This is a genomic window from Kineococcus rhizosphaerae, assembly GCF_003002055.1.
Lineage (GTDB): Bacteria > Actinomycetota > Actinomycetes > Actinomycetales > Kineococcaceae > Kineococcus > Kineococcus rhizosphaerae.
Window position 1 is genome coordinate 1 of sequence record NZ_PVZF01000015.1, and the last position, 56,035, is coordinate 56,035.

At 74.0% G+C, this 56,035-nt stretch carries 58 protein-coding genes and 2 pseudogenes (1 of these 60 cut by a window edge); 26 read left to right on the plus strand and 34 right to left on the minus strand.

Going from position 1 to position 56,035, the window contains the following annotated elements; genetic code table 11:
- Positions 1 to 167, minus strand: a pseudogene (locus tag CLV37_RS29085) (type 1 glutamine amidotransferase domain-containing protein); the annotation flags it as partial.
- A 102-nt stretch (positions 168 to 269) separates the two neighbouring features.
- On the opposite strand from CLV37_RS29085, the gene CLV37_RS28910 reads away from it, so the two are divergent.
- Positions 270 to 404: a hypothetical protein gene (locus CLV37_RS28910; RefSeq protein ID WP_281260555.1), complete on the plus strand. Its 135-nt coding sequence runs from the start codon at positions 270 to 272 to the stop codon at positions 402 to 404.
- Positions 405 to 510: 106 nt separating this feature from the next.
- Here CLV37_RS28910 and CLV37_RS22940 read toward each other — a convergent pair whose 3' ends face one another.
- Positions 511 to 1,767, minus strand: a complete 1,257-nt coding sequence (locus CLV37_RS22940; RefSeq protein ID WP_106214901.1) for an MFS transporter — start codon at positions 1,765 to 1,767, stop codon at positions 511 to 513.
- 73 nt (positions 1,768 to 1,840) lie between these two features.
- Here CLV37_RS22940 and CLV37_RS22945 point away from each other — a divergent pair, with 73 nt between their 5' ends.
- From CLV37_RS22945 to CLV37_RS22960, 4 genes are all read left to right on the plus strand, one after another.
- Positions 1,841 to 2,464, plus strand: coding sequence for a TetR/AcrR family transcriptional regulator (locus CLV37_RS22945; RefSeq protein ID WP_106214903.1), 624 nt, complete (start codon positions 1,841 to 1,843; stop codon positions 2,462 to 2,464).
- 296 nt (positions 2,465 to 2,760) lie between these two features.
- Positions 2,761 to 3,360: a TetR/AcrR family transcriptional regulator gene (locus tag CLV37_RS22950; RefSeq protein WP_106214905.1), complete on the plus strand. Its 600-nt coding sequence runs from the start codon at positions 2,761 to 2,763 to the stop codon at positions 3,358 to 3,360.
- A gap of 135 nt (positions 3,361 to 3,495) precedes the next feature.
- Positions 3,496 to 4,944 carry an amidase gene (locus CLV37_RS22955; protein ID WP_106214907.1) on the plus strand — a complete coding sequence of 483 codons (1,449 nt, stop codon included), beginning with the start codon at positions 3,496 to 3,498 and terminating at the stop codon, positions 4,942 to 4,944.
- 183 nt (positions 4,945 to 5,127) lie between these two features.
- A complete protein-coding gene (locus CLV37_RS22960) occupies positions 5,128 to 6,072 on the plus strand; it encodes an alpha/beta fold hydrolase (RefSeq protein WP_106214909.1) in 945 nt (314 codons plus the stop codon).
- A gap of 30 nt (positions 6,073 to 6,102) precedes the next feature.
- On the opposite strand, the gene CLV37_RS22965 is transcribed toward CLV37_RS22960, so the two are convergent.
- Positions 6,103 to 7,179, minus strand: a complete 1,077-nt coding sequence (locus CLV37_RS22965) for a magnesium transporter CorA family protein (protein WP_106215128.1) — start codon at positions 7,177 to 7,179, stop codon at positions 6,103 to 6,105.
- 231 nt (positions 7,180 to 7,410) lie between these two features.
- Between CLV37_RS22965 and CLV37_RS22970 the strand changes: the two genes are divergently transcribed.
- Positions 7,411 to 8,100 carry a DUF1345 domain-containing protein gene (locus CLV37_RS22970; RefSeq protein ID WP_106214911.1) on the plus strand — a complete coding sequence of 230 codons (690 nt, stop codon included), beginning with the start codon at positions 7,411 to 7,413 and terminating at the stop codon, positions 8,098 to 8,100.
- Between the two features lie 37 nt (positions 8,101 to 8,137).
- Here the strand turns inward: CLV37_RS22970 and CLV37_RS22975 are convergent, their stop codons facing one another.
- Positions 8,138 to 8,782 (minus strand): DedA family protein, encoded by a 645-nt coding sequence (locus CLV37_RS22975; RefSeq protein ID WP_106214913.1) that lies wholly within the window; start codon positions 8,780 to 8,782, stop codon positions 8,138 to 8,140.
- Between the two features lie 71 nt (positions 8,783 to 8,853).
- Positions 8,854 to 9,645, minus strand: coding sequence for a COG4705 family protein (locus CLV37_RS22980; protein ID WP_106214915.1), 792 nt, complete (start codon positions 9,643 to 9,645; stop codon positions 8,854 to 8,856).
- Positions 9,646 to 9,791: 146 nt separating this feature from the next.
- Here CLV37_RS22980 and CLV37_RS22985 point away from each other — a divergent pair, with 146 nt between their 5' ends.
- A complete protein-coding gene (locus tag CLV37_RS22985; RefSeq protein ID WP_106214917.1) occupies positions 9,792 to 10,985 on the plus strand; it encodes a hypothetical protein in 1,194 nt (397 codons plus the stop codon).
- 34 nt (positions 10,986 to 11,019) lie between these two features.
- On the opposite strand, the gene rlmC is transcribed toward CLV37_RS22985, so the two are convergent.
- On the minus strand, positions 11,020 to 12,150 hold the full coding sequence (gene rlmC, locus CLV37_RS22990) for a 23S rRNA (uracil(747)-C(5))-methyltransferase RlmC (protein ID WP_106214919.1): 1,131 nt from the start codon (positions 12,148 to 12,150) through the stop codon (positions 11,020 to 11,022).
- 29 nt (positions 12,151 to 12,179) lie between these two features.
- The gene (locus CLV37_RS22995) at positions 12,180 to 12,641 is read right to left on the minus strand and encodes a GNAT family N-acetyltransferase (protein ID WP_106215130.1); all 462 of its coding nucleotides are present in this window, start codon (positions 12,639 to 12,641) and stop codon (positions 12,180 to 12,182) included.
- A 42-nt stretch (positions 12,642 to 12,683) separates the two neighbouring features.
- Here CLV37_RS22995 and CLV37_RS23000 point away from each other — a divergent pair, with 42 nt between their 5' ends.
- The 4 genes from CLV37_RS23000 (at position 12,684) to CLV37_RS23015 (ending at position 15,296) form a co-directional block, all read left to right on the plus strand.
- Entirely contained in the window at positions 12,684 to 13,265 is a 582-nt protein-coding gene (locus CLV37_RS23000; RefSeq protein ID WP_106214921.1) for a TetR/AcrR family transcriptional regulator, read from the plus strand.
- An 11-nt stretch (positions 13,266 to 13,276) separates the two neighbouring features.
- Complete coding sequence (locus CLV37_RS23005) at positions 13,277 to 13,663, plus strand: VOC family protein (protein WP_245885765.1); 387 nt, start codon at positions 13,277 to 13,279, stop codon at positions 13,661 to 13,663.
- Positions 13,664 to 13,734: 71 nt separating this feature from the next.
- Positions 13,735 to 14,598 carry an aminoglycoside phosphotransferase family protein gene (locus CLV37_RS23010; protein WP_245885717.1) on the plus strand — a complete coding sequence of 288 codons (864 nt, stop codon included), beginning with the start codon at positions 13,735 to 13,737 and terminating at the stop codon, positions 14,596 to 14,598.
- Between the two features lie 47 nt (positions 14,599 to 14,645).
- A complete protein-coding gene (locus tag CLV37_RS23015; RefSeq protein WP_106214925.1) occupies positions 14,646 to 15,296 on the plus strand; it encodes a class II aldolase/adducin family protein in 651 nt (216 codons plus the stop codon).
- On the opposite strand, the gene CLV37_RS23020 is transcribed toward CLV37_RS23015, so the two are convergent.
- Together CLV37_RS23020 and CLV37_RS23025 are read right to left on the minus strand one after the other, a co-directional pair.
- Positions 15,278 to 16,105, minus strand: a complete 828-nt coding sequence (locus CLV37_RS23020; RefSeq protein WP_245885719.1) for an NAD-dependent protein deacetylase — start codon at positions 16,103 to 16,105, stop codon at positions 15,278 to 15,280. The genes CLV37_RS23015 and CLV37_RS23020 overlap by 19 nt on opposite strands.
- Positions 16,102 to 17,361, minus strand: coding sequence for an MFS transporter (locus tag CLV37_RS23025; RefSeq protein WP_106214927.1), 1,260 nt, complete (start codon positions 17,359 to 17,361; stop codon positions 16,102 to 16,104). The genes CLV37_RS23020 and CLV37_RS23025 overlap by 4 nt, the downstream gene beginning before the upstream one ends.
- A gap of 72 nt (positions 17,362 to 17,433) precedes the next feature.
- Between CLV37_RS23025 and CLV37_RS23030 the strand changes: the two genes are divergently transcribed.
- Complete coding sequence (locus CLV37_RS23030) at positions 17,434 to 18,345, plus strand: LysR family transcriptional regulator (RefSeq protein ID WP_211298876.1); 912 nt, start codon at positions 17,434 to 17,436, stop codon at positions 18,343 to 18,345.
- A 166-nt stretch (positions 18,346 to 18,511) separates the two neighbouring features.
- Positions 18,512 to 18,991, plus strand: coding sequence for a hypothetical protein (locus CLV37_RS23035; RefSeq protein WP_106214931.1), 480 nt, complete (start codon positions 18,512 to 18,514; stop codon positions 18,989 to 18,991).
- 41 nt (positions 18,992 to 19,032) lie between these two features.
- Here the strand turns inward: CLV37_RS23035 and CLV37_RS23040 are convergent, their stop codons facing one another.
- Genes CLV37_RS23040 through CLV37_RS23055 form a run of 4 tightly spaced genes read right to left on the minus strand, consistent with a single transcriptional unit; the run spans position 19,033 to position 22,221 of the window.
- Entirely contained in the window at positions 19,033 to 19,221 is a 189-nt protein-coding gene (locus tag CLV37_RS23040) for a hypothetical protein (RefSeq protein WP_106214933.1), read from the minus strand.
- Positions 19,222 to 19,250: 29 nt separating this feature from the next.
- Entirely contained in the window at positions 19,251 to 19,985 is a 735-nt protein-coding gene (locus CLV37_RS23045; protein ID WP_106214936.1) for an SDR family oxidoreductase, read from the minus strand.
- A 20-nt stretch (positions 19,986 to 20,005) separates the two neighbouring features.
- Positions 20,006 to 20,845, minus strand: a complete 840-nt coding sequence (locus CLV37_RS23050) for a DNA-3-methyladenine glycosylase 2 (RefSeq protein WP_106214938.1) — start codon at positions 20,843 to 20,845, stop codon at positions 20,006 to 20,008.
- Positions 20,842 to 22,221: a DNA polymerase IV gene (locus CLV37_RS23055; protein ID WP_245885722.1), complete on the minus strand. Its 1,380-nt coding sequence runs from the start codon at positions 22,219 to 22,221 to the stop codon at positions 20,842 to 20,844. The genes CLV37_RS23050 and CLV37_RS23055 overlap by 4 nt, the downstream gene beginning before the upstream one ends.
- 18 nt (positions 22,222 to 22,239) lie before the next feature.
- On the opposite strand from CLV37_RS23055, the gene CLV37_RS23060 reads away from it, so the two are divergent.
- A complete protein-coding gene (locus CLV37_RS23060) occupies positions 22,240 to 22,995 on the plus strand; it encodes a sulfite exporter TauE/SafE family protein (protein WP_106214940.1) in 756 nt (251 codons plus the stop codon).
- On the opposite strand, the gene CLV37_RS23065 is transcribed toward CLV37_RS23060, so the two are convergent.
- Together CLV37_RS23065 and CLV37_RS23070 are read right to left on the minus strand one after the other, a co-directional pair.
- Positions 22,931 to 24,088 (minus strand): ATP-binding protein, encoded by a 1,158-nt coding sequence (locus tag CLV37_RS23065; RefSeq protein ID WP_106214942.1) that lies wholly within the window; start codon positions 24,086 to 24,088, stop codon positions 22,931 to 22,933. The genes CLV37_RS23060 and CLV37_RS23065 overlap by 65 nt on opposite strands.
- A 192-nt stretch (positions 24,089 to 24,280) precedes the next feature.
- Entirely contained in the window at positions 24,281 to 25,552 is a 1,272-nt protein-coding gene (locus CLV37_RS23070) for a PP2C family protein-serine/threonine phosphatase (RefSeq protein ID WP_106214944.1), read from the minus strand.
- A 111-nt stretch (positions 25,553 to 25,663) separates the two neighbouring features.
- On the opposite strand from CLV37_RS23070, the gene CLV37_RS23075 reads away from it, so the two are divergent.
- Complete coding sequence (locus tag CLV37_RS23075; protein ID WP_170127454.1) at positions 25,664 to 26,722, plus strand: winged helix DNA-binding domain-containing protein; 1,059 nt, start codon at positions 25,664 to 25,666, stop codon at positions 26,720 to 26,722.
- Positions 26,723 to 26,783: 61 nt separating this feature from the next.
- Entirely contained in the window at positions 26,784 to 27,071 is a 288-nt protein-coding gene (locus CLV37_RS23080; RefSeq protein WP_106214948.1) for an antibiotic biosynthesis monooxygenase, read from the plus strand.
- A gap of 15 nt (positions 27,072 to 27,086) precedes the next feature.
- Here the strand turns inward: CLV37_RS23080 and glpX are convergent, their stop codons facing one another.
- Together glpX and CLV37_RS23090 are read right to left on the minus strand one after the other, a co-directional pair.
- Positions 27,087 to 28,058 (minus strand): class II fructose-bisphosphatase, encoded by a 972-nt coding sequence (glpX, locus tag CLV37_RS23085; protein ID WP_106214950.1) that lies wholly within the window; start codon positions 28,056 to 28,058, stop codon positions 27,087 to 27,089.
- Positions 28,059 to 28,085: 27 nt separating this feature from the next.
- A complete protein-coding gene (locus tag CLV37_RS23090) occupies positions 28,086 to 30,293 on the minus strand; it encodes an alpha-L-rhamnosidase (protein WP_106214952.1) in 2,208 nt (735 codons plus the stop codon).
- A 237-nt stretch (positions 30,294 to 30,530) separates the two neighbouring features.
- Between CLV37_RS23090 and CLV37_RS28665 the strand changes: the two are divergent.
- A pseudogene (locus tag CLV37_RS28665) lies at positions 30,531 to 31,349 on the plus strand (DUF2332 family protein); the annotation flags it as partial.
- On the opposite strand, the gene CLV37_RS23100 reads toward CLV37_RS28665, so the two are convergent.
- Positions 31,254 to 32,291, minus strand: a complete 1,038-nt coding sequence (locus CLV37_RS23100) for a DMT family transporter (RefSeq protein ID WP_106214954.1) — start codon at positions 32,289 to 32,291, stop codon at positions 31,254 to 31,256. The pseudogene CLV37_RS28665 and the gene CLV37_RS23100 overlap by 96 nt on opposite strands.
- Positions 32,292 to 32,372: 81 nt before the next feature.
- Here CLV37_RS23100 and CLV37_RS23105 point away from each other — a divergent pair, with 81 nt between their 5' ends.
- Entirely contained in the window at positions 32,373 to 32,849 is a 477-nt protein-coding gene (locus CLV37_RS23105; protein WP_170127455.1) for an Lrp/AsnC family transcriptional regulator, read from the plus strand.
- Here the strand turns inward: CLV37_RS23105 and CLV37_RS23110 are convergent.
- The 3 genes from CLV37_RS23110 to CLV37_RS23120 form a co-directional block, all read right to left on the minus strand.
- Entirely contained in the window at positions 32,831 to 33,940 is a 1,110-nt protein-coding gene (locus tag CLV37_RS23110; protein ID WP_146149553.1) for a phosphodiester glycosidase family protein, read from the minus strand. The two genes, CLV37_RS23105 and CLV37_RS23110, sit on opposite strands and share 19 nt — an antisense overlap.
- A gap of 110 nt (positions 33,941 to 34,050) precedes the next feature.
- Positions 34,051 to 34,893 carry an undecaprenyl-diphosphate phosphatase gene (locus CLV37_RS23115; protein ID WP_106214958.1) on the minus strand — a complete coding sequence of 281 codons (843 nt, stop codon included), beginning with the start codon at positions 34,891 to 34,893 and terminating at the stop codon, positions 34,051 to 34,053.
- A gap of 65 nt (positions 34,894 to 34,958) precedes the next feature.
- A complete protein-coding gene (locus CLV37_RS23120; RefSeq protein ID WP_106214960.1) occupies positions 34,959 to 35,582 on the minus strand; it encodes a DedA family protein in 624 nt (207 codons plus the stop codon).
- An 83-nt stretch (positions 35,583 to 35,665) separates the two neighbouring features.
- Between CLV37_RS23120 and CLV37_RS23125 the strand changes: the two genes are divergently transcribed.
- Positions 35,666 to 37,114, plus strand: coding sequence for a sensor histidine kinase (locus tag CLV37_RS23125; RefSeq protein ID WP_146149554.1), 1,449 nt, complete (start codon positions 35,666 to 35,668; stop codon positions 37,112 to 37,114).
- 12 nt (positions 37,115 to 37,126) lie between these two features.
- On the opposite strand, the gene CLV37_RS23130 is transcribed toward CLV37_RS23125, so the two are convergent.
- From CLV37_RS23130 to CLV37_RS23150, 5 genes are all read right to left on the minus strand, one after another.
- The gene (locus CLV37_RS23130; protein ID WP_106214964.1) at positions 37,127 to 37,789 is read right to left on the minus strand and encodes a response regulator transcription factor; all 663 of its coding nucleotides are present in this window, start codon (positions 37,787 to 37,789) and stop codon (positions 37,127 to 37,129) included.
- A gap of 44 nt (positions 37,790 to 37,833) precedes the next feature.
- Positions 37,834 to 38,259, minus strand: a complete 426-nt coding sequence (locus CLV37_RS23135) for an arsenate-mycothiol transferase ArsC (protein WP_106214966.1) — start codon at positions 38,257 to 38,259, stop codon at positions 37,834 to 37,836.
- A gap of 27 nt (positions 38,260 to 38,286) precedes the next feature.
- Entirely contained in the window at positions 38,287 to 39,063 is a 777-nt protein-coding gene (locus CLV37_RS23140) for a COG4705 family protein (RefSeq protein ID WP_211298877.1), read from the minus strand.
- Positions 39,064 to 39,107: 44 nt separating this feature from the next.
- Positions 39,108 to 39,575, minus strand: coding sequence for a DUF2231 domain-containing protein (locus tag CLV37_RS23145; RefSeq protein ID WP_211298878.1), 468 nt, complete (start codon positions 39,573 to 39,575; stop codon positions 39,108 to 39,110).
- Between the two features lie 120 nt (positions 39,576 to 39,695).
- The gene (locus CLV37_RS23150; protein ID WP_211298879.1) at positions 39,696 to 40,427 is read right to left on the minus strand and encodes an SDR family oxidoreductase; all 732 of its coding nucleotides are present in this window, start codon (positions 40,425 to 40,427) and stop codon (positions 39,696 to 39,698) included.
- Positions 40,428 to 40,615: 188 nt separating this feature from the next.
- Between CLV37_RS23150 and CLV37_RS23155 the strand changes: the two genes are divergently transcribed.
- Positions 40,616 to 41,596 carry an aldo/keto reductase gene (locus tag CLV37_RS23155; protein ID WP_106214970.1) on the plus strand — a complete coding sequence of 327 codons (981 nt, stop codon included), beginning with the start codon at positions 40,616 to 40,618 and terminating at the stop codon, positions 41,594 to 41,596.
- Positions 41,597 to 41,615: 19 nt separating this feature from the next.
- On the opposite strand, the gene CLV37_RS23160 is transcribed toward CLV37_RS23155, so the two are convergent.
- Entirely contained in the window at positions 41,616 to 41,996 is a 381-nt protein-coding gene (locus tag CLV37_RS23160) for a Rid family hydrolase (RefSeq protein ID WP_106214972.1), read from the minus strand.
- A gap of 78 nt (positions 41,997 to 42,074) precedes the next feature.
- A complete protein-coding gene (locus tag CLV37_RS23165; RefSeq protein ID WP_106214974.1) occupies positions 42,075 to 42,737 on the minus strand; it encodes a TetR/AcrR family transcriptional regulator in 663 nt (220 codons plus the stop codon).
- Between the two features lie 103 nt (positions 42,738 to 42,840).
- On the opposite strand from CLV37_RS23165, the gene CLV37_RS23170 reads away from it, so the two are divergent.
- Entirely contained in the window at positions 42,841 to 43,773 is a 933-nt protein-coding gene (locus CLV37_RS23170; protein WP_106214976.1) for an SDR family NAD(P)-dependent oxidoreductase, read from the plus strand.
- Here the strand turns inward: CLV37_RS23170 and CLV37_RS23175 are convergent.
- From CLV37_RS23175 to CLV37_RS23185, 3 genes are all read right to left on the minus strand, one after another.
- Positions 43,755 to 44,537, minus strand: coding sequence for a glucose 1-dehydrogenase (locus CLV37_RS23175; protein ID WP_106214979.1), 783 nt, complete (start codon positions 44,535 to 44,537; stop codon positions 43,755 to 43,757). The genes CLV37_RS23170 and CLV37_RS23175 overlap by 19 nt on opposite strands.
- Positions 44,538 to 44,659: 122 nt before the next feature.
- On the minus strand, positions 44,660 to 45,802 hold the full coding sequence (locus CLV37_RS23180) for a pyridoxal phosphate-dependent aminotransferase (RefSeq protein ID WP_106214980.1): 1,143 nt from the start codon (positions 45,800 to 45,802) through the stop codon (positions 44,660 to 44,662).
- 9 nt (positions 45,803 to 45,811) lie between these two features.
- Positions 45,812 to 46,210, minus strand: a complete 399-nt coding sequence (locus CLV37_RS23185) for a VOC family protein (protein WP_211298881.1) — start codon at positions 46,208 to 46,210, stop codon at positions 45,812 to 45,814.
- A 106-nt stretch (positions 46,211 to 46,316) separates the two neighbouring features.
- Here CLV37_RS23185 and CLV37_RS23190 point away from each other — a divergent pair, with 106 nt between their 5' ends.
- The gene (locus tag CLV37_RS23190; protein WP_106214982.1) at positions 46,317 to 47,252 is read left to right on the plus strand and encodes a helix-turn-helix transcriptional regulator; all 936 of its coding nucleotides are present in this window, start codon (positions 46,317 to 46,319) and stop codon (positions 47,250 to 47,252) included.
- Between the two features lie 92 nt (positions 47,253 to 47,344).
- The gene (locus CLV37_RS23195) at positions 47,345 to 47,968 is read left to right on the plus strand and encodes an HD domain-containing protein (RefSeq protein ID WP_106214984.1); all 624 of its coding nucleotides are present in this window, start codon (positions 47,345 to 47,347) and stop codon (positions 47,966 to 47,968) included.
- A 39-nt stretch (positions 47,969 to 48,007) separates the two neighbouring features.
- Here the strand turns inward: CLV37_RS23195 and CLV37_RS23200 are convergent, their stop codons facing one another.
- Positions 48,008 to 48,997 (minus strand): LLM class flavin-dependent oxidoreductase, encoded by a 990-nt coding sequence (locus tag CLV37_RS23200; RefSeq protein ID WP_106214986.1) that lies wholly within the window; start codon positions 48,995 to 48,997, stop codon positions 48,008 to 48,010.
- Between the two features lie 103 nt (positions 48,998 to 49,100).
- Here CLV37_RS23200 and CLV37_RS23205 point away from each other — a divergent pair, with 103 nt between their 5' ends.
- Positions 49,101 to 49,847, plus strand: a complete 747-nt coding sequence (locus CLV37_RS23205) for a putative protein N(5)-glutamine methyltransferase (RefSeq protein ID WP_245885730.1) — start codon at positions 49,101 to 49,103, stop codon at positions 49,845 to 49,847.
- Between the two features lie 75 nt (positions 49,848 to 49,922).
- Here CLV37_RS23205 and dnaB read toward each other — a convergent pair whose 3' ends face one another.
- On the minus strand, positions 49,923 to 52,430 hold the full coding sequence (gene dnaB, locus CLV37_RS23210; protein WP_106215146.1) for a replicative DNA helicase: 2,508 nt from the start codon (positions 52,428 to 52,430) through the stop codon (positions 49,923 to 49,925).
- A 558-nt stretch (positions 52,431 to 52,988) separates the two neighbouring features.
- On the opposite strand from dnaB, the gene CLV37_RS23215 reads away from it, so the two are divergent.
- Together CLV37_RS23215 and CLV37_RS23220 are read left to right on the plus strand one after the other, a co-directional pair.
- Positions 52,989 to 54,293 carry an MATE family efflux transporter gene (locus CLV37_RS23215; protein ID WP_245885749.1) on the plus strand — a complete coding sequence of 435 codons (1,305 nt, stop codon included), beginning with the start codon at positions 52,989 to 52,991 and terminating at the stop codon, positions 54,291 to 54,293.
- A gap of 169 nt (positions 54,294 to 54,462) precedes the next feature.
- Positions 54,463 to 55,410 carry a hypothetical protein gene (locus CLV37_RS23220; protein WP_106214990.1) on the plus strand — a complete coding sequence of 316 codons (948 nt, stop codon included), beginning with the start codon at positions 54,463 to 54,465 and terminating at the stop codon, positions 55,408 to 55,410.
- Positions 55,411 to 55,480: 70 nt separating this feature from the next.
- On the opposite strand, the gene CLV37_RS23225 is transcribed toward CLV37_RS23220, so the two are convergent.
- Positions 55,481 to 56,035 carry the 3' end of an NtaA/DmoA family FMN-dependent monooxygenase gene (locus CLV37_RS23225; RefSeq protein WP_106214993.1) on the minus strand. The gene runs 777 nt beyond the window's last position, so 555 of the gene's 1,332 nt are visible here — the last part of the coding sequence; its start codon lies beyond the right edge, outside the window — the gene reads right to left on this strand; the stop codon is at positions 55,481 to 55,483.

The following is a 56,035-nucleotide window of genomic DNA, read 5'->3' on the forward strand; positions in this document are numbered from 1 at the left end:
TTGGGGTCCAGCGGGGGCCGGCCACCCTTGGGCGAGGCCAGGGTGATCGTGGCCCCGGCGTCCTTCAACCGGTAGTAGGGCGCGGCGAGTTCCTCGAGCCAGAACCCGGTCTTGCGGCCGGTGTCGCCGAGTTCGTCGTGGGAGGTGAGGACGATGAGGACGTTCACGGTGGGCTCCTGCGGTGAACTGCGGACCTGGCGGTCCGGTGACCGCTGCGGTCACGGGAACGATGCTAGACGACCGGTCTATTTAGGGCGAACCGGAGGTGGGTGACCTGCGTCACCCCGGCCACCTCGGCCGGTCCGGGCACGGGCGATCCCACCCTGCCGGCCCGGCTGTCCGCGGCCGAGGTACCCGCCCTGGTGGTCTGGGCCGCCAGCGACCGCATCGTCAACCCCGGCTGAGGCCGGGCACCTGCCGCACCTGGAGGCCCACGAGGCCACGTGGGCCGTCGTCGACCCCTTCCTGGACCGCCCCCGCTCGGGCACGCGCTGACGTGACGGGATCGAGCTAGGAGGTCCGACCGGTGAGCGCCGGCCGGGCCCGAAGGACGACCGCCAGGCTCAGCGTCGCCGCGCCGGCCCCGGCGACCAGGACGAGGGGGGCCGCCCAGAGGTGGCTGAGGGCGGGGAGCAGGACGGGGGCGGCGAACCCCAGGTAGGTCAGGGCGTAGAAGACGCCGGTGACCGTCGCCGCGTCCCGCGGCGCGGCGATCGAGTTCACGACCCCGAGCCCGCCGGCGAGCAGGAACCCGTAGGCGCTGCCGAGCACCACCGCGCTGACCCCCAGGAGCACGAGGGAGGAGGCGGCGACGGTCACCGCGGCCGTGAGCATCCCGACCACCACCGCCCCGAGGCCCAGCCGCAGGGGCAGGGACGGGGAGCGCCGGGCCAGGCGCTGAGCGGTCGGCTGGACCAGGACGCCGGTCCCGAGGGTGAGCGCCGCCACCACACCGCTGCCGAGGGGACCGAACCGGCCCAGCGGCACGAGCACCGGCAGACCGGCCAGGGAGGTCGTGGCCGCCCCGAAGACCCACGGGGCGCTCGGCAGCACCAGGGACGAGAACGCCCGGCCGCGCACCGACCGCCACGCCGTCGACGCGGGGGCCTGCGACGACGCGGCGCCGGGCGTCCGCGACGACGTCTCGGTCCGCACCTCCGGCGTCGCCCGGACCAGGCCCAGGGCGACCAGGACCAAGACCACCTGCAGCGCGTAGGCGACCGGGCGCAACGACGTCGAGACCTGCACGACCGCTCCGGACACCAACGGCCCCAGGGCGAACCCGGCGGTGAGAGCGGTCCCGGCGCGCAGCGCGCCCCGGGCCGTCCCGCCGGACCGGCCGGACGGGGAACCGGTCCGGGACAGTTCTCCGACCCAGGCGGTGGCGGGCGCGAAGGCGGCCCCCGCACTGAGGCCGATGACCACCCGGCCCACGAGCAGGGCGGCGAAGTGGTCCCCGCCCAGGGCGAGCACGCCCGTCCCCAGCACCGACAGCAGCAGGGCCCCCAGGAGCACGACGCGCCGGCCCAGCCGGTCGGCGACCCGGGCCATGACCAGGACCGCCGGGACGAGCCCGAGGGCGTAGCCGCCGAACAGCCCGGTCACCTGGACCGGGGACAGCGCCCCGCGGTAGGTCTGCAGCAGCGCGGCGAACGCGTTCGCCCCGAAGGCGACGGCGAAGGCGGCCGCCGCCGGTCGCCACCAGAGGCCGACGGCGGGCGGGAGGGATCCCCGCGTGCGGGACGGACGGTGGGTGGTGGTGGGCATGGCGTCACCGTATGGTTGAATAGACCGGTCGTCTAGTCAAGACGACCGGTCTAGTCACTGGTACCCTCGTTCCATGGCCACCACTCTCGCCACCACCGACGGCCGCACCGCCACGGACTCCCGCACCAGCACCCGGACGACCCTGCTCGACGCCGCCCAGCGCACCTTCGCGCACAAGGGCTTCTCGGGCGTCGGCATCAACGAGGTGCTCGCCGGCGCCGGGGTCCCCAAGGGGTCGTTCTACCACTACTTCTCCTCCAAGGACGCGTTCGGCGAAGCCGTCCTGGAGCACTACTACGCGCAGTACCTGGCCGACATGGACGTCGTGCTGAGCCGGCCGGACACGACCTGGGCCCAGCGGACCCTCGACTACTTCGAGAGCTGGCGGCTGACCCAGAGCCTGGACGACTGCCAGGGCCGCTGCCTGGCGGTGAAGCTCGGCGCCGAGGTCGCGGACATGTCCGAGGCCATGCGCGAACGCCTGAAGGCCGGCACTACGGGCATCGTCAACCGCCTGGAGTCCGCGCTGCGCGGCGGCCTCGAGGACGGCACGGTCACGCTGCAGGACGAACCCCGCGCCGTGGCCCAGTCCCTGTACGAACTGTGGATGGGCGCCAGCGTCCTGGCCAAGGTGTACCGGAACCTGTCGTCCATGGACAACGCGATGGCGACCACCCGGCGCCTGATCGGCGCGTGAGACCACCCGCTCACCGGTGACGCCTCACCGGTGACGTCGGCCCGGATCCCCGCCGGGGCCCCGCCGTGCGCTGCCCCGGGAACTCGCGAGGAGTTCTCCCGCGGTCCGTCCACGTGTCACGGTCGGCGGCTGGAACTGGGCGACGATTCGGACCTCAGGCTCCGGTGCGCCCGTACCGCACTGCCCCGCAACGACATCGCGAACGACGGAATCCTGACGGTATCGGCTGCTCACGCCGGGGAGGACGTCCGGGAGGTGGACTAGACGAGCGGTCTAATACTCGCTACGGTGGCACCATGACGACGAGAACAGCGAGGACGAAGGCCGGGACCCGGCAACGCGTCCTCGACGTCGCCGAGGACCTCATCGCTCGCAAGGGCTGGTCCGCCGCAGGTGTCAACGAGGTGCTGACCGCGGCCGGTGTACCGACCGGCTCCTTCTACCACCACTTCGGCTCCAAGGACGCCTTCGGTCGGGCGGTGCTGGAGAACTACTTCAGCGCCTACCTGGCCACGATGGACGAGATCGCCGCAACCCCCGGCACCCCGGCCGCGCAGCGGTTGATGCGCTTCTGGCAGCAGTTCCACGACAAGCAGACGATCGACGACTGCCAGGGCCGCTGCCTGGTCGTCAAGCTCGCCGCCGAGGTCTCGGACCTGTCCGAGACCCTGCGGGCGACGCTGGACGAGGGGACCACGGGCATCATCGCCCGGGTGGAGCAGATGCTCCGCGCCGGCGAGGTCGACGGTTCCCTGCAGCTGGACGACGACCCCGCGCAGCTGGCGACCTGGCTGTACGGGTCGTGGCTCGGGGCGAGCCTGCTCGCCAAGACGAGCCGCGACCGGCGTGCCCTGGACACGGCGATGACCACCACCCGACGTCTCCTGGGCGTCTGACCCGGGCACGGGCCCCACCCGGAGCCCGCCCTCTCGTGGCGCACTCCGCGCCACCTCGTGCGACGGCCTCGGCGGCGCACCCTTGTCCCCACCTATAGACGACCAGTCTACTTTTCACATCACGAAGGAGCTCCCGTGAACGACGGACCGAACGACACCACCGACCTGTTCTTCCGCGACGCCACCGACCTGGCCCACCTCATCCGCACCGGGCAGACCACCTCGGCGCAGGTCGTCCAGGCCCACCTGGACCGCATCGCCGCCCTCGACCCGGCGATCAACGCGATCGTCACCCTCAACGAGCACGCCCTGGACGAAGCCCGCGCCGCCGACGCCGCCCTGCGACGGGCCCGGGCGACCGGCGGTGGACCCGGCCCGGAGATCGGCCCCCTGCACGGGGTCCCGTTCACCGTCAAGGACTCCATCGACACCGCCGGGGTCCTCACCCAGCGCGGTTCGCCGATCTTCGCCGGACGCACCCCGCAGACCGACGCCACCGCCGTGGCCCGCATGAAGGCCGCCGGCGCGATCCTGCTCGCCAAGACGAACCTGCCGGAGTTCTCCTACTCCACCGAGTCCGACAACCTGCTCAGCGGCCGCACCAACAACCCGTGGAACCTCGAGCGCACCCCCGGCGGTTCCAGCGGCGGGGAGTCCGCGGCGATCGCGGCGGGCATGAGCCCGATCGGCCTGGGCACCGACCTGGCCATCTCGGTGCGCGGCCCGGCCGCCCAGACCGGCATCGTCGCCCTCAAGCCCACCCACGGACGCGTCCCCATGACCGGGGTGTGGCCGCGCGTCCCGCGCCGCGACTGGCACGTGGGCCCGATGGCCCGCACCGTCCGCGACTTGGCCCTGGCCTACTCGATCCTCGAAGGACCCGACGGCTCCGACGGGTTCGCCACCACCCCCCGCGGCGTCGACACCGGCGTGGGCCCGGCCCCGCAGCGGCGGCTGCGGGTGGGCTGGTTCACCGACTCCGGGCTCGGGCCGGTCGACCCGCAGGTCGCCCGGACCGTCCAGCGGGCCGCCGAGGCCCTGCGCGGGGCCGGGGTGGACGTCGAGGAGGTGACGATCCCGGCCCTGCAGGAGAACAACCCCCTGGCGCTGTTCAACGCCCAGCACGTCATGGAACTCAAACCCGCCATGGCCGAGGCGACCGCCGGGCACGAGGACGAGATGTTCACCATGTCCACGACCATGCTGTCGATCCCCGACACCTCGATGGCCGACTACCTCGCCGCCGAGCAGGGGTTCGAGCGCATCCGCGACGGCTACGCCGAGTTCTTCTCCCGCTTCGACGCCCTGCTGCTGCCGGTGCTGCCCACCTTCGCCCACGAGCACGGCGCCGGCGAACTCACGATCGACGGGCAGGTCGTGGACGCCACTCACGTCCAGACCTTCACCGTCCAGTTCAACATCACCGGCATGCCCGCCCTGTCGATGCGGTTCGGGACCAGCACCGACGGCCTGCCCATCGGGGTCCAGGTCGCCGGCCCCTGGCACGCGGAGTCCACCGTCCTGCACGTCGCGTCGGTGCTGGAGTCGCTCAGCCCCGTGAAGGACCAGCACCCCGACCTGTGAAGGCCTGGAGTCGCAGGAGGTTTCGACGTCACCGCCTCGACGGGGGCGACCCGACCAGTTCCGTCGGGTCGCCCCGACCGCGGGTTCTCGGGGCAGCTCCATCGTGCGGACGGTTCTTTCCCGGCAGTCTCGAGGGACCGGTTCCGCTCCCGCGAGCCGGCTCCCCCACCGAGAGGCCCTGACGTGTCGTCCACCCGACGCCCCCGCACCCTGACCGCCGCACTGGTGACGGCCGCCGCCCTGGGCGCGGTGGTGGCCTGCGGCTCCCCCGGGGTCGCCGCCCCCGACCGGGTGCCGGTGGCCTCCTCGTCCAGCGCACCGGCTCCGGTGGACCCGACCGGGACCACGGCGATGGGGACCCAGCGCACGATCACCCGCGACGGCCACGACGTGGCCTTCTACGTGACGGCCGGTTCGGGGGCCGTGATCGTGCTGGACGCCGGCGGCGGCGAGGACGCCTCGTACTGGAACGCGCTCGTCCCGGTGCTGGCCCAGCAGACCGGAGCCACCGTCGTCACCTACGACCGGACCGGTTCCGGCCGCAGCAGCGACGTGCCCGGCGCCTTCAGCGCGGCGGCCGCCGCCGACGACCTGGCCGCCGGCCTGCAGGGTCTGGGCCTGGTCCGGGAACCGGTCGTCCTGGTGTCGCACTCCCTGGCCGGGGAGGTGGCGACGTACCTGGTCGACGACCACCCCGGCCTGGTCCAGGGTGCGGTCCTCGTCGACGCGAACGTCCCCCAGTTCTTCACCCCGCAGGAGACGGCGCGACTGGTCGCCGCCACCGACGAGCAGGCGGCGCAGGTGCGGGCCGCGCCGCAGACGCGGCAGACCCGTCAGGCGCTGGCCGTGGCCGACGGTTTCGGGCCCGCCCACACCGCCTACCACGCCCTGACCTGGCCGAGCGACCTGCCGGTCGCCGTCATCGTCTCCGAGCGGACGCCGATGCCGGCGGGGTCCCCCGACGCGGAGGCCTGGCGCGCCGCCCAGCAGCACTTCGCCGACGCCGCCCCGGACCGGACGCTGGTCACCGCCCGGGACAGCAGCCACGACGTGGCCCTCGACCGGCCCGACGTCGTCGAGCAGCAGATCGGTGACGTTCTCGCGCAGGTCCGCTCGCAGGTTCGCTGACCATGGACCAGGACCGCGGGCCGGGCCCCGTCAGAGCCAGCCGCGCCGGCGCAGCAAGGCGAACAACCCGCCGGCCAGGACGACGATGGTGAGCGTGCTGGTGACGAACCCCGCGTGGTGGGAGAACCCCGGGTAGGGGACGTTCTGGCCGTAGAACCCGGTGACCGCGGTGGGCACGGCGATGATCGCCGCCCAGCCGGCCAGCTTCTTGGTCACCTCGTTCAGCTGGTAGCTCTGCTCGTTGCGGTGCGAGTCGATGATGGCGAGGGCGTGCTCGCGCAGCGCCTCGCAGGACTCCGCGGCCCGCTGCTCGTGGTCCTGGACGTCGTGGACGTAGGGGAGCATCGCCGCGCTGGTCCGCCGGTCCTCCGTGCGCAGGTACCGGTCGAGGACCTCCCGCATGGGGACGGTCACGTGGCGCAGACCGGCGATGCTCTTGCGCAGCTCGAACCCGCGCCGCCGCACGTCGAGCGTCGGGCGGGGCTCGAACAGCTGGTCCTCGAGCTGCTCCAGCGCGTCGTCGAGGTGCTGGACGGCGCGCAGGTGGCCGTCGACGACGAGGTCGAGCAACCCGTGCACGAGGAAGGGGACACCGTGCACGGCCAGGTCGGCGGCCAGGTCCCAGCGGCCGACGAGGGTGTCCACGTCGAACGCGTCGTCCTTGCGGACCGTGATGAGCGCACGTCCGGTGATGAACGCGCTGATCTCGCTGGTGCTCAGCTCCGAGGTGCCGTCGTCCAGGGTCACCGCGTAGGTGTTGAGGAACCGGTAGGTGGGGTAGTGGTCCAGCTTGGGGCGCTGGTGGTCCTGGACGGCGTCCTCGACGGCCAGGGGGTGCAGACCGAACTCCTGCACGAGGATCTGCAGGTCGTCGGCGTCGGGGTCGCGCAGGTCCAGCCACACGGTGGTGGCCTCGTCCTCGGCGAGCAGCTCGCTGATCCGCTCGGCCGGGAAACCCTCCTGGACCACCTGCCCGTGGCGGTAGGCCCGGGTGCGGGTGGGGCAGCGCGGGGGCTGGGCGCGGGTGACCGTCGGTGCGTTCGGGCCGGGCGCATCGGGTTCTCCCGGAGCCGGGGTGTCCGGGGCGCGATCGGGGAGGCTCGTCACCCCGGTAGCGTGCCAGCAGTCCCGGCCGTCGGCGCCCCGGGGCGCGTGGGCCGGGGCACCGTCCACGGCGCACCTCGCAGGGACCACCGAGGTGGTTCCCGGGACGTACCCACCGATCTCCCGGACCGGCGACGGTCCCCGCCGGTCCCGGGCGCGAGGCTCCGCGATCCCTCCACGGGACCCGCGCCTCGCCGACCGCGCGTCGGCCCGGCGAGGTCCTACCGTGATCCGGTGAGCGAGTTCCAGGACGCTCCTGCCGCGCCGGTCCCGGCCTGGAGGCGACCGACCCGGGGTGAGCGCCGGTGGCCGGTGCAGGTCACGGTGGTCGCCCTCGTCGCCCTGCAGCTGCGGCTGCCCGCCCACCTGGCCCTGGGCAGCCGCTGGGCGCTGCCCGCGGTGGAGGCCGCGCTGATGGTGGCGCTCACGGTGGCGAACCCGGTCCGGATGGATCGCGCCAGCTCGTGGTTCCGTCGCACCAGCCTGCTCCTGGTTGCCGTCGCGAGCGTGGCCAACGGGGCCAGCGCGGTGCTGCTCGTCGACCACCTCGTGCGCGGGCGCGCCACGCGCAGTCCCGGCGGTCTCCTGTTCGAGGGGGCCGCCGTCTACCTGACGAACGTGGTGACGTTCGCCCTCTGGTACTGGGAACTCGACCGCGGCGGGCCGCTGTCCCGCAAGGAGGGCCGGGACACCGACGTCGACTTTCTGTTCCCGCAGATGGCGTCCCCGGACGTCGCCCCGGCGGACTGGGAACCGACCTTCCCGGACTACCTCTACCTCAGCTTCACGAACTCCACCGCGTTCAGCCCCACCGACACGATGCCCTGGACGCGCTGGGCGAAGATGCTGATGCTCGCCCAGAGCGCGACGGCGCTGTGCATCGCCGCGCTCGTCATCGCCCGCGCCGTGAACATCCTGCCGTGAGGTCCCCCGCGGCTGGCCCCGGCGACGCGGTGACCCGTCAACGGTCGTGGTGGACCTGGTCCGGACCCGGATCCCGGGCCCGCGACCGGTGCAGCTCGAGGCCGACGGGCACCAGGGAGACCAGCACCACGACGGCGACGATCGGCAGCAGGTAGTGGTCCACGTTCGGGACGTGCCGGCCCAGGAAGTACCCGGCCAAGGTGATCCCCGCCGCCCAGACGGCTCCCCCGATCCCCTGCCACGCGGCGAAACGGGCGGCGGGAACCCCGACAGCACCGGCGAGGGGGTTCATGAGGGTGCGGACCACGGGGATGAAACGGGCCAGCACGACGGCGCGCCCGTGCCCGTAGCGGTCCAGGAGTTCACCGGCGCGCTTCAGCCCGGCGGCTCGTCGAGGGTGCCCGGGGGTGTCCAGGAGGCGCGGCCCGAGGCTGCGGCCGATGAGGTAGCCGACCTCGGCGCCGGTCAACGCCCCGGCGACGGCGGCGAGCACCAGGGGTACCAAGGCGATGTGGGTCGCCGCCGTGGCGCTGGTCGCGGCGAGCAGGCCGGCGGTGAACAGCAGCGAGTCCCCGGGCAGGAAGAAGCCGATCAGCAGGCCGGTCTCGGCGAACAGGATGACGAAGACGCCCAGGACGCCGAAGGTGTTCAGCAGGTGCGAGGGGTTGAGCAGGGTCGACATCACGAACCTCGGGGGACAGCCGTGCTCGGGGCACGGCGGCGGGCGGTGCAGGACCTCACCACGTGCTCGCCTCAGGCGTCGTGGCCGCGCAACACCGGTCGGTCGACGCGGCTGCGGGTGAGGTGGACGACGATGGCGGCGATGACCACCAGGAACAGCAGGCTGGTCCCGGTGGTGCCCAGCCCCAGGCCACCGTCGCTGCGGTCCTGGGACAGCAGGTCACCCAGGGAAGCCCCCAGTGGGCGGGTGAGGACGTACGCGGCCCAGAAGGTGCCCACCGCGTTGGCCCTGAACCCGTAGCGGGCCAGGGCGACCACGGCGATGGCCAGGGCGAACAGGCCCACCGAGGCGAGGTAGCCCAGGCCGACCTGCTCGGCGATCAGGTCACCGGCGGCGGTACCCAGGGCGAAGGTGAAGAGGATGGCCGCCCAGTAGAAGCCTTCCCGGGAGCCGGTGTCGACGGCGTGGATCGACAAGGTGCCCTCACGGCGGCGCCAGACGGTGAACGTCACGGCCAGCAGCACGGCGAACACGGCCGTGGACACCGGCAGCGGAACGCCCAGGTTGTCGCTGAGGTTGTCGGTGAGCAGGGTTCCGACGACGCTGATGAGCACGACGGTGAGCCAGTACAGCGGTGGGCGGTAGGTGCGGCTGCGGAACTGGGCCGCGAGCACCACGACGAGCAGGACGGTCATGGCGATGCTGGTGGCGCTCAGCCCCAGCCCGAGGGTGTCGTTGAGGAAGTCGGCGAAGGTCTCACCGACCGTGGTGGCCAGGACCTTGACGATCCAGAACCAGACGGTCACCTCGGGAACCTTGTTGCCGACGGTGCGCAGCGTCATGCGCGGTGAGTTCGCGGTCATGGCCCCACGGTGACCGAACGGAGCTGAAGCTCTCCTGAGGACGTCACCGCCGCCGTCACCGGGAGCGCGGCGGCACGCGGCGAACCCGCCAGGTGGGGACGGGTTCCTCAGCACGGCTTCAGCCCCGAGGGCGCAGGCTCGTCCTCGTGGAGCCGACGGCGTTCGACCCGGGGCACTCCGACCGCTCGGGGGTGCAGGACGCCTCGGCGCCGTCCGCACCGGAACCGCCCCGCCGGCACCTGCGGCGACGGCTGGTCGCGGGTGTCCTGGCGGTGGCGGTGGTCGTTCCAGGCGTGTCGTTCGGCCGGGCGATGCTCGCCCCGGGGGCGGCACCGACGTCGGTGCGCGCAGTCGAGTGGGTCCGCGAGCACGGTGGCGCGGGCCTGGTCGACGCGGCCGAGAACTGGTGGTACTCCCGTCACGTGCCCGCCGGCACCGCACCGCACACGGGTCCCGCCGCCGCTGCCGCGCCCAGCGCCGCTCCTGCCGTGCACGAGGTGACCGGGCCACCGGCGGTGGCCCCGCTCACCGGAACGGTCGCGGCGGACGGTGAGGGCACCTGGACCGCAGGACGCGCGGACGCCGCCGGCAGGCCGGCGATCTTCACCACCTGGTTCCGCCCCGACGCCGACCACCCGCAGGTCATCGCCGGTGCGGCGTGGATCCGCGCCGGCAGCTACGACGCCCACCTCGTGGCCGGCACCCGTCAACCCGGCGGAGCACCCTGGCCCGGTGGGGCGCAGGTCGATCCCCGAGACGCCGCTCAGCTGCTGGCCACCTTCAACGCCGGTTTCAAGTTCCAGGACACCCCAGGTGGTTTCCTCCTCGACGGCCGATCCTCACGCCCACTGGCCCCGGACCTGGCGACGGCGGTCGTGGACGGTGACGGCCGATTGCTCGTGGGCGCTCTCGGCACCGAGGTCCAGATCACCCCGCACACCGAGGCCGCCCGGCAGAACCTGCACCTGATCGTCGACGCAGGCGTGCCGGCGGCCGGACTCGCCGACGACCACGCCGGGCTGTGGGGGACCTCGCGCAACCAGGGCCAGTACACCTGGCGCTCGGGCCTGGGCGTGGACGCGCGCGGTGACGTCGTCTACGTCGGGGGGAACGGGATGGACCTGGTCCACCTCGCCGACGCTCTGGTGCGTGCGGGTGCGGTGCGGGCCATGGAACTCGACATGCACCGGGGGATGGTGAGCTTCTCCAGCTGGCGGGCGGCGCCCGGCTCCAGCAGCGTCACACCCACGAAGCTGCTGCCGGACATGCCGCGGGAAGCCGACCGGTACGTCGCGCCGGACCAGCGCGACTTCTTCTACCTGACGGTACGCCGCCCCTGACCGGAACCGCTCGCAACTCCCGTGGTGGCTGCGGTCAGCGGGGTGCAACCACCCGCTCCAGCAGCACCGCGACCTCGACGTGCGCGGTGTGGGGGAACATGTCGAGCACCCGGCCCCGCACGGGCCGCAGCGACGGCATCGCCTCGAGGTCCTTGGCGAGCGTGACGGGGTTGCAGCTGGAGTAGACGACGTGCCGCACGCCGGAGGTCTCCAGCCAGCCGGCCAGGTCCGGCCCGATCCCCCGCCGCGGCGGGTTCACCACCACCAGGTCGGGGACCTCGGTGGACTCCAGCGCGAACCGGGTCGCGTCGCCGGCGGCGAACTCCACGTCGGGCAGGTCGCGGGCGGCGTGCCGGGCGCTCTCGACGGCCTCGGCGCTGACCTCGATGCCGACGACGCGGCGGCCCGGCGCCGCGCAGTGCAGGGCGAAACCCCCGACCCCGCAGTACAGGTCCCACACGCTGGCCGGGCCGATCTCGTCGACCCACCGCGCGACCTGCGCGTACAGCTCCTGGGCGACGCGGGTGTTCGTCTGGAAGAAGCTCTGCGGGCGCAGGTCCAGGGCGATGCCGCCCAGCGGCATCGCCAGCGTGGTGCGCTCGGTGAGGGGGATGTCGACGTCGCCCTCGACGACGGCCTTGTGCTCGGGCAGCAGGTTGGCCGTGACGACCACGAGGCGGGGCAGGTTCGCGAGCAGGGCGGGCAGGTGCTCGCGGATCCGCGCGACGGGACCGTCGGTGCGCAGCACGAAGCGGACCATGAGCTCCCCGGTGGGCGACTCGGTCACGAGCACGTGCTTGAGCTCCCCGCGCCGGCGCGGGACGTCGTAGGGCGCGATGCCGGCGCGGGTCACGAAGCGGGCCAGCACGGGCAGCACCTCGCGGATGCCCGGGGCGATCACCCCGCACCCGCGCAGGTCCACCCCCCGCCCCTCAGCGTCGAGGATCCCGAACGTCGGGGCCGCGGCCGTGCCGCCCACGACCATCTTGGCCTTGTTGCGGTACCCCTCCTGCGGGCTGCGGACGCTGGGCAGCCACTGCAGGCCGGTGTGCGCCGACAGCAGTTCGGCGCAGCGCTCCTCCTTGTCCCGCACCTGGTCGGCGTAGGGGACCTCGATGAGCGTGCACGACCGGCACGCGTGGGCGTCGAAGTAGGAGCACTGCATGGCACCCCCATCCTCCCAGAGGTCGAGCCTCACAGGTCCCGCGCGCAGCAGACCGACTGCTCCTGGCCCGCGTACGGGCCGAAGTTGTCGATCCGCGCGTAGCCCTCGCGCAGGTAGAAGCGCAGGGCCTCCGGCTGCAGCGTGCCGGTCTCCAGCAGCAGCCGGCGCACCCCCAGCGCCCGGGCCTCCTGCTCGATCGCCCGCAGCACGACGGTGGCGACGCCGCTGCCGCGACGCTCGGGGACGACGTACATGCGCTTGACCTCGGCGCGTCCGGGCGTCAGCGGCCGCAGGCCCCCGCACGCCACCGGGCGGCCGGCCTCGTCGCGGGCGACGAGGAAGACCGGGACGTCGGCGGCGCTCGGCGCGACGCCCGGTTCGTGGTCGTCGCTGCCGTAGCGCGCGTCGAGCTCGGCCCGCTGGGCGGAGCGCAGGGCCGTCCCGTCGGGCTCGTCCCAGGCCTCGCGCCGCACGGTGAACCGCTGTTCCATCACGCCTGTTACGGTAACAGCCGTTACGGAGAGGAGGCCGGGATGCCCCGCACCCGCGACGTCGCCGCCCAGCGCGACCTGCTGTCCACCGCCGTCTGGACGGTGCTGGCCGAGGACGGCCTGCCGGGCCTGACGCTGCGCGCCGTCGCCGACCGCGCCGGCTGCACCACGGGTTTGGTGCTGCACACCTTCGCCGACAAGCGGGCCCTGCTGCGGCACGCGCGCGAACTCCTGCACGCCCGCACCGGCGCGCGCGCCGACGCCCTCGAACGCGCCGGCTCCGACCCCCTCGCCACGCTGCGCGCCGTCCTGCACGGCGCGCTGTCCCTCACCGACGCCGGCAGCGAGGAGGGCAGGGTCTGGGTCGGGTTCCTGGCCGCCGCCGTCACCGACCCGGAACTGCGCGCCGTGCACGTCAGCCACAACCGCGCCTTCGTCGACCGCGTCGCCCGGCTCGTCGGCAGGTGCCGCCCGGAGTTGTCCGCGGCCCGGAGGACCCAGCGGGCCGTCGCGCTCGTCGCCCAGGTCGAGGGCCTGAACGCCCTGGCCTCCGCCGACCCGCAGACCTACTCCCCGCACCGCCAGCGCACCGCCGTCGACGGGCTGCTCGACGCCCTACGCTGACCGGTGTGGACATGAAGCTGGAACTCGTTCCGCTGCCGGTGGCCGACGTCGACCGCGCCAAGGCCTTCTACGTCGACCGGCTGGGCTTCCACGCCGACGTCGACGTGCGGCCCGCCGAGGGCGTCCGCGTCGTGCAGCTGACCCCACCCGGTTCCGGGTGCTCCATCGGCTTCGGGACGGGACTGGACGTGTACGGCGCCGCGCCCGGGTCGGTGCGGGGGCTGCACCTCGTCGTCGAGGACATCGAGGCCGCCCGCGCCGAGCTCGTGGCGCACGGGGTCGACGTGTCCCCGGTCGTCGACGTGGGGGGCGGGGTCCTGTACGCCGGGTTCGCCGACCCGGACGGCAACACCCTCACCCTGCAGCAGATGCCCTGGCGCACGGGCGACGCCTTCTGAGGCGGACGTGCTCCGGGGCGGCACCGCAAACCGGTTGCCTGCCCCGCCCCGGCGGGGGTTCGCTGGAGCCGGTGAGCCTGCCCCCGCGCCCCGAACGCCTCGACGTCCGCCCCGACCTGGTGCGCCGCCTGGTGGCCGAGCAGTTCCCGCAGTGGGCGCACCTGCCCGTCGACCCCGTCGACCGGCCCGGCTGGGACAACCGCACCTTCCGGCTGGGCCCGGCCATGACCGTCCGCATGCCCAGCGCCGCCGGGTACGCCGAGGCCGTCGCGAAGGAGCAGCGGTGGCTACCCGTGCTGGCCCCGCAGCTCCCGCTGCCCGTCCCCGTCCCGCTCGGCCACGGGGTGCCCGACCGGGACTACCCGTTCCCGTGGTCGGTCTACGGGTGGCTCGACGGGCGCACGGCCTTCGAGGAGGCACCGGCCGACCCCGTGCGGTTCGCCGCCGACGTCGCCCGGTTCCTCGTGGCCCTGGGCCGCGTCGACCCGGCCGGCGGCCCGCAGCCCGGGCAGCACAACTGGTTCCGCGGCGGCCCGCTGACGACCTACGACGCGCAGACCCGGCAGGCGCTGCGCGACCTGGCCGGGCGGGTCGACGTGGCCGCGGCGCGCAGCGTCTGGGAGGAGGCCCTGGCCGCCTCCTGGGACGGCGTCGACCGCTGGTTCCACGGCGACGTCGCCCCGGGCAACCTGCTGCTCAGCGGCGGGGAGCTGTCCGCCGTCATCGACTTCGGGACCTGCGGCGTCGGCGACCCGTCGTGCGACCTCGCGATCGCGTGGACGACGTTCACCGGCGCCGCCCGCGAGACGTTCCGCGCCGAGCTCGGCGTCGACGACGCGACGTGGGCGCGCGGACGGGGCTGGGCGCTGTGGAAGGCGCTCATCACGATCGACGAGAGCGAGCACGTCGTGGAGGAGATCCTGCGGACCCGCTGAGCCGGCCCCGCCTGCCCACGTGCGGTCGATCGGGTAGAACCGGCGGCATGGACCACGATCTGGGAGACGTCCGCCGGCTCGTCGCGGACACGTGCAGGGCCCTCAGCCGCGACGGTCTGGTCGTCGGCACCGCGGGCAACGTCTCGGCCCGGGTCGGCGACCTCGTCGTCGTCTCCCCCAGCGGTGTCGACTACGCGACCATGACGGGCGCCGACGTCGGGGTCCACACCCTCGACGGCGCCCCCGTCGACGCCCCGCTGGCCCCCTCCAGCGAACTGCCCCTGCACCTGGCGGTGTACCGGGGTTCGGCGCACACCGCCGTCGTCCACACGCACGCCCCCGCGTCCACGGCGCTGTCGACGGTCGTCGACGAGGTGCCCGCCTCGCACTACTACACGGCCCTGTTCGGCGGCGGGATCCGCGTCGCCCCCTACGCGACGTTCGGTTCCGACGAGCTCGCCGCCGGGGTCGCCGACGCGCTGCGGGACCGGACGGCGGCGCTCATGGGCAACCACGGCGCGGTCGTCGTGGGCGCGGACCTGACGAAGGTCCTCGCGCAGGTCCCCTACCTGGAGTACGTGTGCGACGTGCAGCTGCGCGCGCTGGCCACGGGACGGCCCGTGAAGACGCTGCCGGCCGACGAGATCACCCGGGTCGCCGGGCTCCTCGCCGGGTACGGTCAGACGCCCAGGCGCTGACGCAGTTCCGGCAGGACGTCCTGCAGGGGGGCGTCGAGGCGGATCGTGGCCTTGGCGTCCCCGCGGGTCGGGCCCGCGGTCACGATCGCGACGGGTTTGCCGGTCTTCGCGGCGTGCAGCACGAACCGGTACCCCGACATGACCGCCAGCGAGGACCCCAGGACCAGCAGGGAGTTCCCCGCGTCGAGCAGCTCGAACGAGCGCTCGACCCGTTCCTTGGGGACGTTCTCCCCGAAGAACACGACGTCGGCCTTGAGCGCGTCCTCGCCGCAGCGCCGGCACGGCACCGTGCGGAAACCCTCCAGCTGGGCGTCGGTGAGGTCGGCGTCGCCGTCGGGGTTCAGGGCGTTCAGCTCCTCGACCCGCGCGTCGAACGCGGGGTTCGCCTCCCGCAGCCGGACCGCGAGCTCGGCGCGGGAGGTCACCTCCCCGCAGTTCAGGCAGACGACGCGGTCGAGGTCGCCGTGCAGCTCGACGACCTCCCGCGTCCCGGCGGCGAGGTCGAGGCCGTCGACGTTCTGGGTGATCGTGCCCGTCACGAACCCCGCGCGCTCCAGGGCGGCGACCGCGCGGTGGGCCTCGTTGGGTTCGGCGCGCCGGAAGTGCTCCCAGCCGACGTGGCTGCGGCCCCAGTACCGGCGGCGGTTCTCGGCCGAACCGGTGAACTCCTGGTAGGTCATGGGCGTGTGGCGGGTCAGGGACCCGTTGGGCCCGCGGTAGTCGGGGATCCCGGACCCCGTCGACATCCCGGCCCCCTCGAGGACGACGACCCCGCGCGCGCGCACCAGCTCCGTGAGTTCCTCGATCACGCCCCCATGCTGCCTGCCTCGGTTCGCCCCCGCAGGCCCAAGAGCGCCAGCACCGCCGCGCACACCGCGAGCGCCACCACGACCCCCACGACGACGGTCCAGCCGCCGGCCCCGAAGGCGAACCCCGCGAGCCAGCCCACGACGCTGGACCCGGCGTAGTAGGCGAACGTGTAGAGGGCGGAGGCCTGGGCGCGGACCCGGGGCCGGGCGCGGGCGCCGACCCAGCCGCTGGCGACGGAGTGGGCGGCGAAGAACCCGGCGGTGAGCAGCACGAGCCCGGCGACGACCACGACGATGCTCTGGGCGAGGGTCAGCAGGCAGCCGGTGGCGAACACGGCGAGGGCGCCGAGCAGGACCCGCAGGCGCCCGCGCGCGGCGAGCCGGCCCGCGACCGAGGAGCTGAGGGTCCCGGCGAGGTAGACGACGAACAGCAGCCCGACGACGGCCTGGGACAGCGAGAACGGCGGTTCGACGAGCCGGAACCCGAGGTAGTTGTAGACGGTGACGAAGGCGCCCATGAGCAGCAGGGCCTGGGCGTAGAGGGCCAGCAGACCGGGGTCGGCCAGGGCCTGCCGGACCCGGCTGCGCAGCCCCTCGCCGGCGGTGGGGCCGGTGGTGCTGCGGTGCCGGACGAACCCCCGGGACCGGGGCACGAGGGCGCAGAACACGACGGTGGCGACGAGGCCGACGACGGCGGGGGCTGCGACGCCCCAGCGCCAGCCGGCGACATCGGCGACGGCGGAGGACACGATGCGGCCGGTGAGCCCGCCCAGGGAGTTGCCGGAGATGTAGGCGCCGGCGGCGAGGGCGACCTCGCGGGCGTGGACCTCCTCGGCGAGGTAGGCCATGGCGATGGCGGGCAGCCCACCGAGGGCGGCGCCCTGCAGCGCCCGCAGCGCGAGCAGCGGTGCCAGCGACGTCGCGAGGGGGACGACGAGGCCGAGCAGGGTCGCGAGGACGACGGAGGTGACCATGACGGGGACGCGGCCGAGGCGGTCGGCCAGGGCGCTCCAGCCGACGACGGAGACGGCGAGCGCGCCGGTGGCGGCGGAGACGCCGAGGGCCGAGGCGGAGGCGCCCACGTGCAGGCCGGACGCCATCGCGGGCAGGACGGCCTGGACGGAGTACAGCTGCGCGAAGGTGGCCAGGCCCGCGGCGAAGAGGGCGACGACGAGGCGGCGGTAGCCGGGGGTCCCGCGTTCGTGGCCGAGCCACGGGGTGTCGGGGCCGGCTCCGGGGCGTGCGTCGAGGCTCACGGTTCGACCGTAGGAACCGGCGACCGATGCGTCCAATGCCTGGTTCGTCGCGAACTCATGCACACTTCGGGGGTGGAGGATCCGATCTCGGTGCTGGCCGGGCCGTTGCAGGTGCTGGCGGCGGTGGGGGAGCACGAGCACGTGACCCGGGCCGCGCAGGAGCTGGGCCTGCAGCAGCCGACCGTGAGCCGCACGCTGGCGCGCGTCCAGCGGGCGGTGGGGGTCCCGCTGCTCGTGCCCCACGGCCGCGGGGTGCGCCTGACCCCGGCGGGGCGGGCCCTGACGGAGTCGGCGGCGCGGGCGCTGGCCGAGCTGGAGCGCGGGGTGCGGACGGTGCAGGAGGACGACGCGGTCGGCACCGGCCGGGTCGCGCTGGGTTTCCTGCACACGCTGGGGGCGGCGGCGGTCCCGGCCCTGGTGCGGGTGTTCCGCGCCGACCACCCGGGGGTGCGCTTCCAGCTGCACCAGGGCGCGGCCGGGGCGGTGCTGGAGCAACTGGTGGCGGGCGAGGTGGACCTCGTCCTGACGTCGCCGGTGCCGCGCCGGGAGGGCCTGCTGACCGACGCGCTCGTGGAGCAGCCCCTCGTCGTGGCGCTGCCGGCCGACCACCGGCTCGCGACGCCCGGACCGCTGGAGCTGTCGGCCGTGGCCGCCGAGGAGTTCGTGCTGTTCGAACCCGGGTACGGGTTGCGGGAACTGGCCGACGCGTCGTTCGCGCGGGCCGGGATCGTCCCGCGGGTGGCGTTCGAGGGCCAGGACGCGCACACGATCCGGGGGCTGGTCGCGGCGGGCCTGGGGCTGGCGGTGCTGCCCTCGGCCCAGCGCGGGACGTCGGAGGTCTTCGCGGGGGTGGTCGAACGGCCGCTGGCCGGGCCCTCCTCGACGCGCACGCTGGGGCTGGTGCGCCGCGACGAACCGCTGCCCCGGGTGGCGGCCGCGTTCCGCGACCTCGTGCTGGCCCGGGGGGAACTGCTGCTGCGTTAACGGTACCCGGCGCGTGTCAGTGACTGCAGATCGATGGCGAGGGAGCCTCCGAGAGCGGCGGGGCAGATCCGCCGAGCCGGTTCGTCCGGCACAGGAGCTCTGCGGCGTTGGGCCGCCTGGAGCAGACCCGGTCAAGGTTCCACAACGCCCCGCCGATCGAAGCAGCGTGACCATCGCTCCTGAAACCCTGACCTCGACGTCGTCCCTCGACCCCGTGCTCCTGCGGCTGGTGCAGGCCGCTGAGCGTGGCGAGGAGTGCCCCCCGCTCGTCCTGATCGCTGGGGGGTGGCTCATCCAGGGCTCTCCCGTGAGCACCGAGGCCTTCTACGACGTCACCTATCGCGTGAACTACAACGAGCTCGCCGGGTCGCCCGAAGCTCGTCGACTTCGCGGCCGCCCCGAGGAGAAGGAGAGGATCCTCGAGGACGCGACGCGGAAGCAGCTCGCCCCGTTGGGCGAGCCGATCGGTCTGGGAGGGGCCGTGATCAACCTGCTCCGCGCGAGTGCTTACCCACCCGGCGCTCCGGCGGTCAACACCGGCGCGATGCGAGTGCCACTGGCTGCTGTCGCCAGCTGGTGGGCCACCGGTTTCTCCACCGACAAGCAGCAGACGAGCAGCAGCGTGGGCTTCGGTTTCTCGTTCTGAGCGGCGCGGGGAGCTCCGATAGAGCCAGCCTCCGTCAGGAACTAACGGTCCCCGCCCTCCTTGCGGCGCGACTGCGCCACGGCGATCACCCCGCCCGCGGCGGCGCCGAACGCCGCCCACGCCCACGCGTCCTGGCCGCGGGCGAGCAGGACGCAGCCGACCACGACGCAGACGAGCAGGACGAGGTACTGGACGAGGCGCCGGCGGCTGCCGCGGGTGGGTTCGCTCACGGCCCCGATCCTCGCAGTCCCGGCGGGGCTCAGCGGCCGCCGGCGACGTCGAGGGTCGCGCCCGTGACGAAGCTCGCGGCGTCGGACAGCAACCAGACGACGGCCTCGGCGACCTCGTCGGGTTCGCCCGCGCGCCCCATCGGGATCGTCTTCTGCAGCCGTTCGACCCGGCCGGGTTCCCCCGAGCTGGCGTGGATGTCGGTGCGGATCAGGCCGGGCCGCACCCCGGCGACGCGGATGCCGTCGGCGGCGACCTCCTGGGCCAGACCGACGGTGAGGGTGTCGACGGCGGCCTTGGAGGCGGCGTAGTCGACGTACTCGCCCGGGCTGCCGGAGACGGCGGCGCGGGAGGAGACGTTCACGATCGTGCCGCCCCCCGACGCCCGCAGGTGCTTGACGGCCTCGCGGGCGCACAGGAACGCCCCGACGACGTTGACGTCGAGGATCCGGCGGATGCGGTCGACCTCGAGGTCGGCGACGGAGGACTGCGGGCCGGTGATGCCGGCGTTGTTGACCAGGCCGGTGACGGGGCCCAGCTCGGCGGCGGCGTGGAACAGGCGCCGGACGTCGGACTCGACGGACACGTCGGCCTGCACGGCCAGGCAGGCGCTGCCCAGGTCGTGCGCGGTGGCGGCGACGACGTCGGCCGCCTCCCGGCGCGTGGCGTAGCTGAAGCAGGTCCGGACCCCGCGGGCCGCGAGCGCCTGCACGACCGCCGCCCCGATGCCGCGACTACCGCCGGTGACCACCACGGTTCCGTTCACCCACGCACCGTAGCGAACCCTCAGTCCGTGAAGACCTCCGCGGTCCAGAGGTGGAGGAGCGCGTAGCCGCGCCACGGCCGCCACGCCTCGGCCCGGGCCGCGGCCTCGCGCGCGGTGATCCGGCCCAGCGCGCGGCGCAGGACGAGGTCGGAGGGCAGGAAGGCGTCGGAGTCGCCGAACACCCGCAGGGACACGTAGTCGACGGTCCACGGGCCGATGCCGGGCAGGGCGAGGAGCTCGGCCCGGGCCGCCGCCGGGTCGGCGGTCTCGAGGTCGAGGCCGTCGGCGAACGCGCTCGCCAGGGCGTGCAGGGTGCGGGCCCGGGCCCCCGTCACCCCCGTCACGGCGCGCAGCGCGTCGGGGCCGGCCGCGGCCAGGGCGGCGGGCTCGGGGAACGCGCGCAGGGCGCCCACCGGGGTGCCGTGGGCGGCGACGAGGCGGCCCGCGAACGTGCGGGCCGCGGCCAGGGACACCTGCTGGCCCAGCACGGTGAGCAGGGCCGTCTCGGACCCCGAGACGGCCCGCGGCACCCGCAGGCCCGGGTTCGCGGCGACCAGCGGCGCGAGCAGCGGGTCGCCGGACAGGTGCCGCTCGGCGGCAACGTGGTCGCCGTCGAGGTCGAGCCAGCGCCGGACCAGGGCGGGGTCGACGTCCCCCTCGCCGTCCACCTCGACGACCACCACGTCGCAGCGGTCGGCCGTGCCCAGGTCGACGCTCGCCTCGACGAGACCACCGGCCCGGCCGGGGAACACCCTGCGGTGCACGCCGTCGACGTGGGTCTCGGCGCCCGGGACGGCGTGGGCGGCCAGCCACCGGCGCAGCGGTTCGGCGGGCAGCCCGCCGGGGACGTCGAGCTTCACGGCAGCTCCGGGGTGAAGACGGGCGGACCCGTGGGGGCGAGGTCGGGGTCGTCGTCGCGGAACGTGCGGATCCGCCCGACGGGGGTGTGCGGGCCCTCGAAGCGGACCGTGACGCGGCCGGCCCCCGAGCCCTGGACCCAGCCGGGGCCGAACTCCCCGTGCGTCACGTCCTGGCCCGGGCGCCAGGCCGCGCCCGCGGACGGTCCGTACGGCTGGGGGGACTCCAGGGTCTCGTCCTCCCCCTCCTGACCGGCCTCGGCGAGGTCGTGGAGGTCGTCGGCCCCGTCGGCCCGCTCCGGTTCGAGCTCGGCCAGCAGGTCGGTCTGGCTGAACTCGCTCAGCCCCGACACCCCGACCCCCAGCAGCCGGACCCCGTCGGCGACGTCGATCGCGGCGAGCAGCTCGGTGGCGTGCTGGGTGATCTCCTTCGCCGAGCTCGTCGCGTGCAGCAGCGTCCGCGACCGGTTCAGGGTGGAGAAGTCGTAGCGCCGCACCTTGATCGTCACCGTCCGCCCCGACAGGCCCGAGGCCCCCAGCCGGGCGGCGACGCGGTCGGCCATGCGCCGCAACCGCTCCCCCAGGTCGCGTCGGTCGGTCAGGTCGACCGCGAACGTCTCCTCGGCCGACACCGACTTCGCCTCGCGCTCGGCGACCACCGGTCGCGGGTCGACCCCCCGCGCGTACGCCAGCAGCGCCGTCCCGTGGGCCTTGCCGAGCATCCGGACGAGTTCGCGCTCGTCGGCCGCCGCGAGGTCGCCGATGGTCTTGACCCCCGAGCGGATCAGCCGGTCGCCCGTCACCGCCCCCACGCCCGGGATCTTGCGGACGCTCATGGGCGCCAGCAGCGCCTCCTGCTCCGCCGGCGGCACCACGACGAGCGCGTCGGGTTTGCGCAGGTCCGAGGCGATCTTGGCGACGAGCTTGGTCGCCGCGACCCCCACCGAGACCGTCAGGCCCGTCCGGGCGCGCACGTCGGCGCGGAACCGCTCGGCGATCCGCGTGACCTGCTCGACGTCGAGGTCGTCGCGGGTCGCCGACAGGTCCACGAACGCCTCGTCCAGCGACAGCGGTTCCACGAGCGGCGACAGCTCGTGCGCGAGGTCCATCACCTGGTGCGAGACGACCCGGTAGGCCTCGAACCGGCCCGCGAGGTACGCCGCGTTCGGGCACAACCGGCGCGCGCGGGCCGTGGGCATGGCCGAGCCGATCCCGAAGACGCGGGCCTCGTAGCTGGCGGTGGCCACCACCCCCCGGCCGGCGGTGCCGCCCACGACGACGGGCTTGCCGCGCAGCGACGGTTTGTCCCGCTGCTCGACGGCCGCGAAGAAGGCGTCGAGGTCCAGGTGCATGACACCCGGGACGGTGCGGTCGCTCACGCCGAGTACGCTCCCACGGTGCTGGACCTGACCACGACGCAGCTGATCCCCCTGTACCTGGCGGCGCTCGTCATCGGGTTCTCCAAGACCTCCATCGGGGGTGCGGGCACCATCGCGATCGCGATCTTCGCGGCCGTGCTGCCCGCGAAGGAGTCCACGGGGATCATCCTGCCCCTGCTGATCCTCGGCGACCTGTTCGCGATCTCGCTGTACCGCCGGCACGCCGACTGGGGACTGCTCGTGCGGCTGTTCCCGTACGTCGCGGTCGGGGTCGTCGCCGGGGCCGGGTTCGTCCGGATCGTCGACGACACCGTCATGCGCCGCTCCATCGGGGTGCTGCTGATCCTGCTGGTGGTGATCCACCTCTGGCGCCAGCGCAGGCTGCGCGCCCAGGGCGAGGCACCGCCGATGTCGGTGACCCGCCGCCGCTGGACGTCCCTGGGTTTCGGGTTCCTCGCCGGTTTCGCGACGATGGTCGCCAACGCCGGCGGCGCCCCCATGTCGATCTACCTGTTCACCATGGGCCTGGGCGTCATGTCGTTCCTGGGCACGGGCGCGTGGTTCTTCTTCATCGTGAACTGCTTCAAGATCCCGTTCAGCGTGGCGCTGGGCCTGATCGCCGTGGACTCCCTGTGGCTGGACCTGCGGCTGGCGCCCGCGGTCGTCGTCGGCGCGCTCATCGGCTGGTGGGTCGCGAAGCGGCTGGACATCAAGACGTTCGAGAAGTGGGTGCTGGGGCTGTCGGTCGTGTCGGGGCTGAACCTGCTGCGCTGACTCGGGAGTGCCCGGGGTCGGGGCCGGACGGCTGCAGCAGTCCGGCCAGGTCCTCGGCCCACCGCTGGGTGAGGTCCTGCTCGTCCCCCGGGTCGGCCCGCGGTTCGAACCACACGCACTTGCCCGTTCCCGCGGACGCGGGGAACGCCTCGATCCCCCACGCGGCGGACACCGCGGCGACCAGCTGCAGACCCCGCCCCGTGGCCGCGCTCAGGCCGTGCCGGCGGACGACCACCGGCAGCGGTGAGGTGTCGGCGACCTCCACCCGCACCCCACCGGCCTCCAGCGCCCGCACCGTGACGGTGAACGCGGTCCGTGCGTGCAGCATCGCGTTGGTCACCAGTTCCGAGACGGCCAGCTCGGCGGACTCCTCCAGCTCGGGCGCTCCCAGCTCCGTCAGGGCCTGCCGCACGTAGCGGCGAGCTCGAGACACGGCGCTGGCCATCGACTCCATCACCAGCGGCTCGCCGACCACCCTGCCCCCACCGCCCACGCCGGCCGCCGGGGTGGACGACGAGCCGAGCACTCCGGTGAGTTCCGTGGCGGTCGCGCGAGCTGCTCGGCCCGGCTCCCCTGCCGCACCGGTCCGCTGCGCCCGGCCGTGGGAGCCGGGCCAGGGGCTGGGCGCCTTCCCGGACAGTTGCTGCACGATCTCGCCGAACAACCAGCGCCGGAACGCCACGAGCTCCGGCGACGCCGGCGGAGTCAGCAGGTGCACGCCGTCGCGGCAGAAGCCGTCGGCTTCCTCCAGCACCTCGCCGAGGTGACGCACCCAGCCCACCGAGGCGGCCGGGGCCTGGTAGACGGCGTCGAAGAACTCCTGCCCTGCCGCCAGGGCTTCGTCCATCACCGCGCCGCGCTGAGCCCGGTAGGGGGCGTAGGTGGTGTCGAGCTCGACGGCCAGCTGCAGCAGCCGCGCCGGCAGCGACTCCCACGAGCTCTGCTCCTGACCCACGCGGACCAGGGCCAACTCCCGCAGCAACCCCTCGACGTGGTCGCTCAGCCGGGCCCGGTGCTGCAGCGGCAGGCCGAGCAGCCGCACCTCGACGGTCGCGGCGGACGGCGGCTGTGCCGCGTCGGTGCCATCCCCCACCCGTCCACCATGACACACGGTGAGCGGAGGGCTGCCGTCGAGCACGGGCGCCGCGGGAGCCGCCGCGGTGATCGCGACGCGGCGATCACGACGACGCTGGGCCGCGGGCCCGCGCAGCGAGCCGACGTCGACACCCCCCGCGCAGGACCGTCGATCGCGGGTCCCGCCCGTCGCCCGCCGGGGGGCCGGGTCTCACCGCCGCGGCGACTGGCGCTCCTCACCGTGCGGCGACAGGTCGTGGGCCGCTACCCCACCGACCGCGGTGAACGTGCGCTCCCGGCTCGTCGCCCACTCCGCGACGAGCAGCGTGGCGTCGTCCTGGAGGACTCCGCCCTGCCGGTCCAGGACGTCGTGGGCGATGCGCCGCAACGTTTCCGGGGCGGGCAGTCCAGCGGCTGCGGCCTTGTGCAGCAGTTCCTCCAACCGTTCCTGCCCGAAGAACTCCCCGTCGTGGTCGCGCGCCTCCACGACCCCGTCGGTGTACAGGACCACGCGGTCGCCCGGCTGCAACCACTCCTCGGCGAACACGGCCGGTTCCTGCCCCAGCCCGAACATGATCCGCCGTCCGGCGTCCAGTTCCTTGACCACCCGGCCGTGGCGCATCAGCAGCGGGGCGGGGTGACCTGCGTTGAGGTAGCGCAACCGCCCGGTGCTCATGTCCAACTCGCCCAGGACACCGGTGGCGAAGCGTTCGGCGCCTCCGTGCTCGGCGACGATGCGGTCGACGGCGCTGACCCCCTCGCTCAACCCGCGACCGTTGCGGCGGGCGTTGCGGTAGGCCGCCAGCGCCAGCGTCGCCAGGATCGTCCCCCGCAGGTCGTGACCGGTGGCGTCCAGCACCATCAGGTGAACCGTGTCGTCGGCGACGCCGTAGTCGAAGGCGTCGGCGGCCACGTCGTAGGCCGGCAGCAGCAAGCAGGAGATCACCAGTCCCTCGCACGCGAAGGACAGCGGTGGCAGCGACTGGTGCAGCAGCTCGGAGGCGACGGTGCGTGGCCGCAGCCGCCGCAGCCCGTCCAGGCCGTCGCCGTAGGGACTCTTGGCCGCGATCATGTGTCCGCCCAGGTGGCTGAGCATCCGGCACCGTTCCTGGACCAGCGGGTCCTGGAGGTCGATGCCTCCGGGGGCGTCGACCTCCAGGACCCCGAGCCTGTCGGAGCCGTCGACGACGGGCAACCACACCCCGGGCGCCGTCCTGCCGGTGGGAACGGGTTCCACGGTGCGGAAGCACCGTCCGGCCAGGGTGGTCTCGATGTTCAGGGGTCGCCGGGCGGGTGCACCGGTGACCGGAGTCGGCAGCAGCAGCCGTTGCTCGTGGTCGATCAGGTAGAGGCCGGCCGTCCAGCCCAGCGTCTGCGCCGCCTGCGCGATCGCGTCCGGGATCTGACCCGTGGTGGCCAGGTGGGAACGGTCGAGCAGGGTGCGCACCATGGCCAGCGTCCGCTCCGCGTCACTCGCAGTCACCTCAGGGACCGTACTCACGCACGCGTGGATCGGCTCACCGAGGGCAGGGACCGGCGCGCACGAGCCCGGATGCGCTCCTCCCCGTCCCCCCGGTGCGGCATCGTGACCACCGTGACCCGTCTCGCGGCCCACGACGTCGGCACCTGGCGGCTGGTGGCCCAGCGCGTCGTGCCCCCGCTGCCGGGCGCCGCCGCCGTCGTCGAGCACCTGGCGGCGGTCCAGGCCCAGGACCTGCGCGCCGCGGCGACGGCCGTGGCCCTGCGCACCCCGGAGGGGACCACCGACGGGCTGGCCGCGGCGCTGGACGCCGGGACCGTCGTCCGGTCCTGGCCGATGCGCGGGACGCTGCACCTGCTGGGCGCGGCGGACCTGGGCTGGGTCCTGGACCTGTGCGCGGGCCGCGCGGAGACGGCGATGCGCCGGCGGCGGGCCGAACTGGGCATCTCGCCCGCCGACCTCGACGTCGCCCGCACCACCGCGACGGGGTTCCTCACCCGTGAGGGCGCCTCCCGCGCCGAACTGCTCGCCGCCTTCGAGGCCGCCGGTCAGGCCACGGCCGCGGGGCGCGGGTACCACCTGATCGTCCACCTGGCCCTGACCGGCGTGCTGTGCCAGGGGCCGCTGCGCGGGCGCGAGCAGCTGTTCGTGCCCGTGGACGGGTGGGTCACCGACCGCCGGGTGCCGCAGGACCCGCTGGCGGAGTGGACGAGGCGGTACCTGCGCGGGCACGGGCCGGCCACCCCCGCCGACTTCGCCGCGTGGACGAAGCTCGCGCTGGGGCAGGCGCGCCGGGGTTTCGCGGCGGTGCGCGAGGAGTTCGAGGCCGTCCTCGTCGACGACGTCGAGCACCTCGTCGCCCCCGAGGTGCCCGACCTCGTCGCGGCGCACCGCCGCGCCGCCCGGTCGCTGCACCTGCTGCCCGGTTTCGACGAGTTCCTGCTCGGGTACGCCGACCGCTCCCACGTCCTGGCGCCCGAGCACGCCGACCGGGTCGCCCCCGGCGGCAACGGCGTGTTCCGCGGGACGGTGGTCGTGGGCGGCACCGTGGCCGGGACGTTCACGCGCGACGGGACCGGCCTGGCCCACGCACCGTTCGCGCCGTTCAGCGCGGCGCAGGCCACCGCCCTGGCCCGGCGCTCGGCGACGTACCCCGCGGGGTGGTTCGCCTGAGCGGGCCGGGCCGGGCGGACAGGGCCTTCACCAGGCGGCGACCGGGTGGTTGGCTGCTGCCGTGACGACCATCGAACTGACGACCTTCACCGTCCGCCCCGAACGCGTCGAGGACATGCTGGCGGCCCGGCCCGCGATGCTCGCCGACTTCGCGGCCGACCGGCGCGGCTTCGTCTCGGCCAGGCTCGTCCGGCTCGACGCCACGCAGTGGGTCGACGTCGTCGAGTGGGCGGACCGGGCCGCCTGGGACGAGTCGCGCGAGAAGGGCGGCAACACCCCGGGCATCGCGGCGTTCTTCGCGACCCTCGACGAACTCGTCGACGTCCGCGGTGGGGACGTCAGCGGCTGACCGCCGGCACCGCGCTCAGAGCCACTTCTCCGCGAGGTGGTCGGCGCGGACGAACCGGATCGTCCCGGAGCGGGCGCGCAGCGCGATCGATTCGGTGCGGATGATCGGCCCCTTGCGCCGCACACCCTCCACGAGGTCGCCGTCGGTGACCCCGGTGGCGACGAAGAAGGTGTTGTCGCCCTTGACGAGTTCGTCGGCGGAGTAGACGTGGTCGAACTTCAGCCCGGCGTCGAGGCCGTGCTGCTTCTCCTCGTCCGTCTTCGGGGCGAGCCGGGCCTGGATGAGACCCCCGAGGGCCTTGATCGCGCAGGCCGTCGCGACCCCCTCGGGGCTGCCGCCGATCCCCACGCACATGTCGAGGCGCGCCTCGTACGACGCGGCGCCGATCCCGCCCATGACGTCGCCGTCGAGCAGCAGCCGGGTCCCGGCCCCGGCGGCGCGGATGTCGGCGATGAGCTGCTCGTGGCGGGGACGGTCCAGGACGCCGACCTGGATCTCGGAGACGTCCTTGCCCTTGGCCTTGGCCAGCGCGCGGACGTTCTCCCCGATGGGCTGGCGCAGGTCGACGACGCCGACGCCCTCGGGGCCGGTGACGATCTTCTCCATGTAGAAGACCGTGTGGGCGTCGAGCATCGCGCCTCGGTCGGCGGCCGCGATCATCGAGATCGCGTTGCGGCGGCCCAGCGCCGTCAGCGAGGTGCCGTCGATGGGGTCGACGGCGATGTCGCACGCCGGGCCGTTGCCGGTGCCGACCTGCTCGCCGTTGAAGAGCATGGGGGCCTCGTCCTTCTCCCCCTCGCCGATGACGATGACGCCGGCGAAGTCGACCGTGCCGAGGAACTCGCGCATCGCGTCGACGGCCGCGCCGTCGGCGGCGTTCTTGTCGCCCCGGCCGATGTACGGGGTCGCCCGGATCGCCGCCGCCTCGGTGGCCCGGACGAGCTCGAGGGCGAGGTTGCGGTCCGGGGTGGTGGGCAGGGTGCTCATGGGCTGCTCCTGACGGAAGGGACGGGCTCAGGCGCCATTGTGCCCGGGACGGACCGCGCGGGTGCCCGGCGGGGCGTCCACCCGCACCCGCACCTCACCGTCCTCGTGCCACCAGGCCACCGCGACCGTCCCGTGCGGTGTGACCACGGACACCGCGGCGGAGTCGATCCAGTCGGTGCACCGCGGGTCGACGGCGAAACTGCGCCACCCGGGCTCGAGCAGGCGCAGACCCCCGACGTGGCCCGTCAGCCAGTCGTCGACGGTTCCGAGGAAGTAGTGCCCGTGCGAGCGCGCCGCGAGGTCCCAGTGCTCGAACGTCGTCGTCGCCCCGGCCTCGAACCACGCACCCCACGACGGGGGCGTGCGCTGCCGAGCGATGCGCACCGCGAGTTCGGCGTACCCGGCCTCGGTCAGGACGGGCAGCAGCCACTTGGTCCCGATCGCGCCCGTGTCGAGGTGGTCGTCCCGCGCGCGCACGTCCGCGGCGAGGGCCGCGGCGATCCGGGCGCGCACGTCGTGATCGCTCACGACGTCGAACGCGAGGGCCAGGACGTGGTGCGACTGCCGGAACCCCGCGTCCCCCGGCCCGCCGACCACGCCCGTCGCCGGGTCGAGGAACTCGCGGACGAACGCGGCGCGCACCTCCTGCGCCCGGTCGGCGAACCACGCGGCCTCCCCGGAGCGCGCGAGTTCGCCCGCCGTCCACGAGGCGACGTCGAGGATCCGCACGAGGAAGGCAGTGGCCGGGACGCGGGAGTCTTCCGGGGGGTTCGCCCCGCCGGGGTCGGTGCCGGGGGCGACCCAGTCGCCGAGGATCGTGTCGGCGATCCCGCCGGGCGAACGACCGAGCTCGTGGCGCGCGTACGCGGCCGCCTCGGCCCAGTTCTCCGCCAGCACCGACACGTCCCCCGTGTGCCGGAACAGGTCCCAGGGCACCGTGAGCAGAGCCGCGTGCCACACCGGCGCCCGGGTGTGGACGCCGAAGACCCCCGCGTTCGGGGCGGTGAGCGCCGGGACCGGGTCGCACGTCTCGGCCAGGCTGCGCACCCACGACCGCAGGACGGGGGCCGCGTCGAGGTTGGTGAGGAACGCGTCCGCCCCCACGAGCGCGTCACCGGTCCAGCCGTTCTTCTCGTACTTCGGCGTGTCCGTCGGGTAGCCGTGCAGGTTGTTCTCCAGCGTCCGCACGGTGGCGTCGTGGATCCACTGCAGCAACGGGTCGTCGACCGTGAACTCGCACGTGCGGGCCGCGTCGGTGTGCACGACGCAGCACAGCACGTCCCCCGCCCCCGGCCCCGCGGGGTCGGGCCACCCCGAGACCTGCACGTACCGGAAACCCTTGTAGGAGAACCGCGGCTCCCACGTGACCGGACCACCGGCCAGGGTGATCTCGTCGGTCTGGAAACCGTCGGTGAAGTAGCCCTTCTCGTCGTCGGCGTTCGGCAGTCCGTCGGGACGCAGCCGCTCGCCGTACCGCAGGCGCACCGTCGTCCCGGCGGGTCCGTCGACGCGCAGGCGGACCCACCCGGACACGACGCGCGGGAAACCGACGACGAACTCCCCGGGGAGGGGTTCGGCCACCGACACCGGGCCCAGCACCTCGGTGATCCGCGACGGCTGGGCCAGCCGGGGCACCGGTTCCCCCACCGGCCCCGCGACCAGCGCGGCGGGCACCCGCGGGCCGCGGAACCTCAGGTCGACGACCTCCCCGGCGTAGAGGTCGTCCAGGAGCCGGGGACCGCGGTGGACCGTCCAGGCCGGGCCCGTCACGACCGTGCGGCGGGAACCGTCGGCGTGCTCCAGGTGCAGGGCGGCCCGGACGCAGGGTTCGTCGTGCCAGGGTGCGCGTTCCCAGCCCCACACGTTCGCGTTGGTCATCCCGAAGAAACCCCTGCCCAGTTCCAGGGACAGTTCGTGGCGGCCCACGGTGAGGACCGCGGTGAGGTCGTGCTCGACGACCTCGACGCGGCGGTCCCAGTGGGTGGTCCCCGGGCTGAGGACCTCGTCGGTCGCGAGCGCCCCGTCGACGCGGACGTCGGCGTGGCCCCCGGCGGCCAGGACCAGCCGCGCGCGCCGGACGGGCACGTCGATGCGGACCTCGTGCGTGAACACCGGGGCGGCGCAGCGGCCGTCGCGGCAGGTGGCGCGCGAGGGCCACGTCCCGGGTCGTTCCGGGTGCGCGATCCAGCGCGCGTCCGTCAGGTCCTCGACGTCGACGACGTCCGCGTCGTGCACGACCTCAACCTAGCCGCCGGGGAACTACGGTGGGCCGGTGAGCGCACCTCCGGTCCGGCGGGGCTGACCCCGTGCAGCCGGTGCGGACCCGGCGCGGGCTCGAGCGCGCGGGGCGCCCGCCGAGCGGGAGCGCTCGTGAGCGGTGAGGCCGTCGTGAGCAGCGTTCCCGTGAACGACTCGCCCCTGCAGGACGAGGTGGCCCGGGTCCTGGTGGCCTCCGGGCGCGCCCCGCGCACGGTGCCGGCCGTCCTCGCCGCCCTGCACCACCTCGCTCTCGCGGGCCTGGCCCCGGACCTCGCCGCGGCCTACGCCCGTCGGGACCTCGCCGCAGCAGGACCGGCCGCGCTGGAGACGTTGCAGCGCAACGGGGAAGCCGTCGCCTCCCTGACCCGGCGGCGACGCCGGGAGCTGCCCGTGCAGCGGCTCGCCGCCCTGCGCCCGCTCGTGGCCGACCTCGCCCACCGGGCGGGCGCCGGGGCGGTGGGGCTGGTCTCGTTCGCCGCCGGGCCGGGGCTGGACACCCACCTGGACCGGGTCGGGATCACGTGCGCCGGGCGGTTCGCGGGCGAGTCGGCCTCCCCGGTGCAGGTGCGCGCCGGGCTCGTGCGCAGCGCCGCGCCGCCGCCCGGCGACCTGCCGGGCGTGGTGTCCCGCACCGTGCTGGGGGTCGGCGCGCCCGGCGCGGAGGACGTGCGCTGGCTGCACGCCTGCCTCCCGCCGGACGGGCCCGAACCGCACGCGCGGCTCGACGCCGCGCTCGGGCTCTTGGCCGCGGACCCCCCGACGTGGCGGCCGGGGGACCGCCTGGACCTGCTGGACGCGGCGCTCGCCGACGTCCCCGACGGGGCGCTGCCCGTGGTCACGACGTGCTGGGCGCTGTCGGAGCTCACCGTCGAGGACCGGGCGCGGTTCCTGCGCCGGCTCGACGCCGCCGCGACGCGCCGCGCCGTGGCGTGGGCGTCAGTGGAGGGCGTCGGCGTCGCCCCAGCGGTCCCCACCTCCGGGGACCGGCCCGCCTCCGGGCACAGCGTCCTCGGGATCACTCTCCTCACCCGCGACAGCCTGCGCTCGTGGGCCGTCGGCCGCTGCTGGTCGCGGGGCCGGCAGCTGCAGTGGCTCGGGTGAGCGCCGGAACCTCAGCTCGGAGACCAGCGCGGCGAGCACGACGAGCCCACCCCCGACGACGGCGGCCGGTCCGAGGCGTTCTCCCGCGACGCGCCCGACGAGCCCCGCCCACACCGGTTCGCCGGCGTAGATGACGGTCGCGCGGGTCGGGGACACCGACCGCTGCGCCCAGTTCATCGTGCTCTGGATGACGGCGGTCGAGACGGCCATGGCCGCCACGACGACCGCCAGCGTCCACGAGAACCCCGGGACGGGTTCGGCCACGAGCGGCCGGGTGAGCCCCGCGAGCGCCGCGCACGTCGCGAGCTGCACCACCGTGACGCGCCGGGCGTCCACCGCCGCCGCGAACCGCCCGATGAGCAGGATCTCGGCGGCGCTGGCGACGGCGCCCGCCAGGGTCAGGAGTTCACCGGTGCCCACCGTCAGCCCGTCGAGGCCGAGACCCGTCAGCAGGACGAGCCCGGTCAGGGCCAGCCCCACGGCGACCCAGTTCCCGGCGCTCGGCCGGCGCCGCAGGAGGAGCCACTGCAGGACCGGGACCAGCGGGACGTACAGGGCCGTCAGGAACGCGGACGTCGCGCTGGGGATCGTCCGCAGACCGGCGGTCTGCAGCCCGTACCCGCCGAACAGCGCGACGCCGACCGCGGCCCCCACGAGGAGTTCGCGGCGCGTCACGCCCTTCAGCGCCCGCCCGGAGACGAGGGCGAGGAGCAGGGCCGCGGCCCCGAACCGCAGCGCCACGAACGACATCGGGCCGGCCACGGACAGACCGTGCTTGACGGTGAGGAAGGTGCCGCCCCACACGGCGGTGACGGCGACCAGGGCCGCCTCCTGACGGGTGGGCCGGATCGGGCGGGGCAGGACGTGTCGCACCCGTCCACCGTGGGGCTTCCCGGGCCAGGACCTCAACCCCGTCGCGTCGACGGGGGTGGTCGACGCAACTACCGTGAGGTGGTGGCCGCTCTGGACGACATCGATTGCGTGATCTTGGACGTGCTGCAGCTCGACGGCGCGCTGCCGAACGTCGAGCTGGCGCGGCGGGTGGGCCTGTCCCCGGCCGCGACGCTGCGGCGCGTCCAGCGCCTGAAGGACACCGGCGTCATCACCGGGATCCACGCCGCCGTCGACCCGGGGCGCGCGGGCGCAGGGGTGGAGGCCTTCGTGCTCGTCACCCTCGCCGAGCACTCGGAGGTCTCCGACGAGCGGTTCGCCGAGGAGGTCGCCGCGTTGCCGGCCGTGCTGCGCGCCGACGCCGTCACCGGCCCCGACGACGTCCTGCTGCACGTGGCCGCCGGCTCCACGCGGGAGCTTCAGGACGTCCTCAAGCACCTGCCGCGCATCGGGGCCCGGCGCGTCACGACGCTGCTGCGGCTGGACGCGGTGAAGGGCCCCTCCCCCGTGCCGACGCGGCCTCAGGCCAGCGTGAGGTAGAAGAAGTCCCGCTGGTCGGGGGCGAGGTAGCGGTTCGCCTCGCGCGTCATGTCCGGCAGGAGCTTCGTCGGCGTCACCGTCCCGCCCGCCACGGTCCAGCTGGAGAACGACACCATGCCGCTGTGCATGTCGAGTTCCATGCCCCGCACGGCCCCGGCCCGGACCAGCGCGTCGGCCAGGTCCACGAGGTCCAGCCCGTTCCCGCCGACGTAGACGACGTCACCGGCGGCGTCGGTGCCCAGCGCCGACCGCCACGTGTACTGACCCTGGTTGTGCGAGGTTCCCCAGCGCCCGGAACCGTTCTGGTCCAGTCCCGGCACGGGCGCCCCGCCGTCGACGATGAGCTGCAGGTTCTGCCGGGCCGCGACGGTGTGCGGGCCGATGCTCACCTCCCGGCCCAGGGTCCCGACCTGCAACCGGCCGGAGTCGTCGACGACGGCGGTGGCCAGGCCGTCGACCAGGGGGCGTGAGGACCGGCCGCCGGCGAAGAACCCGCCGGGGGTGTCGTGGAACTTGAACCCCGCGTTGAAGGTGGCGAGCAGGTCGGGGACGTCCTGCGGGGCGACCCGCGCCCCACCGGGCCAGGGACCGCCCCCGGGTTGCGTGGTTCCCGCCACGAGGTGGGCGTCGTAGCCGCCGGCCCGGATCCACGCCGCCGCCGCGACCACCCCGGGGTGCTGCGCGTCGGGACGGAACCACGTCGTGTAGAGCGCGGGCAGGCCATCGCGACCGACCCGTCCGGGGGTCCAGTCCCCCTGCCCGGGAGCGTGCCCGGTGACGCTGGCGACCGGGTGCGGCGCCGCGGCGGCCTGCGCGGTGGTGACCGGGTGCGTCGACGGCACCGCACCGGCGGCCACGTGCCGGGAGAACCACCAGTTCTCGGCGAGGTCGACGAGGTGGTTCCCCCCGTGGTCGCGCACCCACTCCACGGCCCGCACCGACGCCGGCGCGGCCCCGGGGGCGACCATCGCCCGGCCGAGGGAAACCCCGGGGACGGCCAGCGCGACGACGACCGCCCCCGCGACGACCCGGCGCCGGCGCCGCGGCGGCCGGACGACGACGGGGGTTTCTCGTTCTCGCACCTGGCTCACCGGGTGAGTGTGCGCAGCGGTGGCTGGGGAGGGACTGGGAACCACCGCCCCGGCGGGGTCCTGGCCGTGAACCTCCACGCGGCGGCCACGGCACGCACACGGCGCCGTCCTCAGACGGCGGACAGGACCCCGGTGCCCAGCAGGGCGAGGAGCACGACGCCCAGCGCGACGCGGTACCCGGCGAACACGCTGATCCGGTGGTGGGCCACGAAGCGCAGCAACCAGGCGATGGAGGCGTAGGCGACGACCAGGCTCACGAGCGTCCCCACGGCCGTGGCGCCCCACCCGACGGTGGCCGAGACGTCCTTGCCCGCCGAAACCCCCTCGTACAGCCCCGCCGCGGTCAGCGCCGGGATGGACATGAAGAACGACAGGCGCGTCGCCGTCACCCGGTCCAGGCCCCGGAACAACCCGGCGCTGATGGTGGCACCCGAGCGCGAGACCCCCGGTACCAGCGAGAGGCACTGCACGACACCGATGACGACGGCGTCCTTGAGGCTGACCTGCCCCTCGCCGTGCTGGACGGCGCGCCGGGCGGCGAAGCTCTCGGCGGCGACCATCACGACGCTCCAGCCGATGAGGGCGAACGCGACGACCCACAGGCTGCGCAGCGGCCCGGCGACGAGGTCCTTGGCCGCGAAACCCACCAGCCCGACGGGGATCGACCCGACGACGACACACCAGGCCAGCCGGTAGTCCTGCGTGCGCGCGGACCGGTCGCGCAGCCCGGCGACCCAGGCCAGCAGCAAGCGGACGATGTCGCGGCGGAAGTACCCGATGACGGCGACGATCGCGCCGAACTGGATGATCGCGGTGAACGCCGTGGTGCCGGCGTCGTCCACGCGCATCCCGAGGAGCTTCTCGGCGATGGTGAGGTGCCCGGTGCTGGACACGGGGAGGAACTCGGTGAGGCCCTCGACGACGCCGAGGACGACGGCCTGCCACAACTGCACGGTGGTTTCCTTGCTCTCAGCGGGGTTTCTCGAACGGTAGTCGCCGCAGCGGCCGACGACGGCTCTCAGCCGTCGTGGCGGGCGGGTCGGGAGGAGCGGTGGCGGCGCACGGCGACGACGGTCCCGGCCACCGCGACGACGGCCAGGGCCACCAGTGCGCTGTCGCGCCCCAGGGTCTGCGCGGCCCGGGCGAAGGAGGCCCCGGCCGCGTACCCGACGAGCACGGCGGCCGTGGCCCAGGTGAGGCCGCCGAGGAGGTTCCAGGGCAGGAACCGCCGGTACGGCATCCGCGCGGCACCCGCCAGGGCGGGGGTGACCGCCCGCAGGAACGCGGTGAACCGGCCCAGGAACACGGCCGCGCCCCCGCGCCGCTCGACGAGGTCGCGCCCCTTCTCCAGACCCGCGGCGTGCCGGCGCAGGGGCCGGGCCTGCAGCAGGCGCGGTCCGAGACGCCGCCCCACCAGGTACCCGACGGAGTCGCCGAGGACGGCCGCGGCGGCCACGACGACCAGGACGACGGGCAGCGACGCACGGCCGAGACTCGCGGCGGCCCCGGCGACGACGGCCGCGGTCTCGCCCGGGACGACGAACCCCACGAACAGGGCGTCCTCGGCGAAGACGAGCAGCGCCACGGCCGCCAGCAGCCACCCGGCCGGGACGCCGAGGAGGGTCGCGATCACCTGGTGCACGCCGCCACTGTGGACCCCCGACGCTGAACGTCCGCTGAAGACGGCGTGCGCGACGGGGCCCGGCGGTGGTCGATGCTGGGGGCATGTCCCTGAGGAGCGCGGCGCGGTGGGTGGCGACGCTGTGGCGCGAGTGCGGGGTGCAGGTCCGCTCGACGGTCGCCGCCACGCTCGTGCAGGGCCTGGTCGTGCTCGCGGCGGGCGGCCTGCTGCTGCTGAGCCTCGTGCACGACCTGCGCACGGGCGTCGACGCCGCCACCCTGTCCACCGCCCAGTCGATCGCCGCCCTGGTCCCGGACTCCGTCACGGAGTCACCCGGCCTGCGCAGCGCGATCGAGGAGGCGGCCCGCCGCCGGCAGGCCGTGCAGGTGCTCGACGAGAACGGTGCGGTCGTGGCGTCGAGCCCGGAGCTGCGGGGGTCCCGGGCGGTGGTCGGCGACCAGCCCGCCCCGGGGGCGACGGAGCGCCGCAAGGTCCGGCTGCCCTTCGACGACGACCCCTACCGGGTGACGGTGCTGGGCGGGGAGGTCTCCGACGACGGGCGGGACCGGCGGTTCACGGTGGTCGTCGCGCAGTCCGTCGGCACGGGCGAGGACACGCTGCACGCGGCCGTCGTGGCGATGGCCGTGGCGGGTCCGCTGCTGCTGCTGACGGTGGGTTTCGCGACGTACGTGTTCGTGGGCCGGTCGCTGCGGCCGGTGACGCGCATCCGGTCCACCGTGGAGGGCATCAGCCACCGCGACCTGTCCGAACGGGTCCCGATCCCCCCGGGCCGCGACGAGGTGGCGCGACTGGCGACGACCATGAACTCCATGCTCACCGGCCTGGAACGGGCCGACGCCGCCCAGCGGCAGTTCGTCTCCGACGCCAGCCACGAACTGCGCAGCCCCATCGCGACGCTGCGCGCCGCGGCCGACATCGCGCTGACGCAGCCGGAGCGCACCGACCCGCGCGACCTCGCCCGGCTGGTGCGCGGGGAGGCCCGGCGGCTGGACGGTCTCGTCGCCGACCTCCTGCTGCTGGCGCGCGTCGACGAGCGCGGACGGGCGCGGACGGCGACGGACGGCGAGGGGGTCGAGGAGGTCGACCTGGACGACCTCGTCACCGACGAGCACCGGCGGCTGCGGGCGGCCACCACGCTGAACGTGACGATGCACCGGGAACCGGCCCGCGTCCTCGGCGACCCGCGGGAACTGTCCCGGGTCTTGCGCAACCTCACGGACAACGCGGCTCGGCACGCCCACCACGAGATCTCGGTCGATCTGCGGCGCAACGGTTCACGAGCCCTGCTCACCGTCTGGAACGACGGCGCACCGATCCCGCCGGCCGACCGCGACCGCGTCTTCGACCGGTTCGTGCGGCTGGAGGAGAGCCGTACCCGGGACTCCGGCGGCAGCGGTCTGGGGCTGGCCATCGTGCGGGAGGTGGTCGCCGCGCACGGCGGTTCCGTGCGGGTCCTCGACGTCGCGGCGGGGACGGGTTTCCGGGTGGAACTGCCGCTGGCCGGGGAGTTCGACGCCGGTCCGGGGCGCTGAGGACCGGGCGCGTCAGGGGAGCTTGGTGAACCGGTACCCCGCGCCGCGGACCGTCTCGATGAACTCGCGGCCGATCTTCTTGCGCAGGTACCCGACGTAGACCTCGACGAGGTTGTCGTCCCCGTCGTAGAACTCGTCCCACACGTTCTGCAGCACGTTGGTCTTGGTGAGGACGTCCCCGGCGTTGCGCATGAAGTGGTGCAGCACCTGGAACTCGCGGGCGGTCAGCCGCACCTCCTCCCCCGCCAGGTGCACGCGCTGGGAGGCCGGGTCGAGCACCAGGTCACCGGCGCTCAGGACGGCGGGCCGTTCGGGGGCGCCGCGGCGCACGAGGGCGCGCAACCGCGCGACGAGGACCTCGAAGGAGAACGGTTTGCGCAGGTAGTCGTCGGCGCCGAGGTCGAAGGCGTCGGTCTCGTCGTACTCGCCGTCCTTGGCGGTGAGCATGAGGACCGGCGTCCACACCTGGCGGGAGCGCAGCGTGCGGCAGACCTCGTACCCGTTGAGGACCGGCAGCATGATGTCGAGGACGACGACGTCGAAGGCTCCCTCCGTCGCCCGCTCCAGACCGGTCCCGCCGTCGTGGACGACCTCGACGCCGAACCCGACCCCCTCGAGCCCGGAGGCCAGGGTCGCGGCCAGCGTGACCTCGTCGTCGACCAGGAGCACCCGCACGGGTCCATCCTGCCCGTCCGGGCCCGGGCCCGCCGCCGTGCCGCTCACCCGGAGGCGAGGCGGGTGTGCAGGTCCCGCACCCGGGCGGCGACGTCGTCGCGGACCAGGCGCATCCGCTCGGCCCCCTCGATGCCGCGCGCGGACGGTTCGTCGGTCTCCCAGACCTCGACGGGCACCCCGCCGGCCGGGTCGACGCGCGCCTCGGACCCCAGGACGACGACGAGGTCAGCGTCGTGGAGGAGGTCGTCGGTGAGCTGCTGCGGGTGCTGGCCGGTGATGTCGACGCCGACCTCGAGCAGGCTCTGCACGGCCTCGGTGTTGAGGTCCGTCCCGGCCCGCGTCCCGGCGGAGACGACGGTGACCGGGTGCTGCGGGTGCTCCTGCACGAGCCGGCGCATGAGCCCGGCCGCGAGCTGGGACTTGCCGCGGTTGCGGACGCAGACGAACAGGACGCGGGGCGCGGTGGTCACACCGGAGCCTCCCACGGCGCGGCCCGCTCAGTCCGGGACGGCGGCGGGCTCGACGGGTCCGGCCACGGCCCGCTCCCGCACCGTCAGGAGACCCACCGGGACGACGATGACCGCCAGCGCGACGAGGGTGACCGGGCCGTCGCCGAACCCGAGCCCGGCGCCCGTGCCGTGGGGCTTGGAGAGCCAGTCGGCGAACGAGGCGCCCAGCGGGCGGGTCAGCACGTAGGCCGCCCAGAACGCGACGACGGGGTTCAGGCCCCGGCGCCAGGCCACGAACGGCACGAGGATGGCGACGGTGAACAGGATCCCCGAGGGCAGGAACCCCAGGCCCATCGCCAGGCCCGTCAGGTCACCGACGGCGGTCCCGAGGGCGAAGGTGGCCAGCACGGTGGCCCAGTAGAAGCGCTCCCGGCGGGCGGTCGTGATGCTGTGGACGTCCAGGGTCCCCTCGCGCCGCCACCACCACGCGAACAGGACGGCGACGGCCAGGGCGCACCCGGCGGACGTCGCCCACAGCGGCAGCCCGGTGGCGACGCGCGCGACGTCGGCGACCATCGTCCCGAACACCGCGATCGCGCTGACGCAGAACCAGTAGAGGGGGGCGCGGTAGCGGTCGGCGCGCAGCTGCAGCCCCAGCGCGAGGGCGAAGCCCCCGACCCCGACGACGCCGCCGAGGACGAGGTCCTTCTCGCCCAGGTAGTCCGAGGCGGCCTCCCCCATCCCGGTGGTGAGGATCTTCACGACCCAGAACAGCGCGGTGATCTCGGGGACCTTGGCGGCGGCGAACCGGCGGGAGGACGTCACCGGGCCAGCGTGGCGCGGGGCGGCTGAAGCCCCGCTGAAGGACGTCAGCTCTTGGCGGAGGCGGTCATCTGGTCGGCCCAGACGGCCTTGGCCCCGGAGTCCCCGACGCGGTAGACCTGCACCCCGGCGGCGACGGAGGCGACGACGGCCACGACGGCGATCAGCCCGAGGCCGCGCACGGCCGTGCGCTCGGGCCGCACGCGGCGCTGCAGCCACCACATCGCGATCGCGAACAGGGTCATGGGGATCGAGAACCACAGGAGCTGGTCGCCGAGCTCGGCGTGCACGCCGGGGTCCCCGACGCGGTGCTCCAGGGCCTCACCGCTGCTCGTGGCCACCGGGCACAGGACGGTGCCGACCAGCGCGACGAGGGCGTTGATCCCGGCGTAGCGGGCCCGCAGCCGCGGTGAGAGCGCGACGAGGACGGTGCCCAGCACGGCCAGGGGCAGCATGACGACGACGGCGTGCACGACGAGCGGGTGCACGGGCAGGCCGTTGACGGTGTCGAGCACGAGTTCCTCCGGTCCTCACGACTCCCGCGATCGCGGGCACCCGAGCGTAGGACCGGGAACCGCTGGGGCGCTCGCCGTGCGTCTCAGCTCCCCTTCAGCGGACCGGGGGTAGGAGAGGCGTCAGACGATCCCGCCGTTGACGCGCACGACCTGGCCGTTGACCCACCGGCCGGGGCCGGCGAGGAACGCCACGACCTCGGCGATGTCGGCGGGTTCCCCGAGGCGCTCCAGCGGCGGCTGCTTCGCCATGCGCTCGATCGTCGCCTCGTCCTTGCCGTCGAGGAACAGCTCCGTCGCGGTGGGCCCGGGGGCGACGGCGTTCACGGTGACGTCCCGGCCGCGCAGCTCGCGCGCGAGGATCATCGTCAGGCCCTCGACGGCGCCCTTGCTCGCCACGTACGCGCCGTAGGTCGGCAGCTGCAACCCCACGACGGAGGTGGAGAACGTCACGACCGCCCCGCCGTCGCGCACGCGGCGGGCGGCTTCACGGGCGACGACGAACGTGCCGCGGACGTTGGTGCGGTGCAGGGCGTCGAAGTCGTCGAGGTCGAGGTCGGCGACGGTGGACAGGGCGAGGCGGCCGGCGGCGTTCACGACGACGTCGACGCCGCCGAACTCCTGCTCGGCGGCGTCGAACAGCGCGGCGACGGCGTGCTCGTCGGCGACGTCGGCCTGCGCGGCGACCGCCCGGCCCCCGGCGGCGGTGATCTCCCCGACGACCTCGGCGGCGGCGCGCTCGGACCCGGCGTAGCCGACGACGACGGCCTGGCCGCGGGCGGCCAGCGTCGTGGCGACGGCGCGGCCGATGCCGCGGGACCCTCCGGTGACGACGGCGACTCGTTGCTCGGTCACGGTTCTCCTCCAGTGCATCGGTACGTTCGATTCGTAGCGTTGGTACGAGCCTAGCACCGCGTACCATCCATCGCTATCCCTGGAGCGTATCGACGCTATCGGAGCCCGCGGGCCACCCCCGCCAGGGATCTGGGAACGATGCCGGAAACCCCTTCCCCCGCTCCGGACCCGCGCGTAGGGTCCCCGGCATGGAGTACCGCCACCTCGGCCGCACCGGACTGCGCGTCTCGCCGCTGTGCCTGGGCACGATGAACTTCGGCCCCCGCACGAGCGAGGCCGACAGCCGCACCGTCATGGACGCCGCGCACGAGCACGGCATCAACTTCTTCGACACCGCCAACGGCTACGGCAGCCACAAGGGCGAGACCGAGGAGATCGTCGGACGCTGGTTCGCCCAGGGCGGTGGCCGGCGCGAGAAGACCGTCCTGGCCACCAAGCTCTACGGCGACATGACCGACTGGCCCAACGACGGCAAGCTGTCCGCCTACAACATCCGGCAGGCGTGCGACGCGTCGCTGAAGCGCCTGCAGACCGACCACATCGACCTCTACCAGATGCACCACGTCGACCGCGCGACGCCGTGGGAGGAGATCTGGGAGGGTTTCAGCGTCCTGCGCCAGCAGGGCAAGGTCCTCTACGTCGGGTCCTCGAACTTCGCCGGCTGGCACCTCGCCCTGGCGCAGGCCAGCGCGGCCGAGCGGAAGATGGTGGGGCTCGTCAGCGAGCAGTCGCTGTACAACCTCATGTCGCGCTGGGTGGAACTGGAGGTCCTGCCCGCCGCCGAGCACCACGGCCTCGGCGTCATCCCGTGGTCGCCGCTGGCCGGCGGCCTGCTCGGCGGGGTGCTCGCGAAGCAGGCCGGCGGGGACGAGGGCCGGGGGACGTCGAACTCCGAGGGGGTCGAGAAGAACCGTGCCACCCTGCAGGCCTACGAGGAGTTCTGCGCCGACCTCGGGGCCCACCCGGCGGACGTCGGCGTCGCCTGGCTGCTGACCCGGCCCGCGGTCACCGCGCCGATCATCGGGCCGCGCACCGTGGAACAGCTCACGAACTCGTTGCGCGCGATCGACCTCGAGCTCGACCAGGCCGCGCTGGACCGGCTCGACGAGCTGTTCCCCGCCCCCTTCCCGAACCCGGGCAAGCCCGCCCCGGAGGCCTACGCCTGGTAGGCCCCCGGGAACCGAGTGGTCAGGCGATGACCGCGTCGGCCTCGATCTCGACCTTGTTGTCGGGGCCGGCGAGGGCCACCACCTGGACGATCGCCATCGCGGGGCGGATGTCGCCGAAGACCTCCCCGTGCACGGCGCCCACGGCGTCGAAGTCGGCGATGTCGGTCAGGAACACCCGCGTGCGGACCACGTCGGAGAGCGTCGCACCGGCCTGCTCCAGGGCGCCGGCGATCGTGGCCAGGGCCGCGCGCGCCTGGGCCGCCGCGTCCTCGCCGGGCGCGGTGGTCCCCGCCACGAAGACCTGCGCGCCGACCTTCACGGCGCGCGAGTACCCCAGGACGGGTTCGTAGGGCGAACCGCCGGAGACGTTCTGCCGGCCGGGGGTGGTTGCGTCAGTCACGGGTGACCTTCCTCGGGGGCCGGGGTCGCGGATCGACCGCCGGCGGTGCAGGGAGGACTCTGCCAGCCCGCGTCCGCCTCACGTGCGCGGCAGAGCCCCCAGCAGCACCGTCCGGACGGCCTGCCGCAGGGAGTCCGGCAGCTCCTGGTGCAGGGCGGCCAGCCCGGGGTCGGCCGCGTAGGCCGCGAGCACGGCGGCCGACGGCGAGCTGTAGGGCGCGAGGGCCGCCGCGAAGACCGCGACCTGGAAGCCGACGACGTCCGCCGACGCCCCCAGTTCCGGCAGCACCCCGCGCAGGAGCTCGCCCACCTCCGCGAGCAACCGGTGCGCCACGTGCTTGTGGTGCCGCACGACGTCGACGGTGACGTTGTGCTCCAGGACGCTGCCCTGGGCCCCCACGAGGTCGCACAGCACCCGTCGCGCGGACAGCGTCCGGGCGACGACGTCGGCCACCTGCTCCGCGCGCGACGGCAGCGGCGCCGCGGGGTCGAGGGCCGGCAGAGCGCGGGACAGTTCCCCGACCCACTCCCGCGTCGCCGAGGTGAGCAGCTCGAGCAGGACACCCTCGCGCGAGTCGAAGTAGCGCAGCACGTTCGACTTGGCCAGGCCGACGCGGCGGCTCAGCTCGTTGAGGCTGACGTCGGCGACCGGCATCTCCTCCAGCATGGCGGCCGCGGCCTCGAGGATCGCCTGCCGGCGCGCCTCCCGCTGCTCCTCGGTGCGGGCCCGCTGGAACGTCACGGCTCCAGGCTACCAGTTTCAGACCACCGGTCTCTTGACAGCAGACCACCGGTCTCTTAGCGTGGTCGACAACAGACCGACGGTCTCTTCCCGAGGAGCTCACGTGACCCAGCAGTGGAACCAGCAGCACGTCCCCGACCAGACCGGACGGGTGGCGATCGTCACCGGGGCCAACACCGGCCTGGGTTTCTCCACCGCACAGGCCCTCGCCGCCCGCGGCGCGCGGGTCGTCCTGGCGGTGCGCGACGTCGCCAAGGGACGAGCCGCCGCCGGGCGGATGGGCGGGGACGTCCAGGTCACCGAACTCGACCTCACCTCGTTGGCCTCGGTCCGGTCGGCAGCCGCCGAACTGCGCGAGAACCACCCCCGCATCGACCTGCTGGTGAACAACGCCGGCGTCATGTACACGCCGCGCGAGACGACCCGCGACGGTTTCGAGCGGCAGTTCGGCACGAACCACCTGGGCCACTTCGCCCTCACCGGCCTCCTGCTCGACCGGCTGACCCCCGTGGAGGGTTCCCGCGTCGTGACCGTCAGCAGCGTGGGGCACCGCATCCGCGCCGCCATCCACTTCGACGACCTGCAGTGGGAGCGCTCCTACAGCCGGACCGGCGCCTACGGGCAGTCGAAGCTCGCGAACCTGCTGTTCACCTACGAACTCCAGCGCCGGCTCGCCCCGCTCGGCACGACGGTCGCCGTCGCCGCGCACCCCGGGGTGGCGAGCACGGAGCTGCTGCGCAACTCCCCCGCTGCGCTGCAGCGCCTCGGGAACCCCGTCGCGCGCCGGCTGGCTCAGTCCGCCGACATGGGCGCCCTGCCGACCCTGCGAGCCGCGACCGACCCGGCCGTGCTCGGCGGCCAGTACTACGGCCCCGGCGGACGGGGCGAGGTGCGCGGCTTCCCCGAGGTCGTCACGTCGAGCCCGCAGTCCTACGACCTCGCCCTGCAGCGCAGGCTGTGGGCGGTCTCCGAGGACCTCACGGGGGTCGAGTTCCCCCGTGAGATCGCAGTGGGAACTCAGTACTTGGCCGACTGACCGCCGTCGATCGGCACGACGGTCGCGTTGACGTAGGAGGCGTCGTCGGAGAGCAGGAACGCCACGACGGAGGCGATCTCGGGCGCCTGGCCGTACCGCTTGGTCGGGTTGACCTGGATGAACTGCTCGGCGGCCTTCTCGGGGTTCTCAGCGTCGAGCTGGCGCATGGAGTTCTCGACCATGGGCGTCCAGATCGCCCCCGGCGCGATGGCGTTGACGCGGATGCCGTGCTCGCCGTACTCGACGGCGGAGTTCCGCGTCAGGCCCACGACGCCGTGCTTGGCCGCGGCATACCCGGACTGGTTGCCGATGCCGCGGATCCCGCCGACGCTCGCGGTGTTCACGACGTAGCCGCCGCCCTGCTCGCGCATGACCTTCAGGACCTTCTCCAGGCCCAGGAACACCCCGCGCAGGTTGATCCCGTAGACGCGGTCGAACTCCTCGACCGTGAAGTCCTCGGTGGGGTTCTGCCGGCCCTCGATGCCGGCGTTGTTGAAGAACCCGTCGATGCGCCCGAACCGTTCGAGGGTGGCGGCGACGTAGGCGTCGACGTCGGCCTCCTTGGACACGTCGGCGGTGACGGTGAGCACCTCGGCGCCGGGGGCCGCCTCGGCGACGGCGGCGGCCGAGGCGGCCAGACCCTCGGCGGAGACGTCGACGAGGGAGAGCCTGGCGCCTTCGGTGGCGAGGCGGACGGCGGTGGCGCGGCCGAGGCCGGACCCCCCGCCGGTGATGAGGACGACGCGGTCGCTGAAGCGGTCCACGGGGCACGTTCCCTTCGGTCGGTGTGCGTCCGGCGCACGCCGGACGACCTCCGTCGACCGCCCGGCAGGCCCCGCACCTTCTGTGCGACACCTGTCGTTCAGCGTACTCCTGCTCCGGGCCCTCACCCCACCGCGGGGATCCGGGAAACCCCCGTCACGACGTCCGCACGGGTGCCGGCCAGGGACAACCTGATGCACCCCTCACCGCTGGCCCCGAAACCCGACCCCGGCGCCACGGCGACGCGCTGCTCCACCAGGAACCGCTCGCACCACGCCGACACGTCCCCGCCGCTGACGTGCGACACGTCCACCCACAAGTAGAACGCCCCCGCCGGGCGCTGGTAGCGGACCCCCTTGCCGTCCAGCACCTCGCAGGCCGCGTCGATGTTCGCGCGGTAGTGCTCGCGGGCGTCCGCGACGACCTGCTGGTCGCCCTCCAGGGCCGCGAGCGCGGCGTGCTGGGCCGGGGCGTTGACGCAGCTGATCACCGACTCCTGCGCCGTGCGCAGCAACGGCGCCCACGCCGGCGGCGCGACGAACCACCCGACGCGCGCCCCCGTCAGCGCGTACGTCTTGGAGAAGGAGAACACCGACAGCACCCGCCCGTCGGGGTCCAGGCCGGCGGGGCTGACGTGCGCGACGCCGTACGTGAACCGCTCGTACACCTCGTCCGAGACCACCCACAGGTCGTGCCGGCGGGCGAACTCCAGCAGGCCGGCGAGCACGTCAGCGGGGTACACCGTGCCGAGCGGGTTCGACGGGGAGTTCACCAGCAGCACGCGGGTGCGCCCGGTGACGGCCGCCTCCAGCGCCGGCAGGTCGGGCCGGAAACCGTTCGCCGCGTCCAGCGGGTACGGCACGGGCACGGCCCCCACGTGCCGGGCGGTCATGGAGAAGTTCACGTACCCGGGGTCGGGGACGAGCACCTCCTGCCCCGCGTCGAGGGTCAGCGACAGGACCTGGTGCAGGGCCTGCATGCCGCCCGCGGTCACCCACACCTGCTCGGGGTCGACGTCGAGGCCGTTGTCCCGCGCCAGCTTGCCCGCGATGGCCCGGCGCAGGGCGGGGATCCCGCCGTTCGGCGTGTAGTCGGTGACGTCGTCGCGCCACGCCTGCGCCCCGGCGGCCAGGACGTGCGGCGCCACCGGCAGGTCCGGCTCGCCGACGTTGAGGAAGACCACGTCGTCCAGGCCCTGGGCCAGGTCGAAGATCCGCCGGATCGGCGAGGCGGGGATGGTCAGGGCGTGAGGGGCGATCTGCGGCACGCTCCGAGGTTATGACGTGCGGCCCGCGAGCACCTCGAGGTAGTGCGCGTTGTGCATGAGGCCCAGGAGGTTGCCGAACGGGTCGAGCACGCAGGCCCCCGTGAACCCCTCGCCGAACCGCCGGGCCGGCTGGAACACCGTCGCCCCCAGCTCGAGCGTGCGGGCGATCGCGGCGTCGAGGTCGTCGACGTGCCAGTACAGGACGACGCCGCCGGGGCGGTCGGTCGCCGGGACCCCGCCGAGCTGCCCGGCGAAGCGGGCGTCGAGGATCCCCAGCTCGTGCTGGTGGTCGCCGACGCGGAACTCGGCGTACCAGGGCTGGTCGAAGTACGGCGCGATCCCCAGCAGCTCGGTGTACCAGCGCTTGGCGCCCTCGAAGTCCTCCGCCAGCAGCGCCACGGTCGACATGCCTCGCAACATCACGTGCTCCCTCGTCCGGTGCGGTCTCGACACCCACGAGACTGCCGGGTGAAGCGCTCACCTCCTGAGCACTTCCGGTGGCACTCTCGACGACGTGCGCGCCGACCGCCTCGTGGCCGTCCTGCTGCTCCTGCAGTCGCGGGGGCGGGTGACGGCCGCCGAGGTGGCCGTCGAGCTCGAGGTGTCCCTGGCCACCGCCCGGCGGGACCTGGCGGCCCTCGCGAGCGCCGGGGTCCCCGTCTACCCGCAGGCCGGGCGCGGCGGCGGCTGGTCCCTCGTCGGCGGTGCCCGCACGGACCTGTCCGGGCTGACGCGCGACGAGGCCCGGGCGCTGTTCCTCACCGTCGGCCCGACCGCCACGAGCCCGCGGGCGAGGACCGCGCTGCGCAAGCTGGTGCGCGCCCTGCCGGGGACGTTCCGCGCCGACGCCGAGGCCGCGGCCGAGGCGGTCGTCGTCGACCCGGCCCGGTGGGGCGGGCAGGAGGCGGCCCCTCCCGGCCTCGTCGAGGAGTTGCAGCGGGCCGTCGTGTCCCGCACGCGCGTCCGGCTGGACTACGCGTCGCGGACCGGCCGGACGCTGCGGACGGTCGACCCCCTGGGCCTCGTCGACAAGGACGACGTCTGGTACCTGCTCGCGCAGACCCCGCGGGGACGGCGCACGTTCCGCCTCGACCGCATCGGGGATCTAGAAACTCTGGACGAACGGTTCGAACGTCCCGACGGGTTCGACCTGGTCCGCGAGTGGCAGCGGGTCGTCGGGGAGGTGGAGGCGCGGCGGTCGCTGACGAGCGCGACCGTCGTCGTGCCCACGAGGTTCCTGCCCGTGCTGCGCACGCAGTTCGGCCGGCACTGCACCGACGTCCGGGAACTCGGCGGCGGGCGGGCCCGTTGCCTGGTCGCGGCACCCGCGCCGCTCGACCTGGCGCGGACGCTGGCCGGGTGGGGGGCGGGGATCGAGGTGGAGGGACCAGCGAGCGTACGGGCGGAACTCGGCCGGATCGGCCGGGAACTGGTGCAGAGGTACCCGTGAGGGTCCGGCTGTTGGCAGCGGACCCGGTGCCGTGCCATGGTGAGCGCGGATCGCGGGACGACGAGGACGTCTCCGGCAGCGAGGAGCAGACGATGAGCAGCGAAACGGACGTCGCCGTGTCCGGACCGAAAGGTTTCGTCAGCGGGCAGGCGGCCCTGGACCTGGCCCACGAGCTCCTGAGCGGGGTCGACGCCCGCTGGGCGCACACCCGGCTCGCCGCGGCCACCGCGCGGTCCATCGCCCACACGGTCCCCGAACAGGACCGGGAACTGCTCGTCGCGGCCGCCGCCCTGCACGACGTCGGGTACGCCCCCGCCCTGCTGCGTTCCGGTTTCCACCCCCTCGACGGCGCCGACCACCTGGCCGAGCTCGGGTGGCCCGTCCGCCTCGTGGGCCTCGTCGCCCACCACAGCGGGTCCCGGTTCATGGCCCGCGCGCGGGGTCTGGTGGACCGGCTCGACGCCTACCCCGACGAGGGCGGCGCCGTCGCCGACGCGCTCGTGTACTGCGACATGACGTCCACCCCCGACGGCCGGGAGGTCCGGCTCGCCGAGCGCCTGCAGGAGATGCACGCCCGGCACCGGGGCGACCCCGCCGCCGAGCGCCAGGCGCGGCGCGAACGGGAACCCTTCCTGCGCGCGTCCGTGGCGCGCGTCCAGGCCCGCCTCGGCCCGGGGCGCCGGGTGCTGCCCGTCCCGACGCAGCAGCACCGCTGACCGCCCCTCACGGGGCCGGTCGGCGGTCGGTGCCCGCCGTCAGACGGTCGCACCCTCGAACGCCTCGGCGAGCAGCCGCACCGAACGCAGCCGGGCGTCGGTGTCCAGCGCCTGGTGGGCGACGATGAGCTCGTCGGCGCCGGCCTCGCGGCGGAACTCCTCCAGGTACTCCCGGACCTCGCCCGGGGTGCCGATCGCGGAGTAGTGCTGCATCTGCTGGACGTGCTGCCCCGCAGCGGTTTCCATGAGGATGTCGATCTCCGCCTCGGTGAACGTGCGGCCCCGCCCGAACAGCGAGGTCGCGAAACGTCGCTGCACCTGGGCGAACGACTCCCGGGCCCGGCTCGTGGTGTCGGCGGCCACCACGTTGACGCCCGCGATCACGTACGGCTCCGCGAGCTGCTCCGAGGGCTGGAACTCGTTGCGGTAGGAGACGACCGCAGCGCGCAACTGCTGGGGCGCGAAGTGCGAGGCGAACGCGTACGGCAACCCGAGCCGGGCGGCGAGGTGCGCCCCGAACGTCGACGACCCCAGCACGTACAGCGGGACGTTCAGCCCGCTGCCGGGGGTGGCCTGCACCCCGGGGACGCGGGAGCGGCCCGCGAGGTAGGCGCGCAGCTCGGCGACGTCCTCGGGGAACTGCGCCGAGGCCGCCGGGTCCCGCCGCAGCGCGTACGTCGTCGCCTCGTCCGAGCCGGGGGCCCGGCCGAGCCCGAGGTCGATGCGCCCCGGGTACATGGCCTCCAGCGTCCCGAACTGCTCGGCGATGGCCAGCGGCGAGTGGTTGGGCAGCATGACGCCGCCCGAGCCGAGGCGGATGGTGCTGGTGTGCGCGCCGACGTGCGCGATGAGGACGGCCGGCGCCGACGAGGCGATGTGCGGCATGTTGTGGTGCTCGGCGTACCAGACGCGGCGGTAGCCGTGCTCCTCGGCGGTCCGGGCGAGGGCGACGCTGGCCGCGATGCTGTCGCCCGCCGACTGCCCCGGAGCGATGGGGGCGAGGTCGAGGACCGAGAACGCGAACGACATGGTGCGACCTTTCGAACGACGAGGCTTCCACAGGGGGCAACCCCGCGCCCCGCCGAGGTGTTCCACCTCCGGGGAGCCGGGTGGGTGCTGGGACACTGGCGGCGTGGACGTGGTGGGCAGGCTGCACGCGGCGGGGTGCGTCTTCGCCGAGCGCGAGGCCGAGCTCCTGCGCGCCGCCGGGGGCGACCTGGACGCCCTCGTCGCGCGGCGGGTCGCGGGTGAGCGGCTCGAGGACGTGCTCGGGTGGGCCCTCTTCCGCGGCCGCCGCTACGCCGTCGCCCCGGGGGTGTTCGTCCCGCGGCACCGCACCGGCGCCCTCGTCGACCTCGCCGTCGCCCACGCGCGCCCCGGGGACCGGGCGCTGGACCTGTGCTGCGGGACGGGCGCGCTGATCGGCGCGGTCACCGACCGCGTCCCGTCGCTGCGGGTCCACGCGACCGACCTGCTGCCCCCCGCCACCGACTGCGCCCGCCGCAACCTGCCGGGAGCCACCGTCGTGACCGGCGACCTCTTCTCCGCCCTGCCCGCCGGGCTGCGCTTCGACCTCGTCGTGGCCAACGTCCCCTACGTGCCGAGCCGGGAGGTCGCGCACCTGCCGGCCGAGATGCGCGAGCACGAGGACCTGCGGACCCTCGACGGCGGCCCGGACGGGCTCGACGTGCTGCGCCGGGTGCTGGCCGAGGTGGGGTCGTGGCTGAGCCCGCGCGGGCGGGCGTTCACCGAACTCGACGAGGAGCAGACCCCCGCGGCCGTCGAGTGCGCGCGGGCGTGCGGGCTGGTGCCGGAGGTGTTCGTCGCGGACGAGGAGGAGGACGACGGCTCGCGGGTGTTCTCCGTCCGGCTCCCCTGACCGCGTCCAGGGGTGGTCACCCCTCCGCGACCGAGCTGCGCCGATCGCCCGCGGAGGGGTTGTCGCGGGACCCGCTCAGGTCGCCATGTCGACGAAGCGCGAGTAGTGGCCCTGGAACGCGACGGTGATCGTGTCCGTGGGGCCGTTGCGGTGCTTGGCGACGATGAAGTCCGCCTCCCCCGCCCGCGGGGACTCCTTCTCGTACATGTCCTCGCGGTGCAGCAGGATGACCATGTCGGCGTCCTGCTCGATGGACCCCGATTCACGGAGGTCCGACACCATGGGTCGCTTGTCGGTGCGCTGCTCCGGACCACGGTTCAGCTGCGACAGGGCGATGACGGGGACCTCGATCTCCTTGGCGAGGAGCTTCAGCGCGCGCGAGAACTCCGAGACCTCCTGCTGGCGGCTCTCCACCTTCTTGCCCGACGTCATGAGCTGCAGGTAGTCGACGATGACGAGCTTGAGGTCGGCGCGCTGCTTGAGCCGCCGGCACTTGGAGCGGATCTCCATGAGCGACATGTTCGGGGAGTCGTCGATGTACAGCGGGGCGTCGTTGATGGCGCCCATGGTCTTGGCGAACCGCGTCCAGTCGCCGTCGTCCATGTTCCCCTTGCGCATCTTCTGCAGGGGGACGCGCGCCTCGGCGGACAGCAGGCGCATCGCGATCTCGTTGCGCCCCATCTCCAGGGAGAAGATGACGGAGGCCAGGCCGTGCTTGATGGAGCAGGCGCGGGCGATGTCCAGTCCCAGCGTCGAGTTGTGGGTCGGGACCATGGAGCGACCGGCGAGGTAGAGGTGGTCGGCGTTGGAGACCTCGACGCAACGGACCGGGACGGAGTCGACGCGGCGGACGTCGGTGATGAAGCGGCTGTTGCGCCGCTGGAACTGCCGCTGGCGTCGGTCCTTGTGGACCAGCTTCTTCCGTTCCAACCGGAAGACTTCGTCGTCCGTGCTGAAAGTGATCGTGTACGCCGTCGACGACTCGGCGCTCCGACCTCTGACCGCCTTCTCGCTCCACCCGGTCCGGTATCCCAAGGTGTGCAGGAGCTCACGCACCTGCTCCGCGAGTCGTCGAGAGGTCACGGTGAACTGGACGGTCCCCGACGGCGCGACGGTGCCGTCGGTGTCCAGCAGACCCGCGAGCAGTGCCCGACGCTGCGTCTCGGAGGCGCGCAGGTAGTCGACGGGGATGTGCTTGTCACCGAGCACACCGATGGTCCGGAGCCGGGCTTGGAAGCTGCCGTGCTCGGCTCGGCAGCTGCCGCAGAGCACGAAACCGCTGGAAGGCCGACCACAAGAGGAGCAGACCGGCGGCACGGAGTAACCACCGACGCCCTTGGACCGGCCGCCGCAGCTGCGCCCACACGTCTTGACCTGCGACGTCTTGGGACGGAACTCGGTGCCGCACACCACGCAGGCCTTGGTCACCACAGGAACACCGGGAAGGCGGAGCGAGTAGACCATCGAGTCGACCTGGCGGACTTCGAGGCCTTCGTCCTCCAGGAGCAGGACCATCTCGGCGTCGGCGGTCGTGAGGCGAGCAGTCGCGCTGTGCCCGTCTCCCAGCCACGCCCCCAGCACGTAGGGCGGCACCAGGAGATCCCGGTCCGGCACCTGGAGAGGCCGGGCCAAGCTGACGGCGTGGTTGAGGCGTCGGTCGCCCGTCTCGCACCGCAGGGTGGCGGCGATCTCACCAGTGGTCCTCACCGCTTCGGCCGCTCGGCCGGGCCTGCGCGAGGCGCGCGTGCTCGTCAGCCACTGGTGCTGCTCGTCCGCGACGATCACGCTGCCGTCGGAGAAGTGCACCTCGTAGCAGGGGCGGTCGGTCATGACCTCCGTCGCCGCGACGACGGTCGTCGGCTCGCCGTCCGCGCCGATCAGCTGGTCGCCGACCGCGACCTCGCCCATCGTCGTCCAGCCGGTGGGGGTGGGCAGCGGGGTGTCGAGCGCGAGCGCCTTCCCGACCGCCGGCCGCGCCGCGATGACGATCATCTGCCCCGGGTGCAGGCCGTTGGTGAGGCTGTCGAGGTCGGCGAAGCCGGTGGGCACGCCGACCATGCCCTCCCCGCGGTGGGAGCTGGCCTCGATCTCGTCGATGGTGCCTTCGATGACGTCCCCGAGGACGGCGTAGTCCTCCTTGGTGCGCTTCTCGGTGACGGCGTACATCTCGGCCTGGGCGGTGTTGACGACGGCCTCGACGTCCATGCCGTCGGAGCCGTAGCCCATCTGCACGATGCGGGTGCCGGCTTCGACGAGGCGGCGCAGGACGGCGCGCTCGGCGACGATGCGGGCGTAGAAGGCGGCGTTGGCGGCCGTGGGGACGGTGGAGATGAGGTCGTGCAGGTACGGGGTGCCACCGACGCGGCTGAGCTCGCCCTTGTTGGTGAGCTCGGCGGAGACGGTGACGGGGTCGGCGGGCTCGCCGCGGGAGTACAGGTCGAGGATCGCGTCGTAGATGACCTCGTGAGCGGGGCGGTAGAAGTCCTGGCTCTTGATGACCTCGACGACGTCGGCGATGGCGTCCTTGGACAGCATCATCCCGCCGAGCACGCCCTGCTCGGCGGCGATGTCCTGGGGGGGCATCCGGTCGTAGGAGGCGCCCTCGGACCCGCGGTCGTCGCGTCCACCGCGACGCCCCTTGCCGCCGGAGCCGCCACGCCCGCCGCTGAAGCGCTCGCCGTCGTCGGGGGGCCCGAAGTCGACCGGGGGCTCGTCGTACGTGGTCACTGCTGCTTGCCCCTCTTCCCCCGGAGACGTCCCGCGACGATCCCTCGCCCCAGGTCTAGAGGACGGGTCCGACACGGCTCGGCGCGCGGGCTCCTCCTGGTCCTCCGAGCACAGTGACCGACGTCCTTCCGATCGGTCAAACCACCCTGTGCACAGGGCGGTGGACAGCCTGTGGATGAGGTGGGGACCGTTGTGCACAGGGGGTGGACAACGCTGGGGACAACTCGCCCCGTTACGGTGGACGACGGCCCCTCAGGACCGCGAGCAGGGCGCTGACCTGCGACGACGTCATCCACGGGGTTGTCCACCAGGTGTGGGTGGAAAAAGAATCGTTCGGACGAGGGGGAAGCGGCTCTGTTGCGGTTCGGTAACGCTCTGCCCGGCAGGCTCAAGGTCACCGCCCGGGACGCCGAGGTGCTCAGGTTGGCCGTCCCGGCCCTGGGCGCGCTCGTGGCCGAGCCGCTGTTCCTGCTCGCCGACTCCGCCATCGTGGGCCGCCTGGGCACCCTCCCGCTGGCCGGGCTCGGCATCGCCGGGGCCGCGCTCGGGACCGCCGTCAGCGTCTTCGTCTTCCTCGCCTACGGGACGACCGCGAACGTCGCGCGACGCGTCGGGGCCGGTGACCGCCGCGGCGCGCTCAGCCAGGGTGTCGACGGGGTGTGGCTCGCGCTGGCGCTGGGGATCGTCGTGGCCCTCGCGCTGCGCCTGGCGTCCGGCCCGGTCGTCGACCTGCTCGGCGTCAGCGCCGCCGCGCGGCCGTACGCGCTGACGTACCTGCACTGGAGCCTGCCCGGGCTGCCCGGGATGCTCGTCGTGCTGGCCGCCACGGGGGTCCTGCGCGGCCTGCTCGACACCCGCACCCCGCTCGTCGTGGCGGCCGCGGGGGCGGTGCTGAACACGGGCTTGAACCTGCTGCTCGTGCACGGCCTCGGCTGGGGCATCGCGGGGTCGGCGGTCGGGACGGCGACCACCCAGGTGCTCATGGCGCTCGCCCTGGCCGTCGTCGTGGCCCGCGGGGTCGTGCGCGCGGGTGCCCGGGTGCGGCCCCACCCGGTCGGTGTCCTGCGCAACGCCCGCGACGGGGTCCCGCTGCTCGTGCGGACGGTCACGCTGCGGGTCGCGGCCCTCGTCACGACGTACGTCGCGGCCTCCCGGGGCGACGCGGGGATCGCCGCGCACCAGGTCGCGATCACCGTCTGGACCACGACCGCCCTGGCGCTGGACGCCCTCGCCATCGCCGCCCAGGCGCTCGTCGGGCGGGCCCTCGGTGCGGGTGACGTCGCCGGGGTGCGCGCCACGATCCGCCGGACGGCGCAGTGGGGCGTGGGGGTCGGGGCCCTGCTGGGGGTGCTCGTCGGGGTCGGCAGCCCGTGGATCGCGGCGGTCTTCGCCCCCGGCGCCGACGTCCGCAGCCACCTGGGCGCCGCCCTCGTCGTCCTCGCCGTCTGCCTGCCGGTGGCCGGGTGGGTGTTCGTCCTCGACGGCGTCCTCATCGGCGCCGGCGACGGCCGCTACCTGGCGGGCGCGGGGATCGTGGCGCTGCTGGTCTACCTGCCGGCGGCCCTGGCCGTCCTGGCCTGGGCCCCGGCCGGGCGGGCCGGGCTGGTGTGGCTGTGGATCGCGTTCGCCGGGCTCTACAGCCTGGCCCGGCTCGTGACCCTCGTGCGGCGCGAGCGGCAGGACGCGTGGATGGTCACGGGGGTCCCGGACGGGCTCTAGCTGTCCGTCCGTCCGGACCGTTGACGCGACGGTACGAACCTATTGGACCGTCGCGTCAACGGTCCGCCCCCCGATACCGCCGCGTCCACAGGGCCCAGCGCTCAGCGTGTCGTCCACAGACCGTGCGTCGGCGGCGGCAAGGACGTCGGCTTCCCGCGACCCTCCGGGGATGCCTCGCCTGAACCCCTACGACCGCGCCGCCGTCGATGAGCTGTTCCGCCCTCACGGGCTCGCCCGCTACTCGGCCCTCGTCGAGCTCGGGGTGCCGAAGTCGACGTTGACCCACAGGACACGCACCGGCGGTCGGTGGCAGCGGATCCTGCCCGGCGTCGTCCTGGGTCACAGCGGCACCCCGAGCACGGTCGAACGACGTCGGGCAGCGCTGGCCTACTGCGGGTCGGCAGCTCGCATCAGCGGGAAGCACGCCTTGGAGCTCCACGGTTCGCTGACCTCGGCCCTGCCCGCCGGTGAACCGGTCCTGGTCGTCATCCCGAACGCGCACCACCGCACGTCATCGCACTTCTGCGTCGTCGAACGCAGCGAACGGGACACGGGCGTGATGGTGCGTGGGGGCTTCCCGGTGACCTCCCCCGCCCGGGCTTGCGCGGACGCGGTGCGGGGACACGACGTGGACCTGGACGAGGTGCGGGAGCTGATGAGCGGTGTGCTGCGCCGCCGGCTGTGCACCTTGCGGCACCTCCAAGAGGAGGTCCTCAGCGGGCCCACGCAGCGCAGCGGACCAGCCCGGCGCGCCCTCGCCGAGCTCCGCTCGGGGGCACGCAGCGTGGCCGAGATCGAGGCGCAGAAGATCGTGGGGTCGTCGCGACTGCCCCAGCCGGTGTGGAACGAACCGGTCGTCGTCGACGGTCGCTGGGTCGGGAACGCCGACGCCTACTGGCCCGGCCTCGGTGTCGTGCTGGAGATCGACTCGATGCTCTGGCACCTCGGGGCCGGCAACCTGCGGCGGACCCAGGCCAAGGCTCGCCGGTACGCCGCTGCCGGACTGGTGCTCGTCTCCATCGCCCCGGCGGACCTCACCGCCGATCCCCGAGCGTTCCTGGAGCTCCTGCGCGACGCTCTCTCCCGGGCAGCCGCGCTCCGCGGCCTCACCCTGTGAGAGGTCGGACCGTTGACGCGACGGTTCGATGGGTTCGTACCGATGCGTCAACGGTCCGACTCCGGCGGCCTCAGAACTCCTGCAGGTTCTCCCGCAGCGTGGTGTACGTGTACCCGTCCCGGATCAGCCCGCGCCTGCGCAGCGCCGGGGCCAGGCCGTCGGTGATCTCGGCGATCTGCAGGCGCGTCGGCGGGGTGTAGAGCAGGAAGCCGTCACCGCCGACCTCGTCCATGATCTCGCCCATCTTCGCGGCCACGGTGTCCGGCGACCCCACGAGCCCGAGGTCGGTGATCTGGAACGACTCCCCCGCCATCTGGCGCAGCGTCTTGCCCGACTGGCCCTGGAAGAGGTTGGCCAGGGAGGACCGCTCCCCGTTGCCGGCGGAGGTGTCGATCTCGTCGACGGGGGTGTCGAGGTCGATGCCGCCGAAGTCGATCCGGCCGCCGGAGGTGTACGACATGTTCCACAGGTTGTACTCGACGGCGGCGTCGGAGTACCGGGACAGCCGCGCGGCCTCGGCCTTGACCCGGGCCTCCTCGTCGGACGCCGCGACGATCGGGGTCGCCAGGAACAGCAGCTTCACGTCGGAGGGTTTGCGCCCGTGGGCGAGCAGCCGTGCGTGCAC

Bases quoted from the DNA above. Each gene is read 5' to 3' on its own strand.
- CLV37_RS22940 (WP_106214901.1), bottom strand. From the start codon at position 1,767: ATGCCCACCACCACCCACCGTCCGTCCCGCACGCGGGGATCCCTCCCG.
- CLV37_RS22945 (WP_106214903.1), top strand. From the start codon at position 1,841: ATGGCCACCACTCTCGCCACCACCGACGGCCGCACCGCCACGGACTCC.
- CLV37_RS22950 (WP_106214905.1), top strand. From the start codon at position 2,761: ATGACGACGAGAACAGCGAGGACGAAGGCCGGGACCCGGCAACGCGTC.
- CLV37_RS22975 (WP_106214913.1), bottom strand. From the start codon at position 8,782: ATGTCGACCCTGCTCAACCCCTCGCACCTGCTGAACACCTTCGGCGTC.
- CLV37_RS22980 (WP_106214915.1), bottom strand. From the start codon at position 9,645: ATGACCGCGAACTCACCGCGCATGACGCTGCGCACCGTCGGCAACAAG.
- rlmC (WP_106214919.1), bottom strand. From the start codon at position 12,150: ATGCAGTGCTCCTACTTCGACGCCCACGCGTGCCGGTCGTGCACGCTC.
- CLV37_RS22995 (WP_106215130.1), bottom strand. From the start codon at position 12,641: ATGGAACAGCGGTTCACCGTGCGGCGCGAGGCCTGGGACGAGCCCGAC.
- CLV37_RS23000 (WP_106214921.1), top strand. From the start codon at position 12,684: ATGCCCCGCACCCGCGACGTCGCCGCCCAGCGCGACCTGCTGTCCACC.
- CLV37_RS23005 (WP_245885765.1), top strand. From the start codon at position 13,277: ATGAAGCTGGAACTCGTTCCGCTGCCGGTGGCCGACGTCGACCGCGCC.
- CLV37_RS23015 (WP_106214925.1), top strand. From the start codon at position 14,646: ATGGACCACGATCTGGGAGACGTCCGCCGGCTCGTCGCGGACACGTGC.
- glpX (WP_106214950.1), bottom strand. From the start codon at position 28,058: ATGAGCACCCTGCCCACCACCCCGGACCGCAACCTCGCCCTCGAGCTC.
- CLV37_RS23125 (WP_146149554.1), top strand. From the start codon at position 35,666: ATGTCCCTGAGGAGCGCGGCGCGGTGGGTGGCGACGCTGTGGCGCGAG.
- CLV37_RS23155 (WP_106214970.1), top strand. From the start codon at position 40,616: ATGGAGTACCGCCACCTCGGCCGCACCGGACTGCGCGTCTCGCCGCTG.
- CLV37_RS23185 (WP_211298881.1), bottom strand. From the start codon at position 46,210: ATGTCGACCGTGGCGCTGCTGGCGGAGGACTTCGAGGGCGCCAAGCGC.
- CLV37_RS23195 (WP_106214984.1), top strand. From the start codon at position 47,345: ATGAGCAGCGAAACGGACGTCGCCGTGTCCGGACCGAAAGGTTTCGTC.
- CLV37_RS23200 (WP_106214986.1), bottom strand. From the start codon at position 48,997: ATGTCGTTCGCGTTCTCGGTCCTCGACCTCGCCCCCATCGCTCCGGGG.
- dnaB (WP_106215146.1), bottom strand. From the start codon at position 52,430: ATGCCCCCCCAGGACATCGCCGCCGAGCAGGGCGTGCTCGGCGGGATG.
- CLV37_RS23220 (WP_106214990.1), top strand. From the start codon at position 54,463: ATGCCTCGCCTGAACCCCTACGACCGCGCCGCCGTCGATGAGCTGTTC.